This is a genomic window from Aeromonas rivuli (assembly GCF_000820045.1).
GTDB classification, from domain to species: Bacteria; Pseudomonadota; Gammaproteobacteria; order Enterobacterales; family Aeromonadaceae; genus Aeromonas; species Aeromonas rivuli.
The window spans coordinates 39181-96851 of record NZ_CDBJ01000087.1 but is presented as its reverse complement, the minus strand read 5'-3'; the positions used below and the strand labels follow the sequence as shown (position 1 = coordinate 96851).

Sequence of the window (57671 nt, the reverse complement as noted above, 5' to 3'; positions counted from 1 at the left end):
CTCCAACACATTGGAGAGCTCGACGAAACGCGACTGCAGCAAGCTATGGGAGAGGATGAGCGGTATGGCTGCCACCAGCCCCATGACGGTGGTGATCAGCGCCATCGAGATGCCACCGGCCATGATCTTGGGATCGCCGGTACCGAACTGGGTGATGGCCTGGAAGGTGCCAATCATGCCGGTCACCGTGCCGAGCAGACCCAGCATGGGCGCCAGGGCGGCGATCACCTTGACCATGCCCAGCCCCCGCTCGAGGCGCGGCGTCTCCTGCAAGATGGCCTCATCCAGCCTCAGCTCCAGGGTCTCCATGGCGATCTCCGGGTGCTTGTCCGCGACCAGCAGTACCCGGCCGAGGGCGTTGTCCGCATGATAGTCACCGCTGGCCAGCTGACGACGCACCCGGCCCAGCTCGCGAGAGAGGCTCCACAGCCGCACCGCGGCGATGCCCAGGCCGATCAGGGCCAGCAATATGATGATGGCGCCCACTTTTCCGCCCTGCTGCAGCTGCTGCCAGAAACCAGGGGCCTGGGCCTGCATGGCAAGCAGGACGCCATGGGAGGGATCGAGCGGTACGGCCTCGCCCTCCTGACCCTGGTATGCATGGGCGGCACGATTGAGACTGGCGGGCAGACCGAGCACAGGGGTCAGGCCATCGGCTTCCACCTGGAGCAAGCCCTCTTTCCCCAGCAACATGAAGCTGCCGATGCGGGTCACCGGCTGGCGGCTGGCGGCGCCCTGGCCATCCAGTACATTGGCGTCGAAGCGGGTAACCTGGCTCGATCCGGTGATCTCTTGCATCAGTAGACTTGGCAGTTGAGCCAGGGCGGTGCGGTCCGGCACATCCTGCTCCTTGCTCATCTGCTGCAAGGGTTGCAAGCGATCGCCATATTGACCCTGAAGCGCCGAGCCACCGAGCAACCTGGCCGCGTCGTTTGCTCCCTGGCGGGCCACGGCAAAGACTTCGTCCATGTCACTGGCCGCTTGCTGCCACTGGGATTTCAATTCACCCAGCTTTTTCTCGTTGTCGGCAAATTCACTCGCCAGCAGCTTGCTCTGCTGCTGGGCGGCACCCAGCCGGGCACGGGCGCTCGCCAGGGTCTTGCTGACCTCACCAAGATCCTGACTCGCTTGTTGTTCGCGGGCCTGCTCCTGTGCCTGCCAGTCTTCATTGGCCAACGCGGGCTGCATCATGCCCAGTGTCAGAGCGACAAGAAGGGGAAGTTGTCTCATGACTGGGTCTCCTGCAGGGCCACGGAGAGCGGCAGTTGCAACAACTGGGGGACGCCCTTCTCTTTTGCCATGGCGAATGCCTCGCCGAGCGGGCTCAGCCACTGTTCATCCAGCGCCAGCCATGCTTTCTGTTGTGCCGACCAGCGCCAGGCCAGGCTGTGATCCGCCGTCATGGCGAGCAGGGCCACCCGGCCCACGGCCAACACCTCGACCCGGCGCGGCGTGCCATCCAGGGTCAACTCGGCCGAATAGGCATCGAGCCGGTTACCGTATTCGGCCTCGATCTGATAGGCCTGCAACAGTTGGCGAAATTTCTCCGCCTCGCTCACATCGCTGCGCGCCAGGGTCGCTTTCAACCCCTGCACCCGTGATAACCGCTCCTCCTTGCGCAGGGGAATGTCATCTTGCACCAGCGACGCCAGGTCGCTCTGCATCTTCAGCATCAGGGGGATAAGGCCCTGACGGGTCTCTTCCACCGCGCCGAGCTGGGTATTGAGGCGAGTCAGCTCCTTGCGCTGATCGGCAACCAGCGACTGCATATAGCTGTTGTAAGCCTCGAGGTCGCGCAGTTGCAATTCGGCATTCTGCAACTCCTGGCGAGCGGCGAGGGCGGCATCGGCCGCTTTCTCCACCCGCAGCTGGGATGCTTGCCCGGCGGCAATACTCGCCTTGAGAGCAGGCTTGACCAGTTCATCGGCAGAAACTGACAAGGAGATCGATAATGGCAACAGGGCCAGACACCATAACTTGTTCATGAAATAGATCTTATCAATGATAACTATTCTCATTATTTCAAATCATGGGACCAGTAGCAATCGACATCAGTCCTTGGCCTAGGGGGAAAAAAACAGGATAATTTTTAGACAAACACGGGATGTACTGGCGTTGGTAGAAGCAACACCACATTTATAACTAAAAAATATCTTTTCGATCAGCAAGATAGGGATCGAAAAAGGAGAGAAAGATGTTTAACGACGCCATATGGGAACACATAGACAGGTTTACCAGGGCCAAGAAAACCAGCGACATCCAGCAGCTTCTGGAACGTTTCAGCCACCAGATGGGCTTCGATTATTTTCGTTTGCTGATTATTTTTCCCATCAGCATGCAAAAATCCCACGTCGCTCTGTTCAATAATTGCCCAACCAGCTGGTTCAATGCCTATACGGAAAAACAGTTCCTGACTCAGGATCCCGTGGTGCATCTGGGCCTCAAACAGACTCAGCCCATCTTCTGGAATCAGCTCGATTGCACACCCAGCGCCAGTCAGGAAGTGATGAACCTGGCCGCCGACTTCGGCGTTCGTAACGGTGTCTCCTTTCCGCTGCACACCCCGCAGGGTGAACACGGCATCCTCTCCTTCATTACCAAGGAAAAATCCGATTCCGAGCTGATGTTCGACAACGTGCCCATGCTCTCCTTCTGTGCCAGCTACATCTTCAACTCGGCCCTGACCCTCATCAAGGCCAGACCGGATCTGATGAAGTATCTGACCGAGCTGTCGGACCGGGAGAAGGAGTGCCTGTTCTGGGCCAGCGAGGGCAAGACCTCCTGGGAGATAGCCACCATACTCGGCATCAGCGAACGAACCGTCAATTTCCACCTCAATCAGGTGACCAACAAGACGGACTCCAAGAACCGCAGTCAGGCCATCGCCAAGGGGATCTCCAGCGGCATCATTGTGCCCTCCCTGACCGATGTGACCATCACCAACCTGCGACTGTCGTAATCTGGTCAGCAGCAACAAAAAGAGCCGCATTTGCGGCTCTTTTTCATGGGATCATCTTTGGCTTATTCAACCGTAACCGACTTGGCCAGGTTGCGCGGCTGATCCACGTCCGTGCCCTTGATGAGGGCAACATGATAGGAGAGCAGCTGCAAGGGCACCGTGTAGACGATGGGGGCAATAGCCTCCTCGACATGGCTGAGGTTCATCACCCGCATGGTCTGGTCACTCTTGAAACCGGCAGCCGCATCGGCGAACACATAGAGAATGCCGCCACGAGCGCGCACCTCTTCGACGTTGGACTTGAGCTTCTCCAGCAGATCGTTGTTCGGCGCCACCACTATGATGGGCATCTCGGCATCCACCAGCGCCAGCGGGCCATGCTTCAGCTCACCGGCCGCATAGGCTTCTGCATGGATGTAGGAGATCTCTTTGAGCTTGAGCGCCCCTTCCATGGCAATGGGGTATTGGCTGCCGCGACCCAGGAACAGGCTGTGGTGCTTGTCGGCAAACTCTTCGGCCAGGGTTTCGATCTCCTTGGCCAGCGCCAGACTCTCCTTGATGCGCTGTGGCAGGGTCTTCAGCGCCTTGACCAGCTCGGCCTCGGCGGCGGCACTCAGGTTGCCACGGCAATGACCGATGGCGGTCACCAGCATCAGCAGACCGGCCAACTGGGTGGTGAAGGCCTTGGTGGAGGCCACACCAATCTCGGTACCGGCCCGGGTCATGAAGGCGAGATCCGATTCCCGCACCAGGGAGGAACCCGGTACGTTGCAGATCGCCAGGGAGCTCATGTAGCCGGACTCCTTGGCCAGACGCAGGGCCGCCAGGGTATCGGCGGTCTCGCCGCTCTGGGAGAGGGTCACCAGCAGGCTGTTGGGGCGCACCACCGACTTGCGATAGCGGAACTCGGAGGCGATCTCCACGTCGCACGACACCCCGGCGATCTCTTCGAACCAGTAGCGGGCCACCATGCCGGAGTTGTAGGAGGTGCCACAGGCGATGATCTGGATGTGCTCGACCTGGTCGAAGATGGCGCGGGCGCCATTGCCGAACGACTCGACCACCACGTGATCGCTGCCCAGCCGCCCTTCCAGGGTGTTGGTGATGGCCTTGGGCTGCTCGTAGATCTCTTTGAGCATGTAGTGGCGATACTCGCCCTTGTCACCGGCATCGTGGGAGAGCTCGGATTCCAGCTCCTCGCGCACCACGGCGTTGCCCTGGGTATCGAAGATGTGCACGTCACGGCGGGTCACCTCGGCCACGTCACCCTCTTCCAGGAAGATGAAGCGGCGGGTCACCGGCAGCAGCGCCATCTGATCGGAGGCGATGAAGTTCTCGCCGATGCCGCGACCTATCACCAGCGGCGAGCCGGAGCGGGCCACCACCACACGGCTGTCGTCACGGCTGTCCATCACCACTGTGCCGTAGGCGCCGCGCAACTGCTTCACCGCGACTTGCATAGCCACCAGCAGGCTGGGGGCGGATTTCAGTTCGTGGTGCACCAGGTGAGCGATCACCTCGGTGTCGGTGTCTGAGCTGAACTCATAGCCCAGCCCCTGCAACTCGGCCCGCAGCTCTTCGTGGTTTTCGATGATGCCATTGTGCACCACGACGATATGCTCGGAGACATGGGGGTGGGCATTGCGCTCGGAGGGCTCGCCGTGGGTCGCCCAGCGGGTGTGTGCTATGCCGGTACCGCCATGGACGGACTGTTCGTCCAGCGCCTTGGCCAGCTCGGCCACCTTGCCCAGACGGCGCACCCGTTGCAACGGGTGCTCGCTGCTGAACACGGCCACACCGGCGGAGTCATAACCGCGATACTCGAGACGACGCAGGCCTTCCACCAGAATTTCAGCCACATCACGTTGGGCGACTGCCCCGACGATGCCACACATAGACTTCTCCTTAAAATTGAATTGTTAACAATGGGATGAGCAGGCGAGCGTCAGCCTGCGAGGGGGGCGCAGATCAGCGTCACCCCTTTGGATTCGAGTAGTTGCCGGGTCTCGTCGGCCAAGTCTTCGTCCGTCACCAGGGTATGGATTTGCGCCCAGGGCAACTCCAGGTTGGGGATCTTGCGACCTATTTTTTCTGACTCGACCATGACGATCACCTCCCGCGACACCTCGGCCATCACCCGGGACAGGCCCACCAGCTCGTTGAAGGTGGTGGTGCCCCGCTCGGGATCTATGCCATCGGCGCCGATGAACAGCTGGTCGAAGTCATAGGAGCGCAACACCTGCTCCGCCACCTGGCCCTGAAAGGACTCGGAGTGGGGGTCCCAGGTGCCGCCCGTCATCAGCAGGGTGGGTTCGTTCTCCAGCTCGCGCAGGGCACCCGCCACATTGAGGGAGTTGGTCATGACGATGAGGCCACGCTTGTTGCCCAGCATGGGGATCATGGCGCTGGTGGTACTGCCGCTGTCGATGATGATGCGATTGTGATCGCGGATCCGGTCGGCAGCTGCACGGGCGATGGCCAGCTTTCGCTTCGAAACTTGTTCCGGGTTATCCGTCACGACCATCTCGCTCGGTAGCGGCACGGCGCCCCCATAACGACGCAGCAGCAGACCGCCGGTTTCCAGCACCGCCAGATCCTTGCGGATGGTCACTTCCGAGGTGGAGAAGTGCTTGGCCAGGGCATCGACGCTCACTTCGCCCTGCTCTTGCACCAGGGTCACTATGGTGTGGCGGCGCTGTTGAGTGTTTCGTTTTGTCATCGTTAAGTTTCGATTCGAAAGAATGGCGGGATATTAGCAAGCTTTGCGGGAAAAACAAGCGGACAAAATAGGATCCCCATCACTTAACTGCCAAAATAGACCGGCAGAGAGTGAGAGGATCCCATGCACAAGAGATTGATATGGTTGGTAGAAGACGAAGCCAACATCGCCGACACCCTTATCTATGCCCTGCAGACCGAGGGGTTCGAGGTGACCTGGTTCAACCTGGGCGAGACCATGTTGGCGCGACTGGAACAGACGCAACCTGACTTCCTAATCCTGGATGTGGGTCTGCCCGACATCAATGGCTTCGAGCTGTGCAAGCGGGTGCGGGCGCACAGCGACACCCCGCTGATGTTCCTCACCGCCCGCAGCGAGGAGATAGACCGCTTGATCGGGCTGGAGATTGGCGCCGATGACTATGTGGCCAAGCCGTTCTCGCCCCGGGAGGTCTGTGCCAGGGTACGCACCATCTTGCGCCGCAGCGAGCGGCAGCCCCCCTCACAGGCCAGTGGTTTGCTGCTGGATGAGGAGCGGGCCCGCATCTGTTTCCACGGTCAACCCCTGAGCCTCACCCGCTATGAATACCTGCTGCTCAAGACGCTGATGCAGGCGCCGGGCCGGGTTTACTCCCGCCAGCAGTTGATGGATCGGGTGTGGAGCGGGGCCGAAGAGAGCCTGGATCGCACCGTCGATACCCATATCAAGACCCTGAGGGCCAAGCTGCGGGAGCGGGATCCCGATGCCAATCTGATCCTGACCCACAGGGGGCTGGGTTACAGCCTGGAGCTGGCATGACCGATGTGCATGGGACTGCAACTGCCGTGCAGCCTGGGCTGGCATGCAATATGAGACACGAAATATGACCGTTGAACGGCAACAGCCCGACCACCGGGATCTGCCATGAGCACAATAGAACGGCAACTAGCTTGCTGTCAGGGACGGGTATGAGGATTGGACTGCAACTGCTGGCCGGGCTGCTGCTCATCTTCGCCCTGGCCGCCTGGTTTGTACTGGAGATCTTCGTCGAGGAGATCAAGCCCGGGGTGCGCAGCGCCGCCGAAGATACCCTGGTCGACATGGCCCAGATACTGGCCCCCCTGGCCCTGGACGATTTGCAGGATGGCAAGATGGCCAATGGGCGACTGGCCCATGCCTTCACTCGCCTCAACCAGAGCCCCATCAATGCCCTGATCGACGGCCACCTCAAGCAGCAGGCCGAGTATCGCATCTATGTTGTTGATGCTAATGGCAGCGTTATCTACGACTCCTCTGGCCAGGATCTGGGCAAAGACTACTCCCGCTGGAACGACGTCCACCTGACCCTGCGCGGTCAATATGGTGCCCGCAGCACCCGCAGCGACCCGGACGATCCCACCAGCTCGGTCATGCACGTGGCGGCGCCGCTGCGCGAAGGGAATAAGATACTGGGCTCCCTCACCGTCGCCAAACCCAATCACACCCTGCTGCCGATGATAGAGCGTGGTGAGCGCCAGCTATTGCAGGCTGCCGCCCTCATGCTATTCATCGCCCTGCTCATCGGCGCTCTGCTGGTGTGGTGGCTCAACCGTTCCATCCGCAAGCTGGAAACCTACGCCCAGGCGGTCAGCCAGGGGGAGCCGGCCCAGTTGCCCCATCTATACAGTCTGGAGCTGGACAGGTTGGGACGTTCCCTCGAGACGATGCGCCGCCAGCTGGACGGCAAATCCTACATCGAAGCCTATGTGCACAGCCTGACCCATGAGCTCAAGAGCCCCCTGGCCGCCATTCGCGGGGCGGGAGAGCTGCTGGCAGAGGCGCCCCCTGCCGAGGTCGCGACTCGATTCATCAACAATATCAATCAGGAGTCGACCCGGATGCAGCAGCTGATCGAGCGCATGTTGCAGCTCGCTCGCCTCGAGTCGGGCCAGGAACGTGAACGTCAGGCGGTGGATCCGATGCAGCTGGGGGAAGGGGCGGTGGCGGCGCGCCAGATAGTGGCCGACAGGCGCGGCATCACCCTCAGCCACCGCCTCAAACCAGCCCAGCCACAACGCTGGGATCGACTGCTGGTGGGACAGGCGCTGGGCAATCTGATCGACAATGCCCTCGACTTCAGTCCAAGCGGAGGCCTGTTAGTGATAGAGGGCGAACCGGTGCAGGAGGGTTACCGCTTCCGGGTCAAGGATCAGGGGCCTGGCATCCCGGATTTCGCCCTGCCGCGCATCTTCGAGCGCTTCTACTCCCTGCCCAGGCCAAACGGCGCCAAGAGCAGCGGCATAGGGCTCAGCTTCGCCGCCGAGGTGGCCCGCCAACATGGAGGCAGCCTGACGTTGCACAACGAGCAGCAAGGCGGGGTACTGGCCGAACTCTGGCTGCCCAGCCATGGTTAACCCCTGAGTCAAGCCTCGGGCAGGCAACCGGCGAACACATCTATCAGGCTCCCCCCCCCACCTCAGCGGAGGTCGGTTTTTTCTCTCTCCTTCACCCTCACTTCACAGGGGCTCATCTCCCCTTCATCCAGCCCGGGGAGACTGGCTTGCGATAACAAGGAGCCCGTCATGGTCAAACAGATTGTCACCCACAAGATCTTCCTGCTACTGCTGCTCGGCCTGCTGCTGATGCTGCCGGTACAATCCATTCTGGATCTCAATCACGAGCGCCAGCACTATCAGCGTCAGGCCATCGGCAGCATGATGGCCAGCAGCAGCGGCCCGCAGCGACTGCTGGGGCCAGTGCTGGTACAACCCTATAGCCGCGCCGTTACCGTGGAGCAGGATGGCAAGCGCTTCGTGCGTCAGGAGCGGCTCTATCGCTACCTGCTGCCGGAACAGCTGGATATGCGCGCCAACATGGTGGTCACCCCCCGCAAGCTCGGCATCTATCAGGCGCAGATCTACCACACCACCATCACCCTGTCCGGTCGCCTGCCCGATACCCTGACGGACAAGGCACTGCTGGCCAGCAACCCGGAGCTGCGCGTTGACGGTGCCGATCCGGCACTGGTGGCGGGTAAACCCTATCTGAGCCTGGTGCTGTCCGACGCCCGTGGCATCAACAGCGTCCCGGTGCTGCAACTGGGAGAGCGCCACATCCCCTTCGTCCCCGGTGCCCTGCTGGGAGAGGATCAGGCGGGTATTCACGCGCCGCTCGACGCCTTGCCGGGCGAACAGGGTGAGTTTCATATCGAGCTGAACCTGCAGGGCATGAACAGCCTGGAGCTGGTGCCTCTCGGTCGGGAGAGCAGGCTGCAACTGACCGGCAACTGGCCTCATCCCAACTTCATCGGCGATTTCCTGCCGGGCAGTCGCAAACTGGATGAGGCGGGTTTCAATGCCAACTGGCAGACCAGCTGGTTCGCCACCGACATGGAGACCCGCTTCTTGCGCAGCATGAGTGGCAAGGAGCAAGCACTGCCCGCCTTCAGCGTCAGTCTGGTGCAGCCTGTGGATCAATACCGACTCAACGAGCGAGCGGCCAAGTACGCCCTGCTGTTCATCGGCCTCACCTTCATCAGCTTCTTCATGTTCGAGCTGCTCAAAGGGCTGAGGGTCCACCCCATCCAGTACGCCCTGGTCGGCATGGGGCTGGTCATCTTCTATCTGCTACTGCTGGCGCTGACCGAGCATCTGGGCTTCGCCCTCGCCTACCTGCTGGCGGCGCTGGCCAGCGTGGCGCTCAATGGCTTCTACCTGAGCCATGTGCTGGGGGGGCTGAAGCAAGGGCTCGGCTTCGCGGCCCTGCTGGGGGTTGTCTATGCCACCCTCTATGGCCTGCTGCAAGCAGAGCAGAGCGCGTTACTGCTCGGCGCCCTGCTGCTGTTTGCCATACTGACGCTGATCATGATGCTGACCCGCAAGCTGGACTGGTACAGGGTCATGGAGAGCACGGAGTCCAGGCCATAAAAAAACCGGCGCCACAAGGCGCCGGTTTTCTTTATTTCATGGATAGGGATTGATCGGGCATCACTTCTTCTTGACCGGACGCGCCCAATTCTGGATATGGCGCTGAGGCACCCGGGTGATCACCAGTTCGTGCTCGGCCACGTCCTTGGTGATGGTCGAGCCCGCCCCCAGGGTCGCCCCCTTGCCGATGCGCACCGGCGCCACCAGCTGGGTGTCGGAGCCGACGAAGACGTCATCCTCTATGATGGTCTGGAACTTGTTCACCCCATCATAATTGCAAGTGATGGTGCCGGCACCTATGTTCACCCTGGCACCCACCTCGGTGTCTCCAAGATAGGTCAGGTGACCACACTTGGAGCCAACCCCGAGCCGGGACTTCTTCATCTCGACGAAGTTGCCCACATGGGCATCCTGTTCCAGCACGGCACCGGGCCGCAGGCGGGCGAAGGGGCCGACCGAGCACTGGTCAGCAACCTGCGCCCCCTCGATGACGGAGTAGGGTTTCACTTCACTGTGATCGCCGATTTCGCAATCTTTCAGCACGCAACCCGCACCGATGCGCACATGGTTGCCGAGTTTGACCCTGCCCTCGATGATGACGTTGACGTCGATCACCACCTCTTCACCCACCTCCAGCTCGCCGCGCAAGTCGAAGCGGGCCGGATCGATCAGGGTCACACCGGCGATCATCAACCGTTCGGCCTGCATCTGCTGGTAGCTGCGCTCCAATGCCGCAAGCTGCACCCGGTTGTTGGCCCCTTCCACCTCCATGGCGCTGTCCGGATGAACGGCGGCGATGGCGCAACCATCCCCGTGGGCCATGGCAATGACGTCGGTGAGATAGAACTCGCCCTGGGCATTCTTGTTGTCCAGACGGGACAGCCAGCTACGCAACTGCGCCCCCTTGGCCACCAGCACGCCGGTGTTCACTTCGCGGATGGCGAGCTGCTCGGCGTTGGCATCCTTCTGCTCGATGATGCCGACCACCTGGCCGCTTTCCCGGACGATACGGCCATAACCGGTCGGGTTGTCCAGCACCACGGTCAGCAGCGCCATGCCGCCATCGGCCTTGGCGGCCAGCAGCCGTTGCAGGGTCTCGGGCTGGATCAGTGGAGTGTCGCCGTACAGCACCAGTACGTCGTCTTCGTCTTGCCAGAACGGGATCGCCTGGGCCACCGCATGGCCGGTGCCCAGCTGCTGGGCCTGCAGCACCCAGTTCAGATCCGGCGCGGCGATCCGCTCCTTGAGCAACTCGGCGCCGTGGCCATAGACCAGGTGCAACTGCTCGGCCCCTATCTGGCGAGCGGTGTCGATGACATGGGAGACCATGGGCTTGTTGGCGACAGGGTGCAGTACTTTTGGCAAGGAGGAGCGCATGCGAGTACCTTTACCCGCAGCCAGGATCACGACGTTGAGAGACATAGCCAGCCTTTGAAACTTGAGGAAATGCTCGGCGGAGTCTATCCAACGGATAAAAAAAAAGCGACCCGAAGGTCGCTTTTTGCATCACCGCTATTAACGGTAATTCTTTTTGACGATATCGATAACCCGCAGTTGGGCCATCGCCTTGGCCAGCTCGGTAGCGGCCTGGGCGTAATCGATGTCACCATGGGAGCTGTTGATCCGCTCCTCGGCACGACGCTTGGCTTCCTGGGCTTTCGCCTCATCCAGATCGTCGGCACGAATTGCGGTATCGGCCAGCACAGTCACGGCTTCGGGTTGTACTTCCAGCATGCCGCCGGAAACGTACATCACCTCTTCGCCACCATTCTGCTTGATCAAGCGGACCAGGCCCGGCTTGATGGCAGTCAGCAGCGGCGCGTGACCGTGGTGGATACCCAGCTCACCTTCGGAGCCTGAAACCTGTACGGTCTGAACACGGCCGGCAAACAGTTTGCCCTCTGCGCTCACCACATCCAGGTGAAAGGATATCTCAGCCATGGGTCCTCCTATCGAGGCTTACAGTTTCTTGGCTTTCTCGACGACTTCGTCGATACCGCCAACCATGTAGAACGCCTGCTCAGGCAGATCGTCATACTCGCCTTTCAGGATGCCCTGGAAACCACGAATGGTCTCTTTCAGCGGCACGTATTTGCCCGGTGAACCGGTAAATACTTCTGCCACGAAGAACGGCTGGGACAAGTAACGCTCGATCTTACGGGCACGGGATACGGTCAGTTTGTCTTCTTCTGACAGTTCATCCATACCCAGGATGGCGATGATGTCCTTCAGCTCTTTGTAGCGCTGCAGTACGGTCTGAACGCCACGAGCGGTGTCGTAGTGCTCCTTGCCAACCACCAGCGGATCCAGCTGACGGGAGGTGGAGTCCAGCGGGTCAACGGCCGGGTAGATACCCAGTGCCGCGATCTGACGGGACAGAACGACGGTCGCATCCAAGTGGGCGAAGGTGGTCGCCGGGGACGGGTCGGTCAAGTCATCCGCAGGGACGTAAACGGCCTGTACGGAGGTGATGGAACCGGTCCGGGTGGAGGTGATACGTTCTTGCAGAACACCCATCTCCTCGGCCAGGGTCGGCTGGTAACCTACTGCGGAGGGCATACGGCCCAGCAGTGCGGATACTTCGGTACCGGCCAAGGTGTAACGGTAGATGTTATCCACGAAGAACAACACGTCACGACCTTCGTCACGGAACTTCTCGGCCATGGTCAGGCCGGTCAGCGCCACGCGCAGACGGTTTCCGGGCGGCTCGTTCATCTGACCGTAAACCAGGGATACTTTGTCCAGTACGTTGGACTCCATCATCTCGTGGTAGAAGTCGTTACCCTCACGGGTACGTTCGCCCACACCGGCAAAGACTGAGTAGCCGCTGTGTTCGATCGCGATGTTACGGATCAGCTCCATCATGTTGACGGTCTTGCCAACACCGGCGCCGCCGAACAGACCGACTTTACCACCCTTGGCGAACGGGCAAACCAGGTCGATAACCTTGATGCCGGTCTCCAGCAGATCGTTGCTGTTGGACTGATCTTCGTAGCTGGGGGCTTCGCGGTGGATGGACCAACGCTCTTCTTCGCCGATCGGACCCTTCTCATCGATGGGTTCGCCCAGTACGTTCATGATCCGACCCAGGGTCGAGGTACCAACCGGTACCTGGATTGCCTTGCCGGTATTAACTACTTCCAACCCACGACGCAGACCGTCGGAGGAACCCATGGTGATGCAGCGCACGACACCGCCACCGATCTGCTGCTGAACTTCCAGCACCAGACCCTGGCCTTGACCTTCACTGACGACGCACAGCGCATCGTACACCTTGGGTACGGCATTCTGCGGGAACTCGATGTCCACTACAGCGCCGATGATTTGGACGATGAAACCATTACTCATGTCAAATCCTCTAAATCTTTGATAACCCTTGCCTTACACCGCAGCAGCGCCCGATACGATCTCTGTCAGTTCCTGGGTAATACTGGCCTGACGGGCCTTGTTGTACACCAGTTGCAGATCGTTAATCAGGTTGCCGGCGTTGTCAGTCGCGGCTTGCATGGCAACCATTCGGGCTGCCTGTTCGCTGGCCAAGTTTTCCACCACGCCCTGGTACACCTGGGACTCGACGTAGCGAATCAGCAGGGTGTTCAGCAGCTGTTTGGGATCCGGCTCATAGAGGTAATCCCAATGGTGTTTCTTGGCGAGCTTGCTGTCTTCTGTTACGGGCAAAGGCAGCAATTGATCGACTCGGGGTTGTTGCACCATGGTGTTTACAAACTTGTTGTACACCAGGTACAGACGGTCAATCTCACCGTTGTCGTAAGCCTTCAGCATGACCTTGACTGAACCAATCAGGTCACTGATGCTCGGGTTGTCACCCAGTCCGGAGACATGGGCTTGCACCTTGGCACCGTGCCGCTGGAAGAAGCCGGAAGCCTTGTTACCGATCAGTGCCAGGTCAACCTTGGCACCTTTCGCGCTCCACTCCTTCATCTCATTGAGGGCAGCCTTGAACAGGTTGATGTTCAGACCCCCACACAGGCCACGGTCGGTGGAGACGACGATGTAACCCACTCGCTTGACCTCACGTTCCATGAGGTAGGGGTGCTTGTATTCCAAGTTCCCCTGGGCGATATGGCCGATCACCTTGCGCATGGTTTCAGCGTACGGACGGCTGGCAGACATGCGTTCCTGCGCACGGCGCATCTTGCTTGCTGCCACCATTTCCATAGCGCCGGTGATCTTCTGAGTGTTCTTCACACTCCCGATCTTGGTACGTATCTCTTTTGCGCCGGCCATCTCTTACTCTCCTTCAGGTGGCAGCTTGCGCTGCCACACTCGCTTACCAGGTCTGGGTTGCTTTGAAGTCATCCAGCAACGCAGTCAGCTTGCCAACGATCGCGTCGTTGTAGTCGGCTGTGGCGTTGATGTCTGCCATCAGCTCAGCGTGCTGGGTATTGGCGTAGGAGAGCAGAGCGGCTTCGAAATCGACAACCTTGGCGATTTCGACGTCGGAGAGATAGCCCTTCTCGGCGGCGAACAGCACCAGAGCCTGGGCAGCCACACTCATCGGGGAGTATTGCTGCTGCTTCATCAGCTCGGTTACCTTCTGGCCGTGGTCCAGCTGCTTGCGGGTCGCCTCATCCAGATCGGAAGAGAACTGGGCGAAGGCCGCCAGCTCGCGGTACTGGGCCAGCGCGGTACGGATACCACCGGACAATTTCTTGACGATCTTGGTCTGAGCCGCGCCGCCCACTCGGGATACGGAGATACCCGGGTCAACCGCCGGACGAATACCGGAGTTGAACAGCTGAGTGGTCAGGAAGATCTGACCATCGGTGATGGAGATCACGTTGGTCGGAACGAACGCAGACACGTCACCGGCCTGGGTTTCGATGATCGGCAGCGCGGTCAAGGAACCGGTCCGGCCAGTCACGGCACCCTTGGTGAACTTCTCGACGTACTCGACGTTGACGCGGGAAGCGCGCTCGAGCAGACGGGAGTGCAGATAGAAGACGTCGCCTGGGTAAGCTTCGCGTCCTGGTGGACGGCGCAGCAGCAGGGAGATCTGACGGTAGGCCACCGCTTGCTTGGACAGGTCATCATAAATGATGAGCGCGTCTTCACCGCGGTCACGGAAGTACTCACCCATGGAGCAGCCGGCATAAGGCGCCAGGTACTGCAGGGCAGCGGCTTCGGAGGCAGAGGCAACCACCACAATGGTGTTGGCCAGAGCACCGTGCTCTTCCAGCTTGCGCACCACGTTGGCGATGGTGGAGGCCTTCTGACCGATCGCGACGTACACACACTTAATACCAGAATCTTTCTGGTTGATGATGGTGTCGATGGCGATGGCAGTCTTACCTACCTGGCGGTCACCGATGATCAGCTCACGCTGGCCACGACCGATAGGGATCATGGCATCGATGGCTTTCAGGCCGGTCTGGACAGGCTGGTCAACAGACTTACGCTCGATAACGCCCGGTGCGATAACTTCGATCGGCGAGAAGCCGTCGTTGTCGATGGGACCTTTACCGTCGATAGGCTGACCCAGGGTGTTGACCACCCGGCCCAACAGACCACGACCAACCGGCACTTCCAGAATGCGGCCAGTCCCTTTTACTTTCATCCCTTCGGCCAGATCGGCGTAGGGACCCATGACCACGGCACCAACGGAGTCACGCTCCAGGTTCAATGCCAGAGCGAAGCGGTTACCCGGCAGCTCGATCATTTCACCCTGCATGGCATCGGCCAGACCGTGGATACGAATGATACCGTCGCTCACAGAGACGATGGTGCCTTCGTTGCGCGCTTCGCTCTTAACATCAAACTGCGCGATGCGCTGCTTGATAAGCTCGGCGATTTCAGTGGAATTCAGTTGCATGCTCTAATACCCCAATCAAGATTGCAGCGCGTCGGCCATGCGATCCAGCTTACCGCGGACAGTGCCGTCGATAACCAGATCTCCGGCCTTGATGAGCACTCCGGCCATCAAGGACGCATCCATGCTGCAATTCAGCTTCACTTTGCGTGCGAGACGTTGCTCCAGAGAAGCCTGAATAGCGGCCTTCTGCTGGTCGGTCAGTACATGGGCCGAAATGACCTCAGCCTGAATCTCTTTGTCGAGTTCAGCCTTGAGCAGTACATATTCGGTCACGACCGCCGGCAGCACACCCAAGCGACCATTCTCAGCCATCACCCGCATCAGGTTCTGGCCATGCTCGTCGAGTTGCTCACCGCAGACACTCACAAACAGGTTTGCGAGTTCTTCGGCAGCCACAGAGCCGTTTACCAGGGTGTGGATTGTCTCGTTTTCCACGACTTGCGCCGCGAAACCGAGCATCTCCAGCCACTGGTCAACCGCCTTGTGCTCAACGGCAAACTCGAAAGCAGCCTTGGCGTAGGGGCGAGCGATTGTAGTCAGTTCAGACATAGCCCCGTTCCCGTTACAGTTCTGCTACCAGTTTGTCGACGATGTCGCTGTTGGCAGCCTGGTCGATGTGGCGTGCCAGGATCTTCTCTGCGCCGGCGACGGCAAGAGCAGCAACCTGCTTGCGCAGTTCTTCTTTGGCACGATGACGTTCAGCTTCAAGCTCGGCACGGCCTTGAGCCAGGATTTTTTCCCGCTCTGCCTGGGCACCAACTGCGGCTTCATCGATGATCTGGGCTTTACGTTTGTTAGCCTGTTCGACGATTTCAGCAGCCTGGCGCTTGGCTTCTTTCAGCTGATCGGTGGCATTGGCCTTGGCCAAATCCAGATCTTTCTTGGCGCGTTCTGCGGAAGACAAGCCGTCAGCAATTTCTTTCTGGCGGGCTTCAATGGCAGCGATCAGCGGCGGCCATACGTACTTCATGCAAAATACTACGAAGAAGAAAAAAGCGATTGCTTGGCCGAGGAGGGTGGCGTTGATATTCACAGCCGATTTCCTCTTAAGTTAGTTAATGGGTTCTGCGTGAGTCGTAACGACTTAGGCAACCGCAAACATCACATACAGACCCAGACCAACGGCGATCATCGGGATCGCATCAACCAGACCCATCACGATGAAGAACTGGGTACGCAGCACAGGGATCAGGTCCGGCTGACGAGCAGCACCTTCCAAGAATTTACCACCCAGGATCCCGATACCGATGGAGGCGCCGATCGCGGCCAGGCCCATCATCAAAGCAGCAGCCATGTACAGCAGGTCCATGTTCAAGTTTTCCATGAGGATCTCCATTTATTTTTTGGTAATTGGTTGTTTGAAAAAGTTTTATTTGAGTTGCTTCATCAATGGTCTTCTTGCGCCATCGACAGATAGACGATGGTGAGAACCATGAAGATAAATGCCTGCAAGGTGATGATCAGGATGTGGAATATTGCCCAAGGCACGGACAGGATCCACTGTGACCACCAGGGTAACAAACCCGCAATCAGGATAAAGATCAGTTCGCCAGCATACATGTTGCCGAACAGTCGCAGACCCAGAGAGACTGGCTTGGAAATCAACGTGACGGTTTCAAGGATGAAGTTAACAGGGATGGCCGCAGGGTGATTGAAAGGCTGAAGCGTCAGCTCCTTCACAAACCCTTTGATACCCTTGACCTTGATGCTGTAGTACAGGATCAAGAAGAACACGCCCAAAGCCATGGACATGGTGATGTTAACGTCAGCAGAGGGAACCACACGCAGATAGGGAACACCCATCAATTGTGCAGCATGAGGGATAAAGTCAACGGGGATCAGATCCATGAAGTTCATCAGGAAGATCCACACAAACACGGTCAGCCCCAAAGGTGCGATGACCTTGTTGCGACCATGAAAGATGTCCTTGACGTTACCATTCACAAACTCGACCAGCATCTCCACGAAGCACTGAAGTTTACCCGGCACACCGCTGGTGGCCTTTACGGCAACACGACGGAACGACCAGATAAACAGGGTGCCCAACAGAACAGAAAATATCATAGAGTCGATATTCACTGTCCAGAACCCAGACCCTACTTGCAGATGGGTCAGATGGTGGGAGATATATTCCTGAGGAGTCAGGACTTCTCCGGTTGCAGCCATGAGTTTTCCTAATAGTGGTTGTTAAGCGTGAATGAGACTATCCACTGTACAACGAGGGCGAGGATATAAGTGGCGAAGAAGGAGATGGTGTTTATCTCGATCCCTGCACCAAACATCAGGGCGAAGAGTCCTGTTGTAGTAATGAGCTTAATCCCTGCCCCACCATAAAAGTCCCGCAACACCAGCCCCACACTCTCTTTCGTCACCTTGCGGCGCAGAACCCAGAGTGTGAACAAGGCCTGAGGAACCCAATACATCCCCCCTCCGTAGAGGGAGGAATATCCGGCGTGAGCCCCGGCCTGATAAAACCAGACTGAAGCTATCGCCAGGATCAGGACGAGCTGACAAACGAGCATCGCCAAGGCCAGTGTTAAACCTTCCAAGGCTATTTTCTGTTTCACCAACTCACCTCTGAACATTACAGAACTGTAAAAAATCGGGTTCCAGAGACCCCGGATTCACAGCCCTAAAAGCCGGTCAAATTATACCCGTGAAGACGGCTATTGCAACATGGCAAAAACCCTTAATTTTTGCGGCTTTCCGCACAAAATTAAGGTTATGTTCATATCGAAAGGAATGGATGTTTTATTACTACAAAAAGCGTAAAAATCACTGTTCTGATAGGCCAAAATAGCCCAATACCCGGTCCAATTCCGCCAAGTTCTCGTAACTTATTACTAACTTGCCGCTATTCTGTTTGCCTTGTTGAAGTTGTACCTTGTTGCCAATTTTTTCTGCAATCTGGCGTTCAATGTAAGCAAATTGTGGATCGCGAACGGGGTCGGCTTTGGTTTTTACCGGTTCCAGCGATTTTTGCACCAAGCGCTCGGTATCACGCACGGTCAGGCCTTTCTGGGCCACCTGCTTGGCCAGTTCTGACTGGGCCGGGCCACTGAGTGCCAGCAGGGCGCGGGCATGGCCCATGTCGAGGTCGCCATGCTCCACGAAACGCTTCACATCGTCGTTGAGCTGGTTGAGGCGCAGCAAGTTGGTGACTGTGGTGCGTGACTTGCCCACCGCCTCGGCCACCTGCTGGTGGGTGAGTTCGAATTCGGTCAGCAGACGCTGCAGGGCCACGGCCTCCTCGATGGCGTTGAGGTCTTCGCGCTGGATATTCTCAATCAGCGCGATGGCGACCGCAGCCTCGTCGGGCACGTCCTTGACGATGCATGGCACCACCTCGAGACGGGCCAGCTGGGAGGCGCGCCAGCGCCGCTCACCGGCGATGATTTCGAAGGATTGCTCGCCGAGGGGGCGCACCACGATCGGCTGGATCACCCCCTGGGCACGAATGGAATTGGCCAGGTCTTCCAGTGCGTCCTGCGACATATCCTTGCGCGGCTGGTATTTGCCAGAGCGCAGCCACTCCAGCGGCAGCTTGCGCAGCTCGCCCTGGGGGGCCGGAGCCATGGCCTGTTCGGTGCGCTGATCGCTCATCACCTGCTTCTGGCGCGCAGCCGTGCTGGTGCTGAGCAGGGCATCCAGCCCCTTGCCCAGTCCACGTTTTTTCAGGGTCATATGCTCTCTCGATCTGCGGTGGTCGGTTGGAACTCCTGCTCCTGGCGGCGCAGTATTTCGCCAGCCAGAGCCAGATAGGCCTTGGCGCCCACCGATGATTTGTCATAGTGCATGGCCGGGGCACCAAAGCTGGGCGCCTCGGCCAATCTCACGTTACGGGGGATGATGGTGCGATAGACCTTGTCCCCGAAGTGCTGTTTCAGCTGATCGGACACATCATTGGCCAGCCGATTGCGGTGATCGAACATGGTGCGCAGCACCCCTTCAATCTTGAGATCCGGATTGACCACGGCCGCCAGCTTGCTGATGGTATCGACCAGGGCCGTCAGCCCCTCCAGGGCGTAATACTCGCACTGCATGGGCACCAGTACCGAATCGGCGGCGGCCATGGCATTGACGGTCAGCATGTTGAGGGAGGGGGGGCAGTCGATGAAGATGTAATCGTATTTGTCGCGCACGGAGGCGATGGCGTTGCGCAACCGGATCTCCCGGGCGAAGAACTCCATCAGCCGGATCTCCGCCGCCGTCACATCGGCATTGGCGGCGATGAGGTGATAGCCCCCCGAGGTCTCGGTGACGATCACGTCCCGCACCGGGATATCTTCGATCAGCAGCTCATAGGCGGTGCGCTCTACGTCGTATTTGTCGACGCCGCTGCCCATGGTGGCATTACCCTGGGGATCCAGATCGATCACCAGCACCTTGCGGCGAGTGGCTGCCATGGAAGCCGCCAGGTTCACACAGGTGGTGGTTTTTCCGACCCCCCCCTTCTGGTTGGCGATGGCAATGACTTTTCCCACAAGATCCCCTCAATGAAACGGCAGCCCAAGCGGGCCTAGATAGTTTTAAACTCCAGCAGATGACGCTCGCCTTCCAGCTCAGGCACCACCAGTTGATGGGATGCCACCAGGCGGATATTGGCCGGCAACTGGGCCAGCTCCTGGGCGGGATACTGTCCCTTGAGAGCCAGGAAGCTGCCCTCCTCGGACGGCAGATGATGACACCAGCGCAGCATGTCCTCCAGGGAGGCAAACGCCCGGCTCAGCACCGCATCGAAGCCTTGTTCGGGTCTGTACTCTTCCACCCGGCTCAGCACAGGGGTCACATTGGTGAGACCGAGCTCCTGGATCACCTGGCGGATGAAGTTGATCCGCTTGCCGAGGCTGTCGAGCAACACGAACTGCTTGTCCGGATTGATGATGGCCAGCGGTAAACCTGGCAGGCCCGGGCCGGTACCCACATCGATGAACCGTTCGCCGTGCAAGTGCCGGCTCACCACCAGGCTATCGAGGATGTGCTTGACCAGCATGGCATCGGGATCCCGCACCGAGGTGAGATTGTAAGCCTTGTTCCACTTGTGCAGCAACTCAACCAGCTTGATAAGCTGGGTCTTTTGAGTCTCTGTTATAACGATATCGGCCTGCGCGAGCAGGCCGTTCAATCTTTCCAGCATGGGGATCCTCTAGGCGGTTTTACGCAGCAGGCCGTTTTTCTTGAGATGGACCAGCAGGATGGAGATGGCCGCCGGTGTGATGCCGGAGATGCGGGAGGCCTGACCTATGGTCTGCGGCTTGGCATCGCTCAGCTTGGCAATCACCTCGTTGGAGAGGCCGTTCACGTCGCGGTAATTCATCTCCAGCGGCAACAGGGTGTTCTCGTTGCGAAGCTGTTTCTCCACCTCGTCGTGCTGACGCTCGATGTAACCGGCGTACTTGATCTGGATCTCGACTTGATCCGCGGCGGCCGGATCCTCGAGAGCAGGCCCCACCCCCTCGATCGCCATCAGCGCATCGTAGGTCACCTCGGGACGACGCATCAGCTCTTCCAGACTGTGCTCACGGCTGAGTGGGGTATTTACCAGGGCATTGATACCGGGTACGGCGACATGCTGGGGGTGGATCCAGGTCGAACGCAGCCGTTGACGCTCCTGCTCCACCAATTCCAGCTTGGTATTGAATTTGGCCCAACGGTCATCATCGACCAGACCCAGTTCACGGCCAGCAGCCGTCAGACGCAGATCCGCATTGTCTTCACGCAGCAGCAGGCGATATTCGGCACGGCTGGTGAACATGCGGTAGGGTTCGCGGGTCCCCAGGGTGGAGAGATCATCCATCATGACCCCCAGGTAGGCCTGATCACGACGGGGATGCCAGGCATCCTTGTCCTGCGCCCGCAGCGCGGCGTTCAGACCGGCCAGCAGCCCTTGGGCACCGGCCTCTTCGTAGCCAGTGGTGCCGTTGATCTGTCCGGCGAAGAACAGATTGGGGATGCACTTGCTCTCCATGTTCGCCTTGAGATCCCGGGGATCGAAGAAGTCATATTCGATGGCGTAGCCGGGTCGAGTGATATGGGCATTCTCGAAGCCCCGGATCGAACGCACTATCTGGATCTGTACATCGAATGGCAGGCTGGTGGAGATGCCGTTCGGATAGAGTTCGTGGGTAGTCAAGCCTTCCGGCTCGACGAAGATCTGGTGCGCCGTCTTGTCGGCGAAGCGGGTGATCTTGTCTTCGATCGATGGGCAGTAACGCGGCCCTATGCCCTCGATCACCCCGGCGTACATGGGGCTGCGATCCAGATTATTGCGGATCACCTCATGAGTGCGCTCGTTGGTGTGCGTCATGTAGCAGGAGATCTGGCGCGGATGCTGGCTCGCCTCGCCGATGAAGGAGAACACCGGGGTCGGGGTGTCGCCGGCCTGTTCCTGCATCACGGAGAGATCGACACTGCGGGCATCGATGCGTGGCGGCGTCCCGGTCTTGAGTCTGTCGATGCGCAGCGGCAGTTCACGCAGACGCTGCGCCAGAGCGATCGAGGGAGGATCTCCAGCCCGTCCGCCCTTGTAATTATCCATGCCGATGTGGATCAAACCGTTCAGGAAGGTACCCACTGTGAGCACCACCGTCTTGCCACTGAAACGGATCCCGCTCTGAGTCACGACACCGGCGACACGATCCCCGTCCATGATCAGATCATCGCAAGCCTGCTGGAAGATCTTCAGATTCGGCTGGTTCTCCAACATCTCTCGCACGGCCGCTTTGTAGAGCAGACGATCCGCCTGAGCGCGGGTGGCTCGCACGGCTGGGCCCTTGGAGGAGTTGAGCGTGCGAAACTGGATCCCGCCAAGATCGATGGCTCGCGCCATGATCCCACCGAGGGCGTCAATTTCCTTGACCAGGTGTCCCTTACCGATCCCACCGATTGCCGGGTTGCACGACATGTGGCCCAGGGTATCGATGTTGTGAGTCAGCAACAGCGTATTCATGCCCATACGGGCAGATGCTGCTGCGGCCTCGGTTCCTGCATGACCGCCACCGACGACGATCACATCAAATTGTTCATGGTATTGCATTGGGATCACCTTGATCTGCACGCCTGAGATCGTTTGTTTGCCGTCTTCATCCCCACGTTAAGGGGGCAAACATTCTATCTGTTTCCCGTGATCAGTGAAACGTCTAGTTAGCGCCCTTTCTGGGATCAGGATCCGTTAGTAGATCTTAAGGATCTTTAGATCGATCTCTTATTAGATCTTTTATTAGGATCCAGCGTTTCTGTTGATAAGCACTTTTTGATCATAAAGATCATTATCTTAAAGGCGATCCCAGCCTGTGGAAAAGCTTGGATCCTGGCCCCGTGAACCGGGGGACAACCAGTGCTTTTATACACAGCCCCTCAACCGCCTGGATCTGATACATAGGATAACTATAGGTTTTACATAGGTTTCAAGCATAGTTATCCACATTACCCCCAGTTGTTGTGGGTAACCTTGTAGAACAAGTCAGTGGGATCGGATTGTGAATAACCTGGTGGATAGTAAATCGAGGCGGGGCAGGGGAGATCCGGCTTTGAAAAGGGATCTCCCGGGTTGATCAGGAGATCGAAGCCATCCAGGGCTGGATCCAGGCTTCGGCGGCATCTTCCGGTATCTCGTACTGGGTCACGTCTATCTCAAGCCGTTCACCGATCCGGCTGGCACCGCATTCTGCCAGCCGTTGATCCAGGGTCTTGCCGCCCGCACAAAAGGTGTCGTAACTGCGGTCACCCAGTGCGATCACACCATAGCGAAATGCGCCAAGATCCGGTTTTTGTTCATAAAGATCTTTAACGAAGGGCTGGAGGTTGTCCGGCACCTCCCCGGCACCATGGGTGGACGTGACCACCAGCAGTATGGCGTCCGGTTCGGCGGCTATGGCGGCGAGCCGGGCGGGATTATGGATCTCGCTCTGATGACCGGCTTGATTGAGCAGATCGGCGACATGGTCGGCGACGTACTCGGCAGCACCTAACATAGAGCCGACGATGAGGTTGAATTTGGCCATGGGGGTATGCCTTTTGAATGCGTTGAGGATCCGGATTCTACCGCCAATGCATGTGGATAAAAATGGATAAGAATCGGGGATATTCGCGCCATTTATTTTTTGGCGGCATCCGGATCCGGATCATCGAAGGGGGCCCATCATGGCCCCCTCCTTTATATAGAGGGATTCTACCTAGACCCTTATGTGTCCTGTTTATCAATAATCGACAGGATCTCTTTGTTTAATGTCAATGCGGATGCAAATGATTGGCAATTATTAAATCGATTCAAAAACCCTCCTGTAGTAGCATGACGCTGCATTATTGGCCGCTTTGACGGCAGAGCGAGCCCAGACTCGACCCATAAAAACAAAGCCTGACTCATAGAAAACTTGAGACTTAAACATGACATTACTAGCCAATCATTTCACTCCTCAACGATCCATTCTCGGTCGCTTGATCCCCCTGGCCTGCCTGTTTGGGGTGCTGCCAGCCATTGCTGAAGAAGCCCTGCCCAAGGCGAGCGAAACCATGGTGGTAACGGGTACCGCCATGAAGGTCGAGGTGCCGATGGCCGAGACCCCTCGCGCCGTTTCCGTGGTGGATCGCGAGGAGCTGGATCAGCATGCCGTGCTGCAGCTCGACGAATCCCTGCGTTATCGCTCCGGCGTCCTCTCCGGCCTCTATGGCTCGGATAACAACACCAACTGGTTCAAGGTGCGTGGCTTCGATGCCGCCTCTTATCTGGACGGTAACCGCCTGTTCAGCACCGGCTACTATGTGTGGACCCCGGAGCCTTTCGGCTTGGAAAGTGTGGAGTTATTGAAGGGACCCGCCTCCATTCTGTATGGCGAGGCGCCTCCCGGTGGCGTGGTCAATGCCATGAGCAAGCGTCCTACCGCCACGCCGCAGGGGCTGGTGAATCTGCAACTGGGCGACCGGGATCATCGTCAGGTGGGGGTGGATGTCTCCGACCAGCTGACCGACGACAGTCGCTATCGTTTTGTTGCGCTCTACAACGAGCGTGATGGCGTGCTGGACGGTACCTACAATGAGCGTGCCTATGTGGCGCCAAGCGTGACCCTGGATATCTCCGATAGCACCAGTCTCACCCTGCTGGCCAGCTTCCAGCATGACGAAGGGGTGCCCACCAACGGCTTCTTCCCGGTCTATGGCACCCTCAATACCGAAGAGGGCCAGATCGATCCCAGCACCAACCTGAGCCAGCCGGACTACGATCGCAACCGCAACACCCAGATTTCCGCCGGTTATGAGCTCTCCCACCAGATCAACCAGACCTGGGAGTTCAAGCAGAACGTCCGCTTCAACTACAACGATCTGCTGCTGCGTCAGACCTATATTTTCCCAACCTACGACAGCACCACCGCTTACCGTGGTCTGATCTACCGTGATGGCGATACCAAGAGTATCAACATGGACAACCAGATGGTGGGCTACTGGAGTACGGATCGCACCGAGCAGACCCTGCTGCTGGGGGTCGATCTGCAGCGCCACGTCAATGAAGGGGATGAGGCCGACAACTACGGCATGGGATCCATCGATACCATGCACCCGGATCATGGCAACTTCCCAGGCTTTGATGAGTCAACGGCCACCTATCAGAAGAGCACCAAGGGTCAGAGCGGCCTCTATGCCCAGCATCAGATCCGTTGGGATGATCGCTGGTTGCTGACCGCCGGTGGCCGCTTCGACTATGTGGAGACCCACAACATCAGCGAAGCGACCAGCAAGAACGAGAGACAGTATGATGACAACCTCTCCCTCTCCGGCAGCCTGATGTACCTGGCCGACAATGGTCTCTCCCCTTACTTCACTTATGCCGAGTCATTTGAAGTGCTGCCGGGCATCGATCCCAATACCAAGAACTCCTACAAGCCGCTGGAAGGCAAGTTGTACGAGACCGGTATCAAGTACGCCCCCAGCTTCCTCGATGGCTACATCAATCTGGCGCTGTTCGATCTGGAGCAGACCAACTCGCTGGTCTCCACCGGTTCCGGCCAGCAGACCCAGGCGGGTGAGGTGACCTCCCAGGGCATAGAGCTGGAAGGGAGCGTGCAGGCGACCGCGGCGCTGCGCCTGACCGGGGCTTACACCTATACCGATGCCAAGACCAATGACACCGGGGATGGCGATCGTCGCGCCAGCTTGATCCCGCGTCACCAGGCCTCCTTCTGGGGTAACTACAAGGTGCAGCAAGGCCCGGTCTCCGGGCTGGAAGTGGGTACCGGGGTGCGCTATATCGGCTCCAGCGTCGGCATAGGCGCCGTGGATGCCAACTACAACCCCATCTACGGTTCGGCCGAGGTGCCGGCCCAGACGGTATGGGATGCGATGATCGGGTATGACTTTGCCAAGAACTGGCGTGCCCAGATCAACGTCAACAACCTGCTCGATGACACCTATGTCGCCAGCTGTGACTACTACTGCTACTACGGTGAGCCCCGTAGTGTGGTAGGTAGCGTCAACTACCGCTGGTAATCTGACTCGGGTTGCCCTCAGGGCAACCCGTTTCCCTTTCATACCCGACAGAGAATTTCATGGAGCTGCTCTACCTCGTCTATCGCCACTATCGCTGGCCATTCATCGCCATTACCCTGCTCAGCCTGGGCTCTGCCCTGCTCGGGATCGGGGTCATCGCCTTTATCAATAGCTATCTGATTGAATCAGTAGGCGATCCTGTTTCCGTTATCTTCCAGCTGCTCGGCCTTATCCTGGCGCTCATGGTTGTCACGCTCAGTTCGCAGTTGGCACTGACCACCCTCGGTCACCATTTTGTTTATCACCTGCGTGGCAAGTTGCTCAAGCAACTGCTCGATACCGATGTCGCCCAGGTCAAACGCATCGGCCAGGGGCCGCTGCTCGCCTCCCTCTCCAGTGATATTGGCAGTATCACCATCGCCTTCGTGCGCCTGCCCGAGCTTATCCAGGGCACCATTTTGACCCTGGGATCGGCCATTTACCTCGGCTGGCTCTCGCTCGGTATGCTGCTGTGGACCGCGCTCTGGGTCGGCGCCACCATGCTGATCGGCTGGCTGCTGGTCAAACGGGTTTATAGTCATCTGGGGCTGATGCGCGCCGCAGAGGATCGCCTCTATCGCGACTATCAGGCCATGATAGAGGGGAACAAGGAGCTGGCCCTGAACCGGGACCGAGCCCGTCATCTCTATCAGCAGCAATATGAACCCAACGCCCTCGACTATCGCCACCACATCATCAGGGCCGACACCTTCCATCTCAGCGCCATCAACTGGTCGAATATCATGATGCTGGGGGCCATCGGCCTCGCCTTCTTCCTGGCGAACGGGCTGGGCTGGGCCAATACCAATGTGGCGGCTACCTATGCCCTGACCCTGCTATTCCTGCGTACCCCCTTGTTGCAGGCGATCGGCGCCTTGCCCACCTTGCTGGCGGCTCAGGTTGCCTTCAACAAGCTCAGATCCCTGGAACTGGCCGACCATGAACCCGAGTTCGCGGTGCGTGCCGTCTCGCCTCAGGATGGGCAGGCACAGTGGCAGACCCTCAGCCTGAAGCAGGTCGTGTTCCATCATGATGGCCAGGGCGGTCGGGCCGGTTTCAGCGTCGGTCCCATCGACCTTGAGATCCACCGTGGCGAGCAGCTGTTCGTCATCGGCGGCAATGGCTCGGGCAAGTCGACCCTGGCGATGCTGCTGACCGGGCTCTATCGACCGGTCAGCGGTGAGATCTTGCTCGATGGCGAGCCCGTCACCGACAGGGAGGCCTATCTTGGTCTCTTCTCCGCCATCTTCACCGATTATCACCTGTTCGATCGCCTGATGGGGCCTGACGGTGAAGAGCCGGATCCCGAGCGGGTCCAGCAATGGCTGCACCTGTTGCAGATGGAGAGCAAGCTGGTGCTCGATGGGGCTCATGTCACCAATATCCAGCTCTCCCAGGGGCAGCGTAAGCGGGTCGCCCTGCTGCTGGCGGTTGCCGAGCAGCGCGACATCATGCTGTTCGATGAGTGGGCGGCGGATCAGGATCCGGAATTCAGACGCATCTTCTACCGCGAGTTGCTGCCGCGTCTCAACGCCATGGGCAAGACGGTGATCGCCATCAGCCATGACGATCACTACTTCCCGCTGGCCGACCGCCTGCTGGAGATGCGCCAGGGCCAGCTCAGCGAACTGGTCGGTGCCGAGCGCGACAAAGTCAGCCTTGACGTAGTGGGCCGTCTGGCCGAGCCGCAAGAGAGCTAAAGGGGAGGGCACCAGATCCGCTCTGCGTCCGGGTATGCCGGGCTTGTGTCGAGCGGAGCCCATCCCACGAGATGTCAAGGGCGCCTCTGCCATGGGGCGCCATCACCAACGGGACTGCTGATGTTTGAGATGAAATCCGCCGGTTTTGCCATTCAGGGCAAGACGCTGCTGCAACCCACCAGCCTGAGCTTCGAGCAGGGCAAGGTCTATGGCCTCATCGGCCATAATGGCTCCGGCAAATCGACCCTGATCAAGTTGCTGGCTCGCCAGCAGAATTACCATGGCGGCGAGATCTGCTTTGACGGCCGCCCCCTGGCCGACTGGGGCCATCAGGAGTTTGCACGCCAGGTTGCCTATCTGCCCCAGCACCTGCCGAGTACCGATAACTTGCTGGGCCGCGAGCTGGTCGAGTTTGGCCGTTATCCCTGGCGTGGCCTCTTTGGCCGTCATCGCCAGCAGGACAAGGAGAAGGTCGAGCAAGCCATCAATCTGACCCACACCCAGGCCTTTGCCGATCGGCTGGTGGATACCCTCTCAGGCGGAGAGCGGGGACGAGTCTGGCTCGCCATGTTGCTGGCCCAGGAGAGCCGTTTCATCCTGCTGGATGAACCTTTGGCCGCACTGGATGTGGCCCATCAGGTGGAGGTGCTGACCCTGATCCGCACCCTCTGCCAGCAGCTGGATCTGGGGGTCATCATCGTCATCCACGACATCAACATGGCGGCCCGTTTCTGCGATCATCTGGTGGCGCTGCACTCGGGGTCGGTGCTGGTACAAGGGGAGCCGGAATCCATCATGACCAGCGAGACCCTGGAGTCTGTCTACGGCATTCCCATGGCTGTGATGCGTCACCCGGCGCAGAGCCACTCCATCGCCATATTGTGAGGTCGTTGTGAACAGATTCAAATCGCTGGGCATCGCCTTGCTGGGGCTCATCTGCCTGCCGACCTCGCTTGTCTCTTCCGTGCAGGCTGAACCCCGTATCGCGACCGTTGACTGGACCATCGCCGAGACCCTGCTTGCCCTGGGTATTACCCCGGCGGGCATGGGGGACATGGGCTCTTATGGCGCCTGGGTGACGGAGCCCGTGATGCCGCCATCCGTGGTGGATCTCGGTCTGCGGGCCCAACCGAACCGTGAGCTGCTGGCCGAACTCGAACCTGATCTCATCCTCATCTCGCCCCTGGCTGCCCCTCTGGCCCCCACTCTGAGCCAGATAGCGCCGGTCAAATCCATTACCCTCTACTCCCCGGAGGGGGATTATTGGGCTCAGCTCGCCGGCGCGACCCGGGACATTGCCGCCCTGGTCGACAAGTCAGCGGAGGCGGACAGCTTGTTGACCGGGCTGGATGAGGAGCTGGCTGAACTCAAGGCCGGGTTGCCCAAGCACCTGCCCCCGCTATTGCTGGTGCAGTTTATCGATGAGCGCCACGTGCGGGTGTTCGGGCAGCACAGCATGTATGACTCTGTGATGGGCAAGCTGGGGCTGCGCAATGCCTGGCAGGCGCCAACCAATTACTGGGGATTCACCTCGGTCAGCATAGAGAGCTTCGCCACCATGGATGAAGCCCGGCTGGTCATCGTCGACCCCTTGCCAAGTGGCGTGGCCGCCAAGCTGGCGGCCCCCGGACTCTGGCAACATCTGCCCCTGGTACAGCGCGCCAAGCCGCTGCATCTTCCTCCTGTGTGGAGTTTCGGTGGCGTGTTGTCGGCTCGCCGTTTCGCCCAGCAACTGAGCCTGGCTCTGACCACCGATGCCGGAGTACCCCATGAATAGCCTGTCACAACGCCCCCTGAACCGGGGCGTACTACCGGGCCCCGCGGCCTTGCTCTGCCTGGTATTGTTGCTGCTGACCTGCGCGGTCGCCGGGTGGGTATTGAGCCACTGGTTACCTTTTTCCCTCTGGCCCCAGGCCATGCTGAACCCGGATTATGGGGATGCCCGTCAGGCGGTGATGCACTTTAGCCTGCTGCCGCGACTCGCCGTCACGCTGCTGGCGGGAGCCGGGTTGGCGCTGGCCGGCGTCCTGATGCAACAAGTGCTGCGCAATCCACTCGCCTCGCCCACCACCCTCGGGGTCGCCTCGGGGGCCCAGCTTGCGCTCCTGCTGGCAACCTTGCTGGCCCCGGGTCTGCTGGTGGCGCGGGAGTGGATCGCCATGGCGGGAGGGGCAGGGGCCATGGCCCTGGTCTTCATGCTCACCTGGCGACGGGATCTCAATCCCCTGGTCATCGTCTTCGCGGGTCTGGTGATCAACCTCTATCTGGGGGCCATCAGTCTGGCGCTGCTGCTGTTTCATCAGGAAGAGCTCAAGGGCATGCTGGTGTGGGGCAGTGGTGCCCTGGCTCAGGATAGCTGGGAGGGGGTGAACTATCTGCTGCCCCGCCTGCTGCTGGGGCTGGGCCTGGCCGCCGTCTTGCTTCGCCCCCTGGCTGTGCTGGAGCTGGACGATGCCAGTGCTCGCAGCCTGGGGGTATCCCTCAAGAAGCTGCGTTTTGCCGGATTGGGCGTCGCGGTATTTGTCACCGCCTGTGTGGTGAGCGTGGTCGGCATCATAGGTTTCATTGGCCTGGCTGCCCCCATCATGGTCAGATTGCTAGGGGCTCGCTCCCTCGGCCAGCGTCTGTTGTGGGCCCCGCTGTTGGGCGCCCTGCTGCTCAGTCTCACGGATCTGCTGTTGCAGGGGGCGAGTCGCTTCTGGCCACTGATGATACCGACGGGGGCCATGACGGCACTGCTGGGTGCGCCCCTGTTGCTCTGGCTCATCCCTCGGCTCGCCCTGCACAAGCAGCAACCCAAGGTGACTGCCGCCCTGACCATACCGCGCCATCCTCACCCATCCCGACTGCTGTGGGGGCTGGGGTTGGCGCTGCTGCTGGCCCTGATAGGCTCACTGGCGCTGGGGCAGGGCGTCAATGGCTGGAGCTGGCCATCGCTGGCACGCTGGCAGGCGCAATGGGAGTGGCGATTGCCCCGCACCCTGTCGGCGGCCGCCGCCGGTATCTTGTTGGCGCTGGCGGGAACCTTGCTGCAAAGGGTCAGCCGCAATCCCATGGCGAGTCCCGAGCTGCTGGGGGTGAGTGGTGGCACCGTCATGGGGTTACTGCTGGCGGCCTTCCTGCTACCCGCCTTGCCACTGCCGCTGATGTTGCTGGCGGGGGTTGCAGGGGCAGTGCTGGTACTCGTGCTGTTGCTGGCGTTGAACAGGCGCAGTGGCTTTCAGCCCGAGCGGATCCTGCTATGTGGCATCGCCATCACCGCCATGTTGGAGCCAGTGCAGAGCATCGCCCTGGCCAACGGCGATCCCAGGGTGCAACTGCTGCTGGCCTGGGTCTCGGGGTCTACCTATTACGTGACAAGCCCCATGGCGCTGGGACTCGCCCTGTTGGCAGGCATCATGCTGACAGGAGCCCTGGCCCTGGGACGCTGGCTCGATATTTTGCCTTTGGGGGGGGCGGCCGCCGGATCGCTGGGGGTCAACACCCAGCGCGCTCAGCTGATTATGTTGCTGCTGGTGGCCCTGCTCACCGCCAGTGCCACCCTGGTGATAGGGCCACTCTCATTCGTCGGCTTGCTCGCCCCCCACATGGCCAAGCTGATGGGATTGGTGCGAGCGCGTGCTCATCTGCTCGGCGCCAGCCTGTGCGGCGCCCTGTTGATGGTGCTGGCGGACTGGGCGGGTCAGCAACTGCTCTTCCCAATGGAGATCCCGGCCGGGCTGATCTCTACCTTGTTAGGGGGCGCTTACTTTATGTGGTGTCTGCGCCGGCTCTAAGGTTGCGAATGACCGTTTTTACCATGAAAAAGCCCAAGGCAGTGCCTTGGGCTTTTTGTTGGCTGGGGCAGGGACTTACTTGCCGATGCAGAAGCTGGAGAAGATGCGGCCCAGCAGATCGTCCGAGCTGAACTCGCCGGTGATCTCGGACAGGGACTCTTGTGCCAGGCGCAGCTCCTCGGCCACCAGCTCACCGGCGACATAGACCTCGAGTTGCTCCTTGGCCACTAGCAGCCGCTCGGCGGCGCGCTCCAGGGCATCCAGGTGGCGACGGCGAGCCATGAAGCCCCCTTCGGTGTTGCCCTGGAAGCCCATGCAGGCCTTGAGGTGATCCCGCAGGGCAGGCAGCCCCAGCTCTGTCTTGGCGGAGATGCGGTAGACCGCGTGACCCAGCTCCTGGCTCGGGGCCAAGTCTTCGCCGGTCAGATCGGCCTTGTTGCGCACCACGGTGAGGCCGATGTTTTTTGGCAGGCGATCGACGAAGTCCGGCCAGATCTCCCGCGGGTCTATCGCATCGGTCGTTGTGCCATCCACCATGAACAGCACCCGGTCTGCCTGGGCTATCTCGGCCCAGGCCCGCTCTATGCCGATCTTTTCCACCTGATCCTGGGTGTCGCGCAGGCCAGCGGTGTCGATGATGTGCAGTGGCATGCCATCCAGGTGGATGTGCTCGCGCAGCACGTCGCGGGTGGTGCCGGCTATCTCGGTGACGATGGCTGACTCGCGACCGGCCAGAGCGTTGAGCAGGCTGGACTTGCCCGCGTTGGGACGACCGGCGATCACCACCTTCATCCCTTCGCGCAGCAGGGCACCCTGTTTGGCTTCTGCCCGCACCCCGTCCAGCTCGGTCATGATGGCGTGCAAGTCCCCCGACACCTTGCCGTCGGAGAGGAAGTCTATCTCCTCGTCCGGGAAGTCGATGGCGGCTTCCACATAGATGCGCAGGTGGATCAGGCTCTCGACCAGATGCTGTATCTTGCTGGAGAACTGACCCTGCAGGGAGTGCATGGCGCTGCGGGCGGCCTGCTCGCTGGAGGCTTCAATCAGATCGGCGATGGCCTCGGCCTGGGCCAGATCCAGCTTGTCGTTCATGAAGGCGCGTTCGCTGAACTCGCCGGGGCGGGCGGGGCGCAGCCCTTTGATCTGCAAGATACGGCGCACCAGCATGTCCATGATGACGGGGCCGCCGTGGCCCTGCAGCTCCAGCACATCTTCGCCGGTGAAGCTGTTGGGGGCCTTGAACAGCAGGGCAATGCCCTGATCCAGCGGCTGATCCTGCTCATCCTTGAACGGCAGGTATTCGGCATAGCGTACCCGGGGTCGCTTGCCGAGTACTATCTCGGCCACCTGTTCGGCAGCGGGGCCTGAGACCCGCACTATGCCGACGCCGCCACGGCCAGGGGCGGTGGCCTGGGCCACTATGGTATCTGTTGTCATCTTGCTTGGGCTCACTCATCCGGGAACGGGTTCTGTCATTGCGGACATTGTAATAAAAAAGGCGGCCCTAAGGCCGCCTCTTTCGTCATGGCTGTGAAGATCAGGTGCGAGTGTGCAGCCCTTTCTTCTCCAGTTGACGGTAGATGATGGTCTGCTGGGTAATGGAGATGACGTTACTCACCAACCAGTACAGGGTCAGGCCAGCCGGGAACCAGAGGAACATGAAGGTAAAGATGATGGGCATGAACTGCATCACCTTCTGCTGCATGGGGTCCGTGATGGTGGTCGGGCTCATCTTCTGCAGATACCACATGGAGGCGCCCATGAGGATTGGCAGTACGAAGAAGGGGTCCTTGACCGACAGGTCAGTGATCCAGAGGGCAAACGGCGCGTGGCGCAGCTCGACCGATTCCATCAGCGCCCAGTACAGGGAGATGAAGATCGGCATCTGGACCAGGATAGGCAGACAGCCGCCCAGCGGGTTGACCTTCTCCTTCTTGTACAGCTCCATCATGCCCTGGGACATCTTCTGGCGATCGTCACCGAAGCGTTCCTTGAGCGCGGCCAGCTTGGGCTGAAGCATGCGCATCTTGGCCATGGAGGTGTACTGGGCTTTGGTCAGCGGGAACATGATGCCGCGAACCAGCAGGGTCAGCATGATGATGGCCACACCCCAGTTACCCACGAAACCGTGGAACACGGTCAGCAACCAGTGCAGCGGCTGAGCGATGAACCAGAGCCAGCCGTAATCGACGGACAGATCCAGGTGCTCGGCAACCGTGGCCATCTTGTCCTGCAATTTCGGACCGACCCACAGTTTGCTGGTCACTTCGCTCTGCTGGCCGGCAGCCACGTCAACCATGGGCGCCTTGTAGCCGATGATCGCCTGGTCTTTGCCAGGGATGGTGCGGCTATAGAAGCTGTTGGTGTCGCTGGCGTTCGGTGCCCAGGCGGAGACGAAGTAGTGCTGCAGCATGGCGACCCAACCACCCTTGGTGGTCTTGTTCAGGTCGGCATCCTTCATCTCATCGAAGGTGTACTTCTTGTAGCGGCTCTCTTCGCTGGAGAAGGCACCACCGCGGTAGGCACTCGCCACCAGGGCATGACCTTCCTGATCCTTGGGCGTGGTCACGGTCTGCTTGAGCTGACCGTAGAACTGCACCTGTACCGGTTCGGTGGATTTGTTGTCGATCTGGTAATCGACGCCAACGGCATAGTCACCACGCTTGAGCACGAAGCGCTTGGTGAAGACCACACCCTTGCTGTCGGTCCAGGTCATCGGCACCACGATTTGATCCTGACCCTCGGCCAGCTGGAAGCTGGTCTGGGCGGCTTCGTAGGTGGGGCGGCCTTCGGGTCGGCTATCCGGACCATCACGACCGACCAGACCACTCTGGGCGACATAGATGAACTGGGGCTGGCTGGTCAGCAGAGTGAACGGCTCATCCATGCCTTCTTGCAGCTTGTGGGCCAGCAGTTGGGCAGAAACGATATCGCCACCCTGGGTATCCAGGGTCAGTTTGAGCACGTCAGAGGAGACGGTGATCAGCTTGCGGGCGGCATTGGCATCGGCTGCTTGCTCGGAAACCTGAGGAATATCACCGGTCTGACCGGCTTCAGGCACGAAATGTTCAGTTTGGGCCACAGGGGCCGGCTTCGGAGCCTTGTCGGACTCCCACTGTTGCCAGAGCAGAAAGCTCACGAACAGCAAACCGATCAGGAGTAGATTGCGTTGTGATTGCATAGTCTTCAGTTTCTTCGCTTTGGTTGCGGAACCGGGTCATAACCACCCTCGGATAAGGGATGGCATTTTAATAGACGTTTGCTGGCTAACCAAACGCCTTTTATGAAACCGTGAAGTCGGAGAGCTTCTATCGCAAATTGGGAACAAGTTGGAGTAAAACGGCAGCGCGGCCCCAGCAGGGGACTAATGATTAGCTGATACAGGCGTATCAGTTTGATAGCTACCCATTGCAACGGCGTGACAGGGTGCGCCATAGCTTTTCCAGTAACTTGAAGAGTTCCTCGTTATCCATCTCTTTCACACCGGCCTTGGCGATCACGACGATGTCGATAGCGGGCAGGTTGGTTTGATTGAGACGAAAGCTTTCCCGTACCACTCGCTTGACACGATTACGCCACACGGCGCGCTTGAGTGCTTTTTTGGGCACAGCGAGACCAAGACGGGGATGTTCGAGAGTATTAGGACAGGCGAGAAGCGTTATTTGCGGGGAAGCGGCCCGGACAGGCTCTGCGAAAACGCGTTTGAAGTGTTCGGGAGTTAACAGACGTAACTCCCGAGCGAAGGTGTGCGGCGTGGGCATTAAGCTGCCAGACGGGCACGACCCTTGGCACGACGAGCGGCCAAAACTTTACGACCGTTGGCAGTAGCCATGCGGGCGCGGAAACCGTGAGAGCGCTTGCGCTTCAGGTTGGACGGCTGAAAAGTACGTTTACTCATGATTAGATTCCGTATTTCTGTACAGTTTTGATTGTCACACTGAGCCGACGCGCCAGCTATAGCGTGTGACGACTAGCAAAAGAGGCCGAATTCTAAACAGAGTTCGGCTTTTAGTCAATCCGCCTAAGCCGGTATCGGTCACCAACTGCAAAATAAGTAGAGGGCCGACACAAGATCCGGAGGATCGCGGGCTCAGGATTATACTGGCATGCCCTGGTTAAACAAGGATCCTTCATTAAAAAAGGCGGCCAGGCCGCCTGTGGTGTGCTACTTCAGCACTTTGCGCAAGAATTCCCGGGTACGGGGATCCTTGGGATCGACCAGTATCTGATCCGGTGGACCCTGCTCGACGATCCGTCCTCCCTCCATGAAGATCACCCGATCCGCCACGTCCCGGGCAAACTCTATCTCATGGGTGACCACCACCATGGTCTGGTGTCGGCGGGCGAGTTGCTTCATCAGACCCAGCACTTCATCAACCCATTCGGGATCGAGGGCCGAGGTGGGCTCGTCGAACAGTATGACCTTGGAGTGGGCGGCCATGGCGCGGGCGATGCCGACCCGCTGCTGCTGGCCGCCGGACAGCGATGCCGGGTAGGCATCCTGCTTATCGGTGAGGCCTATCTCCTTGAGGATGGCCAGCGCCGTGGCACGAGCCTCCGCCTTGGGCTGTTTCCAGACGGTCACCAACCCCTCGGCGATGTTGTCCAGCGCCGTCTTGTTGGCAAACAGGGCATAGTTCTGGAACACAAAGGAGGCGCGCTTGCGCAGCTCTATCGCCTCTTTCTCGCTCGCCTTGGCCAGATCGAGTTGGATATCGTCGATGGCCAGGGTGCCGGCATCCGGGGTTTCCAGCAGATTGAGGCAGCGCAGCAGGGTCGACTTGCCGGTGCCTGACGGCCCTATGACGACCACGATTTCGCCCTTCTTTATCTCCAGATCGATGTTGTTGAGCACAACATTGCCATCGAATGCCTTGGTGAGGCCGCTCAGTTTGATCATGAGTTGTCTCTCCTTAATAGGCGCGGTTGAGGCGCACTTCCAGCAGGTGCTGGATGCGGGTGAAGAAGATGACCACTACCCAGTAGACCAGGGCCACCGCCATGAAGCTCTCGAAGAACTTGAACGACGAAGCGGCTTCCATCTGCGCTTTGCCCATGATCTCGGCCACGCCCAGGGTGAAGGCGAGGGAGGTACTCTTGATCATGTCGATGAAGTAGTTCATCAGCGAGGGCGTGGCGATGCGGGCAGCCTGGGGCAAGATGATGCGCTGCATGGCCTGCAGCTTGCTCATGCCGATGCTGAGGGCGGCTTCCATCTGGCTCTTGTGGATACCCAGAATGGCGGCACGGATCGACTCGGCCATGTAAGCGGCAAAGTGCAGGGTCAGGCCGACGATGGATGCGGTAAAAGCGTCCATTCCCACGAAGATGGGAAAGAGTTGCGGCAGACCGTAATAGAGCAGGAACAGCTGGACCAGCAGCGGGGTACCTCGGAAGAACGAGATATAGAGCATGGCCAACCAGTGAATGACGGGAACGCGAAACACCCGCACTATCGCCAATATCAGCGACAGGACGAGTGCCAGTACGAATCCCCACAGGGCCATTTCCATGGTCGTGCCCAGGTATTTGAGCAGGATCGGAAACAGCCCCAGCGTGTAATCGAGATCGAATTCCATCATTTATTTATTGGTGATGTCCGCCGCGAACCACTTCTCGGAGATCTGCTTGAGAGCGCCGTCTTTGCGCATGGCAGTCAAGGCTTCATCGACCTTGGCCAGCAGGGCTTGCTGCTTGGGCGTCTTCAGGAAGGGCAGGGCGTTTTCGATGGTCTCGAACGGCTTGCCAGCCTGCTGCAGCGGCAGCTTGGACTCTTTGATCAGCTGAGCGGTGGAGACGCGGTCCATCACGAAGGCATCGATACGGCCCAGGGCGACATCCTGCTCGAAGGCGGAGTCATAGGTGCGGATGTCCATCTTGTGGTCAGGATCGTTCTTGCGCAGCAGCTCTTCGAAGTTGGAGCCCAGGTTGACGGCAACCTTCTTGCCTTCCAGGTCTTTGATACCATTAATGGTGCTGTTGCCCTTGCGAACCACGATCTGGGCACCGTCATAGACATAAGGCTGGGAGAAGTCGTACTTGGCCTTGCGCTCGTCTGTGATGGTGATCTGGTTGGAGATGGTATCGACCCGACCGGTTTCCAGCATGCCAAACAGGCCGGAGAAGCTGGCGGTCACGAATTCAACCTTGTAGCCGGTGCGCTCACCGATCTGGTTCCACATGTCGACCTCAAAGCCCTGCAGTTTGTCCTGCTTGACGAAGGTGAACGGGAAATATTTGCCAGACATGCCGACCTTGATGGTCTCCTGGGCGACGGCTTGACCGGAGAGCATGGCCAACAATATGGCGGCGCCGGACACCAGCTTGATAGATGAAGACATGGGTATACCTCTCTCTGTTGTTCTGTGTTTCTAGTTTTAATGACTGAAAGTGAGTGAATGTTATTGGAATAAGTTCTGAAAAATAAATCATATTTGGTTATATCAAATAACTCTGAATCACCCCGGATCCTGCCTCGTTCATGCTGTGGGTAAGTTTGGGGATGAAATGGGATCCTGAGCCGTCGGATCCTTGAAAGTCAAGGATCTTATTTGCTGGATCCGCGAGCTGGCGGCTAGAGATCCACCGGCTAAAAACGTAGAATAGCCGGTCTTTAGCTAATCAATAAACGGGAGTCCAGAGTGACTGCTTCGCTATGGCAGCAGTGCCTTCACCGGCTGCAAGATGAATTGCCCTCGGCAGAATTCAGCATGTGGATCCGGCCGCTTCAAGCGGAGTTGAGTGACAATACTCTGACCCTGTATGCACCGAATCGCTTCGTCCTGGACTGGGTACGTGACAAGTACCTGCTCCGGGTCAATGGCATCATCACCGAGATCTGTGGTGTTGATGGCCCCACCCTGCGTTTTGATATAGGCAATCGTCCCCACCCCGTCGCCGTTGCGAGAGCCCCGGTGCGCGGCGCCGCGCCTGTGAATAACTTGCAGAAGAGCTGGGAAAGCAAGGACGCCGCCAAGCCTGAACCGAACCACAAGAGCAACACCAACGTAAACTACACCTTCGAGAATTTCGTCGAGGGTAAGTCGAACCAGTTGGCCCGTGCGGCGGCCCGTCAGGTGGCCGATAATCCGGGCGGGGCCTATAACCCCCTGTTCCTCTATGGCGGCACCGGTTTGGGCAAGACCCACCTGTTGCACGCCGTTGGCAATGCCATCAAGGAGCGCAAGAAGGATGCCAAAGTCATCTATATGCACTCCGAGCGCTTCGTCCAGGACATGGTGAAGGCGCTGCAGAATAACGCCATTGAAGAGTTCAAGCGTTATTACCGTAGCGTCGATGCCCTGCTCATCGATGACATCCAGTTCTTCGCCAACAAGGAGCGCTCCCAGGAGGAGTTCTTCCACACCTTCAATGCCTTGCTGGAAGGTAATCAGCAGATCATCCTGACCTCGGATCGCTATCCCAAGGAGATCAACGGGGTCGAAGATCGCCTCAAGTCCCGCTTCGGTTGGGGACTGACGGTGGCGATCGAGCCGCCGGAGCTGGAAACCCGGGTGGCCATTCTGATGCGCAAGGCGGACGAGAACCAGGTCCATCTGCCGGACGAGGTCGCCTTCTTCATCGCCAAGCGACTGAGATCCAACGTCCGTGAACTGGAAGGCGCCCTTAATCGGGTCATCGCCAACGCCAACTTCACCGGCCGGGCCATCAACATCGACTTCGTGCGTGAGGCATTGCGCGACTTGCTGGCGCTGCAAGAGAAGCTGGTGACCATCGACAACATCCAGAAGACGGTGGCCGAGTACTACAAGATCAAGCTGGCTGACCTGCTCTCCAAGCGGCGTTCCCGCTCGGTGGCCCGCCCTCGTCAGCTCGCCATGGCCCTGGCCAAGGAGCTGACCAACCACAGTTTGCCGGAAATAGGGGATGCCTTCGGTGGCCGTGACCACACCACAGTCCTTCATGCCTGTCGCAAGATAGAGCAGCTGAAGGAGGAGAGTCACGACATCAAGGAAGACTATTCCAACCTGATCCGTACCCTTTCGTCCTGATCACGGAACGGAGTGCACAGATGCAGCGCGAATATTCCAACCTGATCCGAATCTTTTCCTCCTAATCACAACGGAGAGCACAGATGCAGCTCGAAATTAGCCGCGAGGCCCTGTTACGTCCCCTGCAACTGGTGTCTGGCGCCCTGGGTGGCCGACCGACACTGCCCATCCTCGGCAATGTCCTGCTCGAGGTGAGCCATGGCTTGCTGTCGCTAACCGGCACCGATCTCGAAGTCGAGATGATAGGGCAGGTCCATCTAGAAGGCGCAAGCCAGGATGGCCGCACGACAGTGCCGGCTCGCAAGCTGCTCGATATCTGCCGCGGCCTGCCGGAAGGGGCTGAGATACGCTTCAATACCGAAGGCGAGCGACTCATCATTCGTTCCGGTCGCTCCCGCTTCAACCTGTCGACCCTGCCGGCGACCGAATACCCCAATATCGAAGATTGGGAATCCGTGCTCGAATTCGACATCAGTCAGCTGGAGCTGAAGCGACTGATCGAGGCGACCCAGTTCTCCATGGCCAGCCAGGATGTGCGTTACTACCTCAATGGCATGCTGTTCGAGAGCGAGGGCCACGGCCTGCGCACCGTCGCGACCGATGGTCACCGTCTCGCCACCTGCCGCCGGGAGGTCGTGGAAGATTCGCTGCCCGATCATCAGGTTATCCTGCCCCGTAAAGGGGTGCTGGAGCTGGTGCGGCTGCTGGAGGCGGAAGACAAACCGGTACGCTTGCAGATTGGTCGCAGCAACCTGCGCGCCGCCCTCGATGGTTTTATCTTTACCTCCAAGCTGGTGGATGGCCGCTTCCCCGATTGGCGCCGCGTCATCCCCCGTGGCAGCGACAAGGCCCTGATCGCCGGACGAGAAGATCTGCGCCAGGCATTTTCCCGGGCCGCCATTCTCTCCAACGAGAAATTCCGTGGGGTGCGTCTCAATTTGCAGCAGCATTTGCTGCGGATCACCGCCAATAACCCGGAACAGGAAGAAGCCGAGGAGCTGCTTGACGTACAATATGACGCCAGCGAGCTGGAGATCGGCTTCAACGTCTCCTATGTGCTCGACGTGCTGAATACGTTAAAATGTGACCAGATCCGGGTCAGCCTGAGTGACTCCATCAGCAGTGCCATTATTGAGGATTTTGATAGTCAGGACGCTCAATACGTGGTCATGCCGATGCGGATCTAGTCGTGTCCCTGGTCAAGCTCCAGCTCAACGACTTTCGCAATATCCAGCAAGCCAGTCTCACGCTGTCCCCCGGACTCAATATCCTGGTGGGGTGTAACGGCAGCGGCAAGACCAGCGTACTGGAGGCTATTCACTACCTTGGTCTGGGCCGCTCCTTTCGCACTCATCTCACTGGGCGAGTTGTCCGTCAGGGCGAGAAGGGATTTGTCTTGTTCGCCCAGTGCGAGCTCGACGGGCGCACCGTTCCCATCGGTCTGGCCAAGGAAAAAAACGGCGACACCCAGCTCAAGATCGCCGGGGCCCAGGCCCAGCGGTTGGCTGACCTGGCCGAGCTGCTGCCGGTGCAGTTGATCCATCCCGATGGCTTCGACCTGCTGACCGGCGGTCCCCAGCCACGTCGTGCCTGGCTCGACTGGGGCGTGTTTCACCTGCAGCCGGGATTCTTCTCCTTGTGGGGGCGAGTACGGCGGCTGCTCAAGCAGCGCAATGCCCTGCTACGCACTGCGACCCAGTATCGCCAGCTGGCATTCTGGGATCAGGAACTGGCTCGGCTAGGTGATGAATTAGCAGGCTTTCGCGCCAGCTATTGTCAGGCTATTACGCCGTTCATCCAGGAGATGACGGCGGATTTTCTGCCGGAGTTCGATATCAGCCTCGGCTTTTATCGCGGCTGGGAGAAGGATACCCCCCTCGGCGATCTGCTGGCGGCGGGATTCGAGCGGGATCAAAACCTGGGTTATACCGGCGTTGGCCCCCAGAAGGCCGATGTACGCCTCAAGGCGAATGGAGTACCCGCTCAGGATATTTTGTCCCGGGGTCAGCTGAAGTTGTTGGTCTGTGCCATGCGACTGGCCCAAGGGCTCTATTTGAATCAACATAGCAGCCGTGGCTGTATTTTTTTAATTGACGATTTTGCCTCTGAACTGGATATCGACAAACGCCGTCTGTTGGCCGCAAGGCTGAAGCAGTGTGCGACTCAGGTGTTTATCACCGCCATCGATACCGGCCAGCTCGCAGACATGATGGATGCGAATGACTGCAAGTTGTTCCACGTGGAACAAGGCAAGATCTCCGAAACGCTAGAGAAGGCAGAGAGTAAGCTATGAGTGAAAATACTTACGACTCCTCGAATATCAAGGTGCTTAAGGGGCTGGATGCAGTCCGTAAGCGCCCGGGGATGTATATCGGCGATACGGACGATGGCTCGGGTCTGCACCACATGGTGTTCGAGGTCGTCGATAACTCCATTGACGAAGCTCTGGCTGGCTACTGTTCCGATATCCAGGTCAAGATCCATTCCGATGGCTCCGTTTCCGTGCGTGACAATGGCCGGGGTATCCCGGTCGACATGCACGAAGAAGAGGGTCGATCCGCTGCCGAAGTCATCATGACGGTACTGCACGCCGGCGGTAAGTTCGATGACAACTCCTACAAGGTATCCGGCGGCCTCCATGGCGTGGGTGTCTCCGTAGTTAACGCCCTGTCTGACAAGCTGCTGCTGACCATTCGTCGCAACGGCCATGTCTATGAGCAGACCTACCACCTGGGTGAGCCGCAGGCGCCGCTCAAGCAGATCGGCGACAGCTCGTCCGGCACCGGTACCGAAGTGCGTTTCTGGCCGAGCTCGACCATCTTCAGCGACACCCTGTATCACTACGATATTCTGGCCAAGCGTCTGCGGGAACTCTCCTTCCTCAACTCCGGGGTCTCTATCCGCCTCGAAGATGAGCGTGATGGCCGTGAGGTGCACTTCTGCTACGAGGGGGGCATCAAGGCCTTCGTCGAATACCTGAACCAGAACAAGACGCCGATCCACCAGAAGGTGTTCCACTTCACCACCGAGCAGGACGGTATCGGGGTCGAAGTCGCCATGCAGTGGAACGACGCCTATCAGGAAGGGGTGTACTGCTTCACCAACAACATTCCCCAGCGCGATGGCGGCACCCACCTGGTGGGCTTCCGTACCGCACTGACCCGTACCCTCAACACCTATATGGACAAAGAGGACTACAGCAAGAAGGCCAAGTCGGCTGCCAGTGGCGACGACGTCCGTGAGGGTCTGATTGCCGTCATCTCGGTCAAGGTGCCTGATCCCAAGTTCTCCTCCCAGACCAAGGACAAGCTGGTCTCTTCCGAAGTGAAGACCGCCGTTGAACAGGCGATGGGTGAGAAGCTGAGCGAATTCCTGCTGGAAAACCCGGGCGATGCCAAGATCGTGGTCAACAAGATCATCGATGCGGCCCGTGCCCGTGAGGCAGCCCGCAAGGCCCGTGAACTGACCCGTCGCAAGGGTGCGCTGGACATCGCCGGCCTGCCCGGCAAGCTGGCAGACTGCCAGGAGAAAGACCCGGCCCTCTCCGAACTCTACATAGTGGAAGGGGACTCTGCTGGCGGCTCCGCCAAGCAGGGTCGTAACCGTAAAAACCAGGCCATCTTGCCGCTCAAGGGCAAGATCCTGAACGTGGAGCGGGCCCGTTTCGATCGCATGATCTCCTCCCAAGAGGTGGGCACCCTGATCACGGCCCTGGGCTGTGGCATAGGTCGTGACGAGTACAACCCGGACAAGCTGCGCTATCACAACATCATCATCATGACCGATGCGGACGTCGATGGTGCGCACATCCGTACCCTGCTGCTGACCTTCTTCTATCGCCAGATGCCGGAAATCATCGAGCGCGGCTATGTCTATATCGCCCAGCCGCCGCTCTACAAGGTCAAGAAGGGCAAGCAGGAGCAGTATCTGAAAGATGAGAGCGCCCTGCTGCAGTACCAGACTGCCATGGCGCTGGACGGTGCGACCCTGCACGTCAACGAATCCGCCCCAGCCATCGGTGGCGAGGCGCTGGAGCGACTGGTCAACCAGCACCGCGCCGTGTCTCACCTGATCACCCGTATGTCCCGCCGCGCCCCGGATGCCGTCCTGACTCAGCTGATCTATCAGCCTGAGTTGAACGAAGCCCTGCTGGCCAGCGAGAGCGATCTGTTGGCCTGGTGCCAAGCCATGGAACTCGTGCTCAACGAGAGCAACCACGGCATCCAGTATCAGATCCAGGTGCGCCGTGACGAAGAGCGTCGTCTGTTCGTACCCCACGCCGTGGTACGTCAGCACGGTGTCGATCGCGAATACCCGATCAGCTATGACTTCCTGCAGTCCAATGAGTACCGCCAGCTGGTCTCCCTGGGCAAGGAGATCGCCAACCTCATCGAGGAGGGTGGTTTCATCAAGCGGGGCGAGAAGGTGAAGCCGGTCGACAACTTCGTGGAAGCCGTCGAGTGGCTGATGGGCGAAGGCAAGCGTGGCATCTACATCCAGCGCTATAAAGGGTTGGGTGAGATGAACCCGGAGCAGTTGTGGGAGACCACCATGGATCCGGAAGCGCGTCGCATGTTGCGCGTCACCATAGAAGATGCCGTCGGTGCCGACCAGCTCTTCTCCACCCTGATGGGGGATGCGGTCGAGCCGCGTCGTGAATTTATCGAGACCAACGCCCTGCGGGTGGCCAACCTCGACGTCTAAGCAACGCCCGTTGCATCAACGCAACCCTGAAAAAGCCGGTCCCTGTGACCGGCTTTTTGTTTGCGTGGCGTTTGCCAAAGGGCAGCGAAATGGCTGAACAATGCGGTGAGAAAGTGCCTAGACCCTGTCGAGCAAGGGCGCCGGATCCCGGCCTCGGAAGGTTCGGCGCCACTCACTTGGCGAGACCCCGAAGCGGACACGAAAGTGCTGGCGAAGGGAGGCTGCGGTACTGAAGCCCACCAGCTCGGCGATGCGCTCTACGGCGTGGCTGCTGGCTTCCAGCAGCTCCTGACTGCGTCTGAGGCGCTCGGCAAGCAACCACTCCCCGACGGAGAGACCGGTTGCCTGCTGGAAACGACGGGTAAAGGTGCGTCGGCTCATCAGGCAGTGGTCGGCCAGGCTGTCGAGGGTATGGGGCTGCGCCAAATGGGTACGCAAGTGATCGAGCAGCTGGTTGATGCGGGCATCCTGGGTCGATGCTGGCACGGGTCGCTCGATGAACTGGGCCTGACCGCCTTCTCTGTGGGGCGGGATCACCAGTCGCCGCGCCAGCTTGTTGGCAAGGCGGCTGCCATAGTGCTGGCGCACCAGATACAGGCAACAGTCCAGACCGGCCGCCGTGCCTGCCGAGGAGATCAGCCGATCATCATCCACGTAGAGTGCATTGCTATCGAGCTGAACACGGGGAAAGCGCTGGCCAAAATCCTGTTCAAACTCCCAGTGAGTGGCAGCCCTGTGGCCATCGAGGATCCCTGCATAGGCGAGCACGTAGGTGCCAAGGCAGAGCCCGACTATCTGAGCGCCCCTCGCTCGGGCGGCGACCAAGGCTTCAAGCAGCGCGGGCTCTGGACGCTCGGCCGGGTTGCGCCAGAAAGGGATGATGATGATATCGGCATCCGCCACAGCCGCCAGCGGCAGCAGGCTGTCGATGAGGAAGCCTTGGGGAGATCGCAGTTGACCAGATTCACCGGCGCAGAGCCTGAGCTCGAATAACGGCGGGCCCGGCAACATGCTGTCACCGAAGATGAGGCAGGGTACCGAGAAGTGGAAGGGGCTGAAGTGGTTGAAGGCCAGGATGGCGACGACTGGCACTGTGGTGGAAGTAGAGGTGGGCATGAGGCGGATCCCTGGCGACTCTTTGCGCCATCATATGCGGGTTGACGGAAAAGTCGAAGGGCCATGGCATGCCATGGCCCTCCTGTTTAGAGGTGGATCACTGCACCGTCTGCCGGTATCAGCACCCGGTCCGTCATTGCCTGCTCTGTCAGAAAGTCGCTCAGCTCGGCACGGGATAGCATGGCGTGATTGACCGCCTCCATGTGGCTGGCAATCAGGGTGGCCTGCGGCGCCGCCTGGTAGACAGCATGGAGATCTTCCTTGTTCATGATGATGGAGCCCAGGCCGGGGATCTGGGCATCGCCGCTGTTGAGGATGATGACCTCGGGCTGGTGGCGCTGCAGGCTCATGGCCACATCATGATTCCAGACGGTGTCTCCTGCCAGATAGAGTGATTTCTCCTGGGGATGGTTGAAGATGATGCCACACACCTCACCCAGCCTGTCTCCCAGCGCACCCATGATCTCATCGCTGCCATGCTGGCCCGCCGTCTTGAGCAAGCTGATGCCTGAGAATGTCAGCTCCTCTTCCAGGATGCGCACATCCTCGAAGCCGGCCGCTTGAATGGTTTCGGCATCTTTCTGGTGCTGCACGAACAGAGGCAGTCTCTTGGGGATCAGCCGCTGGGCTGTCTCATCCCAGTGATCGAGGTGATCGTGGGTGACGATGACGGCATCGACATCGAGCAGCTGGGCCATGGGCAGGGGCAGCTCGACCAAGGGGTTGCGCAGATGGCTGTTGGCCGTTCCTTCGAAGGCGGGATAGCTGCCCTTGGGGGCCAACATGGGATCCACGAGGAAGCGTGTACCGGCATAGTCGATGAGCAGGGTGGCATTACGAACCTGAGTAATCTTCATGGCTGACTCCGTGATATGGGTGAATGTGCGACCAGTATGGGGGAGTCTATGGATCGGCAGCAGTGGCCCATGGGTCGATATTCGATACGATCGGGCCAATATTGCTGAACGGGAAAAGTGATATTTCTTTTATGACCGACTCTTGAAAGCCGATTTGATGACCTTATATAGAGGATAAGGCTGAAACGCTCACTAGAGGTTTCGACCAGGTGCCCGTCCACTGGGAGGGCAAACAGCAAGCTATCGCTCAAAAGAGGATACTTTTATGCGTTCTATCGATTTTTCTCCGCTCTATCGTTCTGCTATCGGTTTCGATCGTCTGGCCAATCTCATTGAGTCGGCGGCCAGCAACGGCAATGCCGGTTATCCCCCCTACAACATCGAACAGTTGGGCGAGAATGACTACCGCATCAGCATGGCGGTGGCGGGCTTTACCCAGGATGAGCTGGAGTTGAGCTTCCAGGAGAACCTCCTGACCGTGAAGGGGAGCAAGCAGGCCGACACCGATCGCAACTATCTCTACCAGGGCATCGCCGAGCGTGGTTTCGAGCGTCGCTTCCAGCTTGCCGACTATGTGCGAGTCAAGGGGGCAGATCTCAAGAACGGCTTGCTCCATATCGAGTTGATGCGTGAAGTGCCTGAGGCGATGAAGCCGCGCAAGATTGCCATCAACGGTTGAGACCCTGTGAATTGTTCGGGTGCCGTCACCGGGCTCGTTGAAAACTGACCTGTTGCTTATTAGAAGGATAGGATTATGCGCAACCTCGATTTATCTCATCTCAATTCCAATGCCGTCGGCTTCGATCGCATGGCTCATGAACTGAAAGCACTGCATGAGCAGAAGAATGCGTATCCCCCTTACAACATCGAGAAGCGGGAGCAAGACAGCTATCGCATCACCATAGCCGTCGCTGGTTTTGAGCAAGACGAACTGGAGCTTGAAACCGAACTGGGCACCCTCAAGGTGAAGGGCCGCAAGGCGGCCATTAAAGAGGATCGCCACTTCCTCCATCAGGGGATTGCCGAACGTGACTTCGAGCTGGCCTTCAAGCTGAGCCAGCATGTCGAGGTGCAGGGGGCCAGACTCGAGCATGGTCTGCTCACCATCGACCTGGCCCGTGAGCTGCCTGAAGCGCTCAAGCCACGCGCCATCCCCATCGGCAAACCTGACGCAATGACATTGCCGAGTTAAGCCAACCAGTCATGAAAAGGCCTGCATATTTGCAGGCCTTTTTTGTGTCTGTCCGTTGCGGGGTCAACCAGCCCTGGCCCGAGTCTCGGCCCCATAGAGTGCATTGATCTCCTCGGCCAGAATGGCAACACCACGGCGCACCAGCTCTTCATTCTGGGCATAGTTGAGGCGGATGCACTCCTGACTGTGACGCCAGCTCGGATCCTCTATGCCCGGGAAGAAGTAGTGGCCAGGCACGATCAGCAGGTTCTTCTGCTTGAGGCGCTCGTAGAGCTCCTGACAGTGGATCGGCAAGTCTTCGAACCAGAGCCAGAGGAAGAGGGCACCCTCCGGCTTGTGGATATGGAAGCGTGAGTCCGGGATCGCATCGCGCAGCAAGCTGACGGCCAGGTCGGCTCGCTGGCGATAGAAGGGCTTCACCACCTTTTCACTCAACTTGATGATCTCGCCACTCTCGATCAGCGGTATGGTCAACGCCGGTCCCAGGCTGCCCGGCGCCAGATTGATGATGCCACTCAGGTTGGTGATGGCCTGGATGATGGGTTCATCGGCGATGACGATGCCGCAACGGGTGCCCGGCAGGCCCAGCTTGGAGAGGCTCATGCAGAGGATGGTGTTGAGGTTCCAGAACGGCTTGGCCTGGCTGAAGATGATCCCGGGGAAGGGCACCCCATAGGCATTGTCGAGGATCAGCGGAATGCCCTTGTCGCGGGCGATCTGGTCCAGATGCTCTATCTCTTCATCGGTCAATACATTACCGGTCGGATTGGTGGGGCGTGAGACACAGATAGCACCGATGTCATCCCCTACACGCAGACTCTCGAAGTCGACATGGTACTTGAACTGGCCATCCGGCAGCTTCTCTATGGTTGGCTTGTAGGCAACGAAGTGATCCTCCCCAAGGGCGGAGTCACCGTAGCCGATATATTCGGGGGCCAGGGGGAAGAGGATCTTCTTCTTGCGGCCATCGGCGAAATCACCGGCCAGCAAATTGAACAGATAGAAGAACGCGGTCTGGCTACCGTTGGTGAGGGCGATGTTGCGAGCCGAGATATCCCAGCCCAGCTCGGCCTTGAGCAGCTTGGCCAATGCGTGGGTAAACCTGTCTTTGCCCTGGGGACCATCATAGTTGGCCATGGCCTTGATCAGTTCACCACTGTCGAGCAAGGTCTGTGCCTCCTGCTGGAAGCGCTCCAGCATGGCCGGTATGGGGGCCGGGTTTCCGCCCCCCAGCATGATGGCGTCCGGATTGGTCAGCCCCTGATTGAGATCATCCATGAGTTGGGTGATACCGGCGTGGCGAGTGAACTTCTCGCCGAATACAGAAAATTCCATTCGGTAACGCTTCCAAAAATCGGCTACGGGGATGTAGCACCTTAGCTCAGTTTAAAAGCGGGTGTCGATGAAAAAATCCCTTGTTCCACGTGGAACAAGTTGGCCTATTTCCCTGGTGGTGAGATTCGCCAAGATGTGGCTTAAATTTGTACAATTATTGAGTTCCGCTTGGCTATAAACATGAGGTTTATAAGTAAAATATATAAATATCAATACGTTGTGATTATGGCATAAGAATTGGAATAGTCAGGCTGTCATAGCGACTCACACCGGAGAAACGAATATGAAGAGCCTGATCACTACCTTGATATTGAGCACCCTGAGCCTGTCTGTCATGGCCGATGATGCCGCCAGACCCGAACTGGATCTGGCGAGTTTGCAGCAAGAGATCCACGAGCAGCAACAGCGGGCCTCCCGGTCTGTGGTGGCCGATGCCATGGCCAATCTGAGACAACTTCCCCTTGATACCCTGGTGACAGAGATCAGCCCGGCCGTGTCGACCGCTCCCCGCAGCTGAGTCGGTCCCCTGTGCTGGCGGAAGAGAACGATGAAGGCGCTGTCGCTGGAGAACTCCCGCGCTGTGGCCACCCGGCTGATGGGCATGGCTTTGGCCAGCAGCGCCAGGGCGCCATTGCTGACGCCAGGCCTGATACGTCATATCGGTATCGCGCATGAAAATGCGACCTGTGTTTTTGTCACTGGCACCTGCCCGTTCGGCCAGCCGGTTGAGCCGATCGGGCTGTGGCGTGTAAGAGAAGGAGCGATAGGCGAGCACACCACGCATCAGCACTGGGGAGTGCCCGCGGGGATCCAGGCTGCCTGACTGGGAGAGAGCAGACAGATTCGGTTATCCAGCTCGATGCTCATCGAACTGGCCGACTCCATGCTGCTCAGCCGGGGCTGGCAGTGGCTGCGATTGTGCAGGACCTCGGGTTTTTGCTTGGGGGTTGTGGTTTGCTTACTTGACTGTGTCGCGGACGACGTTCCACGTGAAACGTCAGCTGCCGATAAAACGGTAGCCGATCCCGGGCTCCGTCTCGATCAGGCTGGGTTGCTGGGGGTTATCCCCCAGCTTCTTGCGCAGGCTGGCGATGACGATTCGCAGGTAGTGGGTATCTTCCTTGTGGCTGGGGCCCCAGATCTCATTGAGTAGCTGGGTCTGCAAGACCAGTTTTCCCGGGTGGCAGACCAGGGTCTGCAACAGGGCAAACTCCTTGCGCGAGAGGGTGATCTCCTCGCCGCGCAGGCTTACCCTGTGATTGCCTATCTCCAGGGTTAGATCGCACTGGGGGAAGTGGCGGCAGTCGCCACTGCTGGCACCCGCCCGCTGCCTGAGCAGTACCCTGATCCGGGCCATCATCTCCCCAATGCCGAAGGGTTTACTCATGTAGTCGTTGGCGCCCGCATCCAGCAGCCTGACTTTCTCCTGCTCCGAATCCCGCGCCGACAGGATCAAGACAGGGTGGGGGTGATGGGCCCGAATGGCCTGCAACACCGTCAGACCATCGCCGTCTGGCAGACCCAGATCCAGAATGACCAGGTCAGGATTGAGGTGACGATACTGGGCTAACCCCTCCTGCACGCTGGCCGCTTCGCTCACCTGATGGCCTTCGGCGATCAGGCTGATGCGCAAAAAGCGCCGGATCGGGACCTCGTCATCTATGACCAAGATATGGGCCATCTGCTCTCCTGAAGTTCATTTTTACTCCCTGTTGTTGCTGTCCCATCATGGTCTGGCCATCTCCATCTCAGCCTGCCCATCGGGTGCATTGAGGGCCAAAGGTAGAGAGATACGCATGCAGGTGCCGTTGCCATTGGGGCCGGCGAAGGCCCAGATACGACCGCCATGGGCCTCTATCATAGCGCGAGAGATGGCCAGGCCAAGCCCGGTGCCACGACTGCCACTGTCTCCCACGGGTTGGGTGTAGAAGAGATTGAAGATCTTGTCTCTGTCTGCGGCGGCGATGCCGACCCCGATGTCGATGATATCCATGATGAGATCGGGCTCGGCCAGCATGACTCGAAACTCGATAGGCGTACCAGCCGGGGAGTAGCGGGAGGCGTTATCCAGGATGTTGACCAGCACTTGCTCGAGCAGGGCGCCGTGGACATAGAGGAGGGGCGGGGTCTGATCGAAATGGATCAACAAGGCATGCTGGCGCCAGGACGTATCGAGTCGGCGACGGGCACTCTCCACCAGATCGGCCAGACTCACCCAGTCGCGCTTGAGCTGGAAGTCCGGGGAGCCAATGCGGGTCATATCCAGCAGGTTCTGCACATAGCTGTGCAGACGTTGCGCCTCTTCCTGCACCGAATGGAGCAGCTCATCCCTGTCCTGTTGACCAATTCTGTCGCCGTACTCCAGGAGCGTGCTGCCAGCCCCCATGATGGCGGCCAGTGGTGTCTTCAGGTCATGGGAGACGGAGGAGAGCAGGGCGGCTCGCATCCTGTCCGTTTCCGCCTGCAACTGGCTCTGGGCCAGCCGCTCATTCAGTTCGATACGGGCAAGGGCGGCACGGATATCGGTCAGCAGGGCTTGCAACTGGTGTTCGGCAGAGGCAGAGAGGGGTTGGGCCAGACGGATACCAAGGGCCAGTTCGGGGGTGAGGGGGTGATACTGAGCCTCGGCGGCGTTGAGGGTGGCGGTGTAGGCCCCGGCGCTCTGTTGCTGGGAGAGGCTCCAGTCGATGGCTGCCTTGTCGGTCTGGCCGGGCAGGTAGGGGATGGTACCTGCGCGATCCTGATAGAGGTTATCGATGGCGAAGGCGGGTTGGGCCAGGGCCAGGGAGATGGCTTGCGCACCTTGGCGCAACACCTCCTCCGGACCGTTGGCACTGGCCAGCTCCTGGCTGAGGGAGAGCAGGGCAGTACCGAGCTGCTGTGTCTCACGCAACCCGATCAGTTGCTGACGTTGGCGAGAGGCGAGTCGCCCCGCCGCTATGCCGACGATGAACAGCACGAACAGGGTCAGCAGGTCGCTGTGACTGTGTACCGTCAGGGAGAAATAGGGGGCGGTGAACAGCAGGTTATGGGCGAGAAAGCCCAGTATGGCGGCCAGAATGGCGGGCAGCTGACTGGTGGTGAGCGCCGTGGCCAGCACCCCCAGCACAAACAGCAGTGGCAGGGAGGCGGCGGGTAACCAATGAGACAGACCCCAGGCAATGGCCGAGGTGATGGCCATGATGGCAACCGCCAGCAGGCACTGACTGATCTGTCCGGGGGGGGCTTCACGCAGCACGGGGCCCCCGTGATGGGGGCCCGTATCGACCAGGGTAATCTCCAGTCCCCTGGCTCGCTGCAACAGGTGCTGCACCAGGGATCTGCGCCAGGGGGCCTTGTGGGGCTTGCCAAGCAGCAGCTGCGAGGCCTGCTGCTGGGCCGCCGTCTCCATCAGGGTATCGGCTACCGCCGGGCTGGAGAGGGTCAGCACCTTGGCACCCAGTTGGGCGGCCAGGGCCAGGGCCTGCTCCAGTTCGGCCGACCGCTGCCCGCGACTATCCACATGCACCACCAACCAGGGCAACTGGCGGCGCTGGGCGAGGCGATGGCCGTGTCGCACCAGGGCCGGGCCATGTTGTTCACCGAGACAGACCATCAGCTTGCCACGCAGGGGCTGGGTACTCTTGCCGGCCGCCTGCCACTGCAACTGCAGATCTCCCTCCACATGACTGGCCGCGGTCTGCATCGCAAGTTCGCGCAGGGCGGTGAGGTTGTTGAGAGAGAAGAAGGAGTGCAGGGCCGCCATGGCCTGCTGGGGCACATAGACCTTGCCCTCGCGCAGGCGATCGAGCAGCTCGCGCGGAGGCAGATCGATCAGCACCAGGCTGTCAGCTTCCAGCAAGACGCTGTCTGGTAGCGTCTCCCTGACCCTGACCCCCGTCAGTTGCCATACCAGATCGTTGAGGCTCTCCAGATGCTGCACATTGAGGGTGGTATAGACGTCGATACCGGCATCGAGCAGCTCCTGCACATCCTGCCAGCGCTTCTCATGGCGGCTCCCCGGGGCGTTGCTGTGTGCCAGTTCATCGACCACGGCGATGGCGGGTTTGCGGGTCAGCAGGCCATCGAGGTCCATCTCATCGAGCCGTTGCTGACGATGCAGATGGGTCTTGCGTGGCAAGATAGCCAGCTGATCGAGCAGGGCCAGGGTCTCCTGGCGGCCATGGGTCTCCACCACACCTATCAGTATGTCCGTCCCTTCCCTGGCCTGTTCCCGTGCCGCCTGCAACATGGCGTAGGTCTTGCCTACGCCAGGGGCCGCGCCCAGAAAGACCTTCAGCCTGCCTTTGCTCTCCTCTGCCAGGCTGGCCAGCAGGGCATCGGCCCTCTGCTCATCACGCATCCTTTTCCTTATCGAGCACCAGATTCAGCTCGAGAATATTGACGATTTGCGGGCCTAGGATACCAGCTTGTGCCCGGGACTTGACCAGCTCCGTCAGCTGTTCTGGATCCAGTTGCCTGGCCTGGGCGACGCGGGCCACCTGAGCCAGCACGGCATCGAGGGGCAGCTGCGGGTCCAGCCCTGAACCTGAACGGGTCAGCATGGCGGGGGAGTTATCCTGTCCGGCGGCGGCTTGCTGATGGGCAAACTCGGCGCGCAGCGGGGAGCTCATCCCCAGATTGCTGCCGCCCCCCCCCACGCTGGCATAGGCGCTGGCGGAGGGGCGGGAGTGGAAGTACTCCTCCTTGCTGAACGACTGGGCCAGCAGGGCGCTGCCGACAAGCTTGTTCTCCTTGCTGATAATCTGGCTGCCATTGGCCTGCCAGGGAAAGATGAGCTGGGATACCAGGGTGACGGTCAGCGGGTAGGCGACGCCGAGCAACAGGGTCAGGGTGAGCAGTGTTCTGATGGCTATCATGATTTGTCCTTCTTCCTGGCGTTCGGCCGGTGACGGCGAACGCGATGAATCGGGGGCCTGCATCAGTGGCCCCCATGGGGTTTTGCTACACCAGGCCAAAGCCGGTGACGACGAGATCGATGAGCTTGATGCCGACAAAGGGAACCAGCAGCCCGCCGAGGCCATAGACCAGCAGGTTGCGGCGCAGCAGGCTGGCGGCACTGCCACTCAGACTGACGCCACGCAGGGCCAGAGGCACCAGCGCCACAATGATCAGGGCGTTGAAGATGATGGCCGACAAGATGGCGCTCTGGGGGCTGCCAAGCTGCATCAGGTTCAACGCATCGAGCTGCGGGTAGGCGGCAATGAACAGGGCGGGTAGTATGGCGAAATATTTGGCCACATCGTTGGCGATGGAGAAGGTCGTCAGGGCTCCCCGGGTCACCAGCAACTGCTTGCCGACCTGCACCACGTCCAGCAACTTGGTGGGGTTGGAGTCCAGGTCAATCAGGTTGCCCGCCTCCTTGGCGGCCTGGGTGCCCTCGTTCATGGCCAGACCCACATCGGCCTGGGCCAGGGCCGGGGCGTCATTGGCGCCATCGCCGCACATGGCCACCAAGCGTCCACCCGCCTGCTCCTGACGGATATAGGCCAGCTTCTTCTCCGGCGTTGCCTCGGCGATGAAGTCATCCACCCCGGCCTCGGCGGCGATGGCGGCGGCGGTGAGCGGGTTGTCCCCGGTGATCATCACGGTGCGGATGCCAAGATGGCGCAACATCTGGAAGCGCGCCTTGATACCGGGCTTGATGATGTCCTTGAGAGTGACGGCCCCGAGCAGTTTCTCCTGATTGCAGACCAGCAGCGGGGTGCCACCCTGACGCGCAATCTTCTCCACCGCCAGGCGGATTGGCTCGACCAGCTGTTTGGGGGTCATGCCCAGATAGGCGAGGACGGCATCGACGGCCCCTTTGCGATACTGAAGATGACCCCGATCCAGCCCGCTCAACCGGGTTTCGGCACTGAAGGGGATCAGGCGATCATCCGGGTCCAGGCTAGGCCTGGTCTGGCTTTTGGCTGCCAGGGTCAGGATGGATTTCCCCTCAGGGGTGTTATCGCCAAGGGAGGCCAGCATGGCCGCCTGAGCCAGCATGGCGGGTTCTATGCCGGGCGCCGGGATGAACTCGTCCGCCATGCGGTTACCGAAGGTGATGGTCCCCGTCTTGTCGAGCAAGAGCGTGCGAACGTCCCCGGCCGCTTCGACCGCCCGACCCGATTTGGCAATGACATTGAGCTTTACCAGCCGGTCCATGCCGGCGATACCGATGGCGGAGAGCAGGCCGCCGATGGTGGTCGGGATCAGGGTGATAAAGAGCGCGATCAGATAGAGTCTGGGCACCTGGCTGCCGTTGTAGCCGAGGAACCAGGGCAGGGTTGCGACCACCAGCAAGAAGATCAGGGTCAGCCCGACCAGCAGGGCATCGAGGGCCATCTCATTCGGGGTCTTCTGGCGTTTTGCTCCTTCGACCAGTGCAATCATTCTGTCGAGGGTGCTCTCGCCCGGATTCTGGGTGACGCGCACCCAGATCCTGTCCGATACAACCTGGGTGTTGCCGGTGACACCACTGCGATCCGTACCGGACTCGCGAATGACAGGGGCAGATTCCCCGGTGATGGCGGCCTCGTTGACCGAGGCGATCCCGGCGATGACCTCACCATCCGCCGGTATGGTCTCGCCACTGCAGACCAGCACCATGTCCCCCTTCACCAATTGACTGGCGGGGATCCAGCTGCCGAGACTGTCCTCCGGGGAGCTGACCCAGCGTGCCTGAAGCTGGCTCATGCCCGCCTTCAGGCTGTCGGCCCTGGCTTTGCCTCTTCCCTCGGCCAGCGCCTCGGCGAAGTTGGCAAACCAGAGGGTCAGCCACAACCAGGCCGTGAGCTGCCAGGCCAGGCTGGCCGTTACCCCGGAGAGGGGCTGGCCAAGCAGGGACTCTATGGTAGCCATCAGCGCCGCCAGCCAGAGCGTAAAGAGGATGGGGCTGGCCAGCAGCGCCTTGGGGTGGAAGCGCCGCAGCGCCGTGATGGCGGCCTGGGCCAGCAAGGAGTGACTCTTGCCGCTGGTGGCGTCCCCGGTCAGCGAATTGGCATTGGATAGGCTCATGGTTGAACTCCTAGCAGCAGATGTTCGGCGACGGGTCCCAGTGCCAGCACGGGCAGGAAGGAGAGGCCGCCCATCAGCAGGACAGTGATGATAAGCAAGGTAATAAACAGCGGGCCGCGTACCGGGAAGTCCCCGTCGCCCCGCTCCTGGGTGGGTGCCTTGGCGAGTTGGCCGGCGATGGCGAGTACCGGGATGATGTAGCCAAAGCGACCAAGCAGCATGGCCAGGGCGATGGCGACACATTGCCAGCTGTCGGCGGCGCCGAAACCGGCGAAGGCGGAGCCGTTGTTGCCCGCCGCCGAGGCGTAGGCATAGAGCAGCCGAGACAGGCCGTGGGGGCCATCGTGACCGATGATGGCTTGCGAGCCGGGCATCAGCAGGGTGAGGCCACCGATCACCAATACCCCGACCGGCATGACCAGCATGCTGGCAACGACCCACTTCATCTCAGTGATGCCGAGTCGCTTGCCGAGGTAGCTGGGGGTGCGCCCCACCATGAGCCCGCACAGGAAGACGGTCAGCAACACGAACAGCATCATGCCGTAGATACCGGCACCGACGCCGCCAAACACCACCTCGCCCAGCAACATGTTGATCATGCCGACCATGCCACCCAGGGGGGTGAAGCTGTCGTGCATGGCATTGACCGAACCGTTGGAGGCGGCAGTGGTCGCCACTTCCCAGATGCTGGACAGCACAGGGCCGAAGCGGCTCTCCTTGCCCTCCCAGTTACCCGCCTGACTGCTCAGTTGCGCCAGATTGGGATCTGCCTTGAGCTCCTGGCTGATGGCGAGGCTGAGCCCCAGTACCAGCAGCAGGGTCATGGCCGCCAGGATGGCGCGGCTGTGGCCCGCATCCTTCACGTAGCGGCCCAGAGTGCAGACCATGGCGGCGGGCAGGGTCAGCAGGGTGACCATCTCCAGCCAGTTGGCGAGGGCGGTCGGGTTCTCGAACGGATGAGCCGAGTTGACCCCGAAGAAGCCACCCCCGTTGGAACCGAGCTGCTTGATGGCAATCTGCGAGGCGGCAGGACCCAGCGGCATTAGCTGCTCCTGTCCTTCCACACCATGGAATGGCAGGTAGGCAGACAGACTCTGGGGAACCCCTTGCCAGACCAGCAGCAGGGCCATGATCAGCGCCATGGGCAGCAAGACATAGAGGCAGAAGCGCACCAGATCGCGCCAGAAGTTGCCCAGATGATGGGTCTGTTGGCGGGACAAGCCACGGAACAGGGCGATGGCCACAGTGGCCCCGGTACCGGCCGAGACGAAGTTCTGGGTCGTGAGCCCGACCATCTGGCTGAAATAGGAGAGGCTGGCTTCACCGGAATAGGCTTGCCAGTTGGTGTTGGTCATGAAGCTGACCGCGGTATTGAGGGCCAGGGACCAGCTCAACCCTGGCAGCTCTTGTGGGTTGAGGGGCAGCAGTCCCTGGGCCATCAGGATCAGGAACAGCAGACCAGCACCTGCGCCGTTGAAGGCGATCAGACTCAGGCCATAGGACTTCCAGTCCTGCTCCCGGCCATCGGTGCCACAGCAACCCAGGGTGAGGCGCTCGAGGGGGGCCAACCAGCTGACCCGTCCCTCGAAGACCCGGTGAATATAAGCACCCAGCCAGGGGGCGGGGAGCAGTACCAGCAGCACGAAGGCGGCCGGGTAGAGATAGGCTTGCCACATGATGGTTTCCTCACTCATGGCTGCGCGTCAGAGCGCGAGCCAAGTAACAGACGAGGGCGAGGACAAGCAGTAGATACAGCCAGTTCATAGCGACTCCATAGCAAAATTTCCAAGGTCGGATTTGACCCTGAAAGCATATGGAACAAGGGCGTAAAGGCGCCATAAAGTGGTCGGTGGTTGGCGTAAAATTACCGTAAAAAGATATGGTTAACGTAATTTCATCGCAGCGTGCATCGCTGGTGCGGCAGAAAGAAAAACCCGGCACTTGGCCGGGGTTGAGACTCCGAAATGGACCTTGTCGAATGGTCACGCACCCTTCCACGCTGGTGGGGTGGGTATTGCAACGCAGTGGCCGAAGCGTTCCTGATGGTGATAGATCCGCTTCGGACGC

51 protein-coding genes and 1 pseudogene (1 of these 52 running past the window's edge) are annotated in these 57671 nt (G+C 59.6%); 16 read left to right on the top strand and 36 right to left on the bottom strand.

Translation table 11 applies throughout. From position 1 onward, the window contains the following. Together BN1130_RS19290 and BN1130_RS19285 are read right to left on the bottom strand one after the other, a co-directional pair. A protein-coding gene (locus tag BN1130_RS19290; RefSeq protein ID WP_042044030.1) for a MotA/TolQ/ExbB proton channel family protein crosses the window boundary here: on the bottom strand, window positions 1–1230 show its 5' portion. The gene continues 66 nt to the left of window position 1, outside the view; the window shows 1230 of its 1296 coding nt (coding positions 1–1230); its start codon is at window positions 1228–1230; its stop codon lies beyond the left edge, outside the window. Beyond that, window positions 1227–1985 carry a DUF3450 domain-containing protein gene (locus BN1130_RS19285; RefSeq protein ID WP_042044046.1) on the bottom strand — a complete coding sequence of 253 codons (759 nt, stop codon included), beginning with the start codon at window positions 1983–1985 and terminating at the stop codon, window positions 1227–1229. Before BN1130_RS19285 ends, BN1130_RS19290 begins: the two co-directional genes overlap by 4 nt. A 209-nt stretch (window positions 1986–2194) precedes the next feature. Between BN1130_RS19285 and BN1130_RS19280 the strand changes: the two genes are divergently transcribed. Beyond that, window positions 2195–2959: a helix-turn-helix transcriptional regulator gene (locus tag BN1130_RS19280; RefSeq protein ID WP_042044029.1), complete on the top strand. Its 765-nt coding sequence runs from the start codon at window positions 2195–2197 to the stop codon at window positions 2957–2959. A gap of 62 nt (window positions 2960–3021) precedes the next feature. On the opposite strand, the gene glmS is transcribed toward BN1130_RS19280, so the two are convergent. Both glmS and BN1130_RS19270 read right to left on the bottom strand, forming a co-directional pair. After that, entirely contained in the window at window positions 3022–4854 is a 1833-nt protein-coding gene (gene glmS, locus BN1130_RS19275; RefSeq protein WP_042044027.1) for a glutamine--fructose-6-phosphate transaminase (isomerizing), read from the bottom strand. Between the two features lie 50 nt (window positions 4855–4904). Beyond that, window positions 4905–5678, bottom strand: coding sequence for a DeoR/GlpR family DNA-binding transcription regulator (locus BN1130_RS19270; RefSeq protein WP_042044026.1), 774 nt, complete (start codon window positions 5676–5678; stop codon window positions 4905–4907). Between the two features lie 123 nt (window positions 5679–5801). On the opposite strand from BN1130_RS19270, the gene blrA reads away from it, so the two are divergent. The 3 genes from blrA to creD all read left to right on the top strand — a co-directional run bounded on the left by blrA (window position 5802) and on the right by creD (window position 9562). After that, window positions 5802–6476: a beta-lactam response regulator transcription factor BlrA gene (gene blrA, locus BN1130_RS19265; protein WP_042044025.1), complete on the top strand. Its 675-nt coding sequence runs from the start codon at window positions 5802–5804 to the stop codon at window positions 6474–6476. Between the two features lie 149 nt (window positions 6477–6625). Further along, entirely contained in the window at window positions 6626–8050 is a 1425-nt protein-coding gene (gene blrB / locus BN1130_RS19260) for a beta-lactam sensor histidine kinase BlrB (RefSeq protein ID WP_042044024.1), read from the top strand. A 168-nt stretch (window positions 8051–8218) separates the two neighbouring features. Further along, window positions 8219–9562 (top strand): cell envelope integrity protein CreD, encoded by a 1344-nt coding sequence (gene creD / locus BN1130_RS19255; protein ID WP_042044023.1) that lies wholly within the window; start codon window positions 8219–8221, stop codon window positions 9560–9562. Window positions 9563–9622: 60 nt separating this feature from the next. On the opposite strand, the gene glmU is transcribed toward creD, so the two are convergent. The 15 genes from glmU to mioC form a co-directional block, all read right to left on the bottom strand. Continuing rightward, complete coding sequence (gene glmU, locus BN1130_RS19250) at window positions 9623–10984, bottom strand: bifunctional UDP-N-acetylglucosamine diphosphorylase/glucosamine-1-phosphate N-acetyltransferase GlmU (protein ID WP_042044022.1); 1362 nt, start codon at window positions 10982–10984, stop codon at window positions 9623–9625. A 93-nt stretch (window positions 10985–11077) separates the two neighbouring features. Continuing rightward, window positions 11078–11503 carry a F0F1 ATP synthase subunit epsilon gene (locus BN1130_RS19245; RefSeq protein WP_005893194.1) on the bottom strand — a complete coding sequence of 142 codons (426 nt, stop codon included), beginning with the start codon at window positions 11501–11503 and terminating at the stop codon, window positions 11078–11080. Between the two features lie 18 nt (window positions 11504–11521). Then, on the bottom strand, window positions 11522–12910 hold the full coding sequence (atpD, locus tag BN1130_RS19240) for a F0F1 ATP synthase subunit beta (RefSeq protein WP_042044021.1): 1389 nt from the start codon (window positions 12908–12910) through the stop codon (window positions 11522–11524). Between the two features lie 33 nt (window positions 12911–12943). Next, on the bottom strand, window positions 12944–13810 hold the full coding sequence (atpG, locus tag BN1130_RS19235; protein ID WP_042044020.1) for a F0F1 ATP synthase subunit gamma: 867 nt from the start codon (window positions 13808–13810) through the stop codon (window positions 12944–12946). Window positions 13811–13853: 43 nt separating this feature from the next. Next, window positions 13854–15395, bottom strand: coding sequence for a F0F1 ATP synthase subunit alpha (atpA, locus tag BN1130_RS19230; protein ID WP_042044019.1), 1542 nt, complete (start codon window positions 15393–15395; stop codon window positions 13854–13856). Window positions 15396–15410: 15 nt separating this feature from the next. Further along, complete coding sequence (gene atpH, locus BN1130_RS19225) at window positions 15411–15944, bottom strand: F0F1 ATP synthase subunit delta (protein ID WP_042044018.1); 534 nt, start codon at window positions 15942–15944, stop codon at window positions 15411–15413. Window positions 15945–15957: 13 nt separating this feature from the next. Next, complete coding sequence (atpF, locus tag BN1130_RS19220; protein ID WP_042044017.1) at window positions 15958–16428, bottom strand: F0F1 ATP synthase subunit B; 471 nt, start codon at window positions 16426–16428, stop codon at window positions 15958–15960. Between the two features lie 51 nt (window positions 16429–16479). Next, a complete protein-coding gene (atpE, locus tag BN1130_RS19215; RefSeq protein WP_005893179.1) occupies window positions 16480–16719 on the bottom strand; it encodes a F0F1 ATP synthase subunit C in 240 nt (79 codons plus the stop codon). A gap of 62 nt (window positions 16720–16781) precedes the next feature. Then, window positions 16782–17561: a F0F1 ATP synthase subunit A gene (atpB, locus tag BN1130_RS19210; protein ID WP_042044015.1), complete on the bottom strand. Its 780-nt coding sequence runs from the start codon at window positions 17559–17561 to the stop codon at window positions 16782–16784. Between the two features lie 8 nt (window positions 17562–17569). Next, window positions 17570–17980, bottom strand: coding sequence for an ATP synthase subunit I (locus BN1130_RS19205; RefSeq protein WP_042044014.1), 411 nt, complete (start codon window positions 17978–17980; stop codon window positions 17570–17572). Window positions 17981–18170: 190 nt separating this feature from the next. Then, window positions 18171–19079 (bottom strand): ParB/RepB/Spo0J family partition protein, encoded by a 909-nt coding sequence (locus BN1130_RS19200; protein WP_042044012.1) that lies wholly within the window; start codon window positions 19077–19079, stop codon window positions 18171–18173. After that, a complete protein-coding gene (locus BN1130_RS19195) occupies window positions 19076–19879 on the bottom strand; it encodes a ParA family protein (RefSeq protein ID WP_042044011.1) in 804 nt (267 codons plus the stop codon). The genes BN1130_RS19200 and BN1130_RS19195 overlap by 4 nt, the downstream gene beginning before the upstream one ends. A gap of 35 nt (window positions 19880–19914) precedes the next feature. Next, window positions 19915–20532, bottom strand: a complete 618-nt coding sequence (rsmG, locus tag BN1130_RS19190; protein ID WP_042044010.1) for a 16S rRNA (guanine(527)-N(7))-methyltransferase RsmG — start codon at window positions 20530–20532, stop codon at window positions 19915–19917. Window positions 20533–20541: 9 nt separating this feature from the next. Continuing rightward, window positions 20542–22431: a tRNA uridine-5-carboxymethylaminomethyl(34) synthesis enzyme MnmG gene (mnmG, locus tag BN1130_RS19185; protein ID WP_042044009.1), complete on the bottom strand. Its 1890-nt coding sequence runs from the start codon at window positions 22429–22431 to the stop codon at window positions 20542–20544. A 517-nt stretch (window positions 22432–22948) separates the two neighbouring features. Continuing rightward, window positions 22949–23398: an FMN-binding protein MioC gene (mioC, locus tag BN1130_RS19180; RefSeq protein ID WP_042044007.1), complete on the bottom strand. Its 450-nt coding sequence runs from the start codon at window positions 23396–23398 to the stop codon at window positions 22949–22951. 382 nt (window positions 23399–23780) lie between these two features. On the opposite strand from mioC, the gene BN1130_RS19175 reads away from it, so the two are divergent. The 5 genes from BN1130_RS19175 (at window position 23781) to fhuB (ending at window position 31389) form a co-directional block, all read left to right on the top strand. Then, window positions 23781–25874 (top strand): TonB-dependent siderophore receptor, encoded by a 2094-nt coding sequence (locus BN1130_RS19175; protein WP_042044006.1) that lies wholly within the window; start codon window positions 23781–23783, stop codon window positions 25872–25874. Between the two features lie 59 nt (window positions 25875–25933). Continuing rightward, window positions 25934–27613, top strand: coding sequence for a multidrug ABC transporter permease/ATP-binding protein (locus tag BN1130_RS19170; RefSeq protein ID WP_042044004.1), 1680 nt, complete (start codon window positions 25934–25936; stop codon window positions 27611–27613). Between the two features lie 120 nt (window positions 27614–27733). Continuing rightward, a complete protein-coding gene (locus BN1130_RS19165; RefSeq protein ID WP_042044003.1) occupies window positions 27734–28498 on the top strand; it encodes an ATP-binding cassette domain-containing protein in 765 nt (254 codons plus the stop codon). A gap of 37 nt (window positions 28499–28535) precedes the next feature. After that, window positions 28536–29390 carry an iron-siderophore ABC transporter substrate-binding protein gene (locus tag BN1130_RS19160; protein WP_232302071.1) on the top strand — a complete coding sequence of 285 codons (855 nt, stop codon included), beginning with the start codon at window positions 28536–28538 and terminating at the stop codon, window positions 29388–29390. Continuing rightward, window positions 29383–31389, top strand: a complete 2007-nt coding sequence (gene fhuB, locus BN1130_RS19155; protein ID WP_232302070.1) for a Fe(3+)-hydroxamate ABC transporter permease FhuB — start codon at window positions 29383–29385, stop codon at window positions 31387–31389. The genes BN1130_RS19160 and fhuB overlap by 8 nt, the downstream gene beginning before the upstream one ends. Window positions 31390–31464: 75 nt before the next feature. On the opposite strand, the gene mnmE is transcribed toward fhuB, so the two are convergent. The 8 genes from mnmE to BN1130_RS19125 all read right to left on the bottom strand — a co-directional run bounded on the left by mnmE (window position 31465) and on the right by BN1130_RS19125 (window position 37730). After that, window positions 31465–32826, bottom strand: a complete 1362-nt coding sequence (gene mnmE, locus BN1130_RS19150) for a tRNA uridine-5-carboxymethylaminomethyl(34) synthesis GTPase MnmE (protein ID WP_042044001.1) — start codon at window positions 32824–32826, stop codon at window positions 31465–31467. A 100-nt stretch (window positions 32827–32926) separates the two neighbouring features. After that, window positions 32927–34570 (bottom strand): membrane protein insertase YidC, encoded by a 1644-nt coding sequence (gene yidC, locus BN1130_RS19145; RefSeq protein WP_042044000.1) that lies wholly within the window; start codon window positions 34568–34570, stop codon window positions 32927–32929. A 5-nt stretch (window positions 34571–34575) separates the two neighbouring features. Further along, on the bottom strand, window positions 34576–34824 hold the full coding sequence (gene yidD, locus BN1130_RS21890) for a membrane protein insertion efficiency factor YidD (protein WP_005893148.1): 249 nt from the start codon (window positions 34822–34824) through the stop codon (window positions 34576–34578). Next, the gene (gene rnpA / locus BN1130_RS19140) at window positions 34791–35150 is read right to left on the bottom strand and encodes a ribonuclease P protein component (RefSeq protein ID WP_005893145.1); all 360 of its coding nucleotides are present in this window, start codon (window positions 35148–35150) and stop codon (window positions 34791–34793) included. The genes yidD and rnpA overlap by 34 nt, the downstream gene beginning before the upstream one ends. Further along, window positions 35150–35287 carry a 50S ribosomal protein L34 gene (gene rpmH, locus BN1130_RS21885; protein ID WP_005893143.1) on the bottom strand — a complete coding sequence of 46 codons (138 nt, stop codon included), beginning with the start codon at window positions 35285–35287 and terminating at the stop codon, window positions 35150–35152. The genes rnpA and rpmH overlap by 1 nt, the downstream gene beginning before the upstream one ends. Window positions 35288–35554: 267 nt before the next feature. After that, window positions 35555–36289: an amino acid ABC transporter ATP-binding protein gene (locus tag BN1130_RS19135; RefSeq protein WP_042043998.1), complete on the bottom strand. Its 735-nt coding sequence runs from the start codon at window positions 36287–36289 to the stop codon at window positions 35555–35557. A 13-nt stretch (window positions 36290–36302) separates the two neighbouring features. Continuing rightward, entirely contained in the window at window positions 36303–36971 is a 669-nt protein-coding gene (locus BN1130_RS19130) for an amino acid ABC transporter permease (RefSeq protein ID WP_157014106.1), read from the bottom strand. Continuing rightward, window positions 36972–37730 carry an amino acid ABC transporter substrate-binding protein gene (locus tag BN1130_RS19125; protein WP_042043995.1) on the bottom strand — a complete coding sequence of 253 codons (759 nt, stop codon included), beginning with the start codon at window positions 37728–37730 and terminating at the stop codon, window positions 36972–36974. Window positions 37731–38030: 300 nt separating this feature from the next. Between BN1130_RS19125 and dnaA the strand changes: the two genes are divergently transcribed. The 4 genes from dnaA (at window position 38031) to gyrB (ending at window position 44105) form a co-directional block, all read left to right on the top strand. Continuing rightward, window positions 38031–39401: a chromosomal replication initiator protein DnaA gene (gene dnaA, locus BN1130_RS19120; RefSeq protein ID WP_005893135.1), complete on the top strand. Its 1371-nt coding sequence runs from the start codon at window positions 38031–38033 to the stop codon at window positions 39399–39401. Between the two features lie 83 nt (window positions 39402–39484). After that, window positions 39485–40588, top strand: coding sequence for a DNA polymerase III subunit beta (gene dnaN, locus BN1130_RS19115; RefSeq protein WP_042043994.1), 1104 nt, complete (start codon window positions 39485–39487; stop codon window positions 40586–40588). 2 nt (window positions 40589–40590) lie between these two features. Further along, a complete protein-coding gene (gene recF, locus BN1130_RS19110; RefSeq protein ID WP_042043993.1) occupies window positions 40591–41694 on the top strand; it encodes a DNA replication/repair protein RecF in 1104 nt (367 codons plus the stop codon). Continuing rightward, the gene (gene gyrB / locus BN1130_RS19105; RefSeq protein ID WP_042043991.1) at window positions 41691–44105 is read left to right on the top strand and encodes a DNA topoisomerase (ATP-hydrolyzing) subunit B; all 2415 of its coding nucleotides are present in this window, start codon (window positions 41691–41693) and stop codon (window positions 44103–44105) included. Before recF ends, gyrB begins: the two co-directional genes overlap by 4 nt. A 117-nt stretch (window positions 44106–44222) precedes the next feature. Here the strand turns inward: gyrB and BN1130_RS19100 are convergent, their stop codons facing one another. Both BN1130_RS19100 and BN1130_RS19095 read right to left on the bottom strand, forming a co-directional pair. After that, on the bottom strand, window positions 44223–45221 hold the full coding sequence (locus BN1130_RS19100) for a GlxA family transcriptional regulator (RefSeq protein ID WP_042043988.1): 999 nt from the start codon (window positions 45219–45221) through the stop codon (window positions 44223–44225). Between the two features lie 86 nt (window positions 45222–45307). Beyond that, entirely contained in the window at window positions 45308–46078 is a 771-nt protein-coding gene (locus BN1130_RS19095) for an MBL fold metallo-hydrolase (protein ID WP_042043986.1), read from the bottom strand. A 265-nt stretch (window positions 46079–46343) separates the two neighbouring features. Between BN1130_RS19095 and BN1130_RS19090 the strand changes: the two genes are divergently transcribed. Together BN1130_RS19090 and BN1130_RS19085 are read left to right on the top strand one after the other, a co-directional pair. Further along, window positions 46344–46757 (top strand): Hsp20 family protein, encoded by a 414-nt coding sequence (locus BN1130_RS19090; protein WP_042043983.1) that lies wholly within the window; start codon window positions 46344–46346, stop codon window positions 46755–46757. 75 nt (window positions 46758–46832) lie between these two features. Further along, window positions 46833–47270 carry an Hsp20 family protein gene (locus BN1130_RS19085; RefSeq protein ID WP_042043982.1) on the top strand — a complete coding sequence of 146 codons (438 nt, stop codon included), beginning with the start codon at window positions 46833–46835 and terminating at the stop codon, window positions 47268–47270. 63 nt (window positions 47271–47333) lie between these two features. Here the strand turns inward: BN1130_RS19085 and BN1130_RS19080 are convergent, their stop codons facing one another. Continuing rightward, window positions 47334–48605: a valine--pyruvate transaminase gene (locus BN1130_RS19080; RefSeq protein ID WP_042043980.1), complete on the bottom strand. Its 1272-nt coding sequence runs from the start codon at window positions 48603–48605 to the stop codon at window positions 47334–47336. Between the two features lie 283 nt (window positions 48606–48888). Here BN1130_RS19080 and BN1130_RS19075 point away from each other — a divergent pair, with 283 nt between their 5' ends. Beyond that, window positions 48889–49122: a hypothetical protein gene (locus BN1130_RS19075; protein ID WP_042043978.1), complete on the top strand. Its 234-nt coding sequence runs from the start codon at window positions 48889–48891 to the stop codon at window positions 49120–49122. Here the strand turns inward: BN1130_RS19075 and BN1130_RS23140 are convergent. From BN1130_RS23140 to kdpA, 6 genes and pseudogenes are all read right to left on the bottom strand, one after another. After that, window positions 49113–49481 (bottom strand): annotated as a pseudogene (locus BN1130_RS23140) (helix-turn-helix domain-containing protein); the annotation flags it as partial. The gene BN1130_RS19075 and the pseudogene BN1130_RS23140 overlap by 10 nt on opposite strands. Window positions 49482–49602: 121 nt before the next feature. Then, window positions 49603–50286 carry a response regulator gene (locus tag BN1130_RS19065; protein ID WP_042043976.1) on the bottom strand — a complete coding sequence of 228 codons (684 nt, stop codon included), beginning with the start codon at window positions 50284–50286 and terminating at the stop codon, window positions 49603–49605. A gap of 45 nt (window positions 50287–50331) precedes the next feature. After that, entirely contained in the window at window positions 50332–52947 is a 2616-nt protein-coding gene (locus tag BN1130_RS19060; protein WP_042043974.1) for a DUF4118 domain-containing protein, read from the bottom strand. Then, the gene (locus tag BN1130_RS19055) at window positions 52940–53464 is read right to left on the bottom strand and encodes a potassium-transporting ATPase subunit C (RefSeq protein WP_042043973.1); all 525 of its coding nucleotides are present in this window, start codon (window positions 53462–53464) and stop codon (window positions 52940–52942) included. The genes BN1130_RS19060 and BN1130_RS19055 overlap by 8 nt, the downstream gene beginning before the upstream one ends. Before the next feature lie 85 nt (window positions 53465–53549). Continuing rightward, window positions 53550–55604 (bottom strand): potassium-transporting ATPase subunit KdpB, encoded by a 2055-nt coding sequence (gene kdpB / locus BN1130_RS19050; protein ID WP_042043972.1) that lies wholly within the window; start codon window positions 55602–55604, stop codon window positions 53550–53552. Then, on the bottom strand, window positions 55601–57280 hold the full coding sequence (gene kdpA / locus BN1130_RS19045) for a potassium-transporting ATPase subunit KdpA (protein WP_042043971.1): 1680 nt from the start codon (window positions 57278–57280) through the stop codon (window positions 55601–55603). Before kdpA ends, kdpB begins: the two co-directional genes overlap by 4 nt. Window positions 57281–57671 lie beyond the last annotated feature (391 nt).

What these genes read in the sequence shown, in the direction of transcription:
- BN1130_RS19090 (WP_042043983.1), top strand. Translation starts at nt 46,344, where the DNA reads ATGCGTTCTATCGATTTTTCTCCGCTCTATCGTTCTGCTATCGGTTTC.
- blrA (WP_042044025.1), top strand. Translation starts at nt 5,802, where the DNA reads ATGCACAAGAGATTGATATGGTTGGTAGAAGACGAAGCCAACATCGCC.
- atpG (WP_042044020.1), bottom strand. Translation starts at nt 13,810, where the DNA reads ATGGCCGGCGCAAAAGAGATACGTACCAAGATCGGGAGTGTGAAGAAC.
- glmU (WP_042044022.1), bottom strand. Translation starts at nt 10,984, where the DNA reads ATGTCTCTCAACGTCGTGATCCTGGCTGCGGGTAAAGGTACTCGCATG.
- fhuB (WP_232302070.1), top strand. Translation starts at nt 29,383, where the DNA reads ATGAATAGCCTGTCACAACGCCCCCTGAACCGGGGCGTACTACCGGGC.
- BN1130_RS19135 (WP_042043998.1), bottom strand. Translation starts at nt 36,289, where the DNA reads ATGATCAAACTGAGCGGCCTCACCAAGGCATTCGATGGCAATGTTGTG.
- kdpB (WP_042043972.1), bottom strand. Translation starts at nt 55,604, where the DNA reads ATGAGCCTATCCAATGCCAATTCGCTGACCGGGGACGCCACCAGCGGC.
- BN1130_RS19085 (WP_042043982.1), top strand. Translation starts at nt 46,833, where the DNA reads ATGCGCAACCTCGATTTATCTCATCTCAATTCCAATGCCGTCGGCTTC.
- BN1130_RS19060 (WP_042043974.1), bottom strand. Translation starts at nt 52,947, where the DNA reads ATGCGTGATGAGCAGAGGGCCGATGCCCTGCTGGCCAGCCTGGCAGAG.
- BN1130_RS19175 (WP_042044006.1), top strand. Translation starts at nt 23,781, where the DNA reads ATGACATTACTAGCCAATCATTTCACTCCTCAACGATCCATTCTCGGT.
- BN1130_RS19130 (WP_157014106.1), bottom strand. Translation starts at nt 36,971, where the DNA reads ATGATGGAATTCGATCTCGATTACACGCTGGGGCTGTTTCCGATCCTG.
- BN1130_RS19205 (WP_042044014.1), bottom strand. Translation starts at nt 17,980, where the DNA reads ATGTTCAGAGGTGAGTTGGTGAAACAGAAAATAGCCTTGGAAGGTTTA.
- BN1130_RS19285 (WP_042044046.1), bottom strand. Translation starts at nt 1,985, where the DNA reads ATGAACAAGTTATGGTGTCTGGCCCTGTTGCCATTATCGATCTCCTTG.
- rsmG (WP_042044010.1), bottom strand. Translation starts at nt 20,532, where the DNA reads ATGCTGGAAAGATTGAACGGCCTGCTCGCGCAGGCCGATATCGTTATA.
- BN1130_RS19100 (WP_042043988.1), bottom strand. Translation starts at nt 45,221, where the DNA reads ATGCCCACCTCTACTTCCACCACAGTGCCAGTCGTCGCCATCCTGGCC.
- yidD (WP_005893148.1), bottom strand. Translation starts at nt 34,824, where the DNA reads ATGGCGCACCCTGTCACGCCGTTGCAATGGGTAGCTATCAAACTGATA.
- mnmE (WP_042044001.1), bottom strand. Translation starts at nt 32,826, where the DNA reads ATGACAACAGATACCATAGTGGCCCAGGCCACCGCCCCTGGCCGTGGC.
- BN1130_RS19245 (WP_005893194.1), bottom strand. Translation starts at nt 11,503, where the DNA reads ATGGCTGAGATATCCTTTCACCTGGATGTGGTGAGCGCAGAGGGCAAA.
- glmS (WP_042044027.1), bottom strand. Translation starts at nt 4,854, where the DNA reads ATGTGTGGCATCGTCGGGGCAGTCGCCCAACGTGATGTGGCTGAAATT.
- rnpA (WP_005893145.1), bottom strand. Translation starts at nt 35,150, where the DNA reads ATGCCCACGCCGCACACCTTCGCTCGGGAGTTACGTCTGTTAACTCCC.
- atpB (WP_042044015.1), bottom strand. Translation starts at nt 17,561, where the DNA reads ATGGCTGCAACCGGAGAAGTCCTGACTCCTCAGGAATATATCTCCCAC.
- blrB (WP_042044024.1), top strand. Translation starts at nt 6,626, where the DNA reads ATGAGGATTGGACTGCAACTGCTGGCCGGGCTGCTGCTCATCTTCGCC.
- BN1130_RS19270 (WP_042044026.1), bottom strand. Translation starts at nt 5,678, where the DNA reads ATGACAAAACGAAACACTCAACAGCGCCGCCACACCATAGTGACCCTG.
- creD (WP_042044023.1), top strand. Translation starts at nt 8,219, where the DNA reads ATGGTCAAACAGATTGTCACCCACAAGATCTTCCTGCTACTGCTGCTC.
- atpH (WP_042044018.1), bottom strand. Translation starts at nt 15,944, where the DNA reads ATGTCTGAACTGACTACAATCGCTCGCCCCTACGCCAAGGCTGCTTTC.
- kdpA (WP_042043971.1), bottom strand. Translation starts at nt 57,280, where the DNA reads ATGTGGCAAGCCTATCTCTACCCGGCCGCCTTCGTGCTGCTGGTACTG.
- BN1130_RS19095 (WP_042043986.1), bottom strand. Translation starts at nt 46,078, where the DNA reads ATGAAGATTACTCAGGTTCGTAATGCCACCCTGCTCATCGACTATGCC.
- gyrB (WP_042043991.1), top strand. Translation starts at nt 41,691, where the DNA reads ATGAGTGAAAATACTTACGACTCCTCGAATATCAAGGTGCTTAAGGGG.
- BN1130_RS19170 (WP_042044004.1), top strand. Translation starts at nt 25,934, where the DNA reads ATGGAGCTGCTCTACCTCGTCTATCGCCACTATCGCTGGCCATTCATC.
- BN1130_RS19055 (WP_042043973.1), bottom strand. Translation starts at nt 53,464, where the DNA reads ATGATAGCCATCAGAACACTGCTCACCCTGACCCTGTTGCTCGGCGTC.
- BN1130_RS19075 (WP_042043978.1), top strand. Translation starts at nt 48,889, where the DNA reads ATGAAGAGCCTGATCACTACCTTGATATTGAGCACCCTGAGCCTGTCT.
- BN1130_RS19280 (WP_042044029.1), top strand. Translation starts at nt 2,195, where the DNA reads ATGTTTAACGACGCCATATGGGAACACATAGACAGGTTTACCAGGGCC.
- rpmH (WP_005893143.1), bottom strand. Translation starts at nt 35,287, where the DNA reads ATGAGTAAACGTACTTTTCAGCCGTCCAACCTGAAGCGCAAGCGCTCT.
- BN1130_RS19200 (WP_042044012.1), bottom strand. Translation starts at nt 19,079, where the DNA reads ATGACCCTGAAAAAACGTGGACTGGGCAAGGGGCTGGATGCCCTGCTC.
- atpA (WP_042044019.1), bottom strand. Translation starts at nt 15,395, where the DNA reads ATGCAACTGAATTCCACTGAAATCGCCGAGCTTATCAAGCAGCGCATC.
- BN1130_RS19065 (WP_042043976.1), bottom strand. Translation starts at nt 50,286, where the DNA reads ATGGCCCATATCTTGGTCATAGATGACGAGGTCCCGATCCGGCGCTTT.
- BN1130_RS19165 (WP_042044003.1), top strand. Translation starts at nt 27,734, where the DNA reads ATGTTTGAGATGAAATCCGCCGGTTTTGCCATTCAGGGCAAGACGCTG.
- dnaN (WP_042043994.1), top strand. Translation starts at nt 39,485, where the DNA reads ATGCAGCTCGAAATTAGCCGCGAGGCCCTGTTACGTCCCCTGCAACTG.
- mioC (WP_042044007.1), bottom strand. Translation starts at nt 23,398, where the DNA reads ATGGCCAAATTCAACCTCATCGTCGGCTCTATGTTAGGTGCTGCCGAG.
- BN1130_RS19125 (WP_042043995.1), bottom strand. Translation starts at nt 37,730, where the DNA reads ATGTCTTCATCTATCAAGCTGGTGTCCGGCGCCGCCATATTGTTGGCC.
- mnmG (WP_042044009.1), bottom strand. Translation starts at nt 22,431, where the DNA reads ATGCAATACCATGAACAATTTGATGTGATCGTCGTCGGTGGCGGTCAT.
- atpD (WP_042044021.1), bottom strand. Translation starts at nt 12,910, where the DNA reads ATGAGTAATGGTTTCATCGTCCAAATCATCGGCGCTGTAGTGGACATC.
- BN1130_RS19080 (WP_042043980.1), bottom strand. Translation starts at nt 48,605, where the DNA reads ATGGAATTTTCTGTATTCGGCGAGAAGTTCACTCGCCACGCCGGTATC.
- yidC (WP_042044000.1), bottom strand. Translation starts at nt 34,570, where the DNA reads ATGCAATCACAACGCAATCTACTCCTGATCGGTTTGCTGTTCGTGAGC.
- atpE (WP_005893179.1), bottom strand. Translation starts at nt 16,719, where the DNA reads ATGGAAAACTTGAACATGGACCTGCTGTACATGGCTGCTGCTTTGATG.